This is a genomic window from Chryseobacterium culicis, assembly GCF_900108365.1.
Taxonomy (GTDB): Bacteria; Bacteroidota; Bacteroidia; order Flavobacteriales; family Weeksellaceae; genus Chryseobacterium; species Chryseobacterium culicis.
In genome coordinates, this window is the sequence record NZ_FNWQ01000001.1 from 1,211,101 (window position 1) to 1,268,771 (window position 57,671).

Annotated in this window: 49 protein-coding genes (2 of these 49 only partly in view); 32 read left to right on the forward strand and 17 right to left on the reverse strand. The window is 38.6% G+C overall.

Annotated elements, in window-relative coordinates; translation table 11 throughout:
• The 3 genes from BLW74_RS05340 to mnmE all read right to left on the reverse strand — a co-directional run.
• On the reverse strand, positions 1-381 hold the start of the coding sequence (locus BLW74_RS05340; RefSeq protein ID WP_139265702.1) for a hypothetical protein. Its footprint begins 384 nt before the window's first position; 381 of the gene's 765 nt are visible here — the first part of the coding sequence; its start codon is at positions 379-381; the stop codon falls past the left edge of the window.
• A 9-nt stretch (positions 382-390) separates the two neighbouring features.
• The gene (locus BLW74_RS05345) at positions 391-1,530 is read right to left on the reverse strand and encodes a site-specific integrase (RefSeq protein ID WP_089690386.1); all 1,140 of its coding nucleotides are present in this window, start codon (positions 1,528-1,530) and stop codon (positions 391-393) included.
• A 168-nt stretch (positions 1,531-1,698) separates the two neighbouring features.
• Positions 1,699-3,084 (reverse strand): tRNA uridine-5-carboxymethylaminomethyl(34) synthesis GTPase MnmE, encoded by a 1,386-nt coding sequence (gene mnmE / locus BLW74_RS05350; protein ID WP_089690387.1) that lies wholly within the window; start codon positions 3,082-3,084, stop codon positions 1,699-1,701.
• Between the two features lie 432 nt (positions 3,085-3,516).
• On the opposite strand from mnmE, the gene BLW74_RS05355 reads away from it, so the two are divergent.
• Together BLW74_RS05355 and BLW74_RS05360 are read left to right on the forward strand one after the other, a co-directional pair.
• Positions 3,517-4,569 carry a hypothetical protein gene (locus tag BLW74_RS05355; RefSeq protein ID WP_139265703.1) on the forward strand — a complete coding sequence of 351 codons (1,053 nt, stop codon included), beginning with the start codon at positions 3,517-3,519 and terminating at the stop codon, positions 4,567-4,569.
• A 21-nt stretch (positions 4,570-4,590) separates the two neighbouring features.
• Entirely contained in the window at positions 4,591-5,106 is a 516-nt protein-coding gene (locus BLW74_RS05360; RefSeq protein WP_089690389.1) for a hypothetical protein, read from the forward strand.
• A 74-nt stretch (positions 5,107-5,180) separates the two neighbouring features.
• Here the strand turns inward: BLW74_RS05360 and BLW74_RS05365 are convergent, their stop codons facing one another.
• Entirely contained in the window at positions 5,181-5,651 is a 471-nt protein-coding gene (locus BLW74_RS05365) for an Lrp/AsnC family transcriptional regulator (protein WP_089690390.1), read from the reverse strand.
• A gap of 143 nt (positions 5,652-5,794) precedes the next feature.
• On the opposite strand from BLW74_RS05365, the gene BLW74_RS05370 reads away from it, so the two are divergent.
• The 4 genes from BLW74_RS05370 (at position 5,795) to BLW74_RS05385 (ending at position 11,228) form a co-directional block, all read left to right on the forward strand.
• Positions 5,795-7,183, forward strand: a complete 1,389-nt coding sequence (locus BLW74_RS05370) for an MFS transporter (RefSeq protein WP_089690391.1) — start codon at positions 5,795-5,797, stop codon at positions 7,181-7,183.
• A 120-nt stretch (positions 7,184-7,303) separates the two neighbouring features.
• Positions 7,304-8,050, forward strand: a complete 747-nt coding sequence (locus tag BLW74_RS05375) for a metallophosphoesterase (protein WP_089690392.1) — start codon at positions 7,304-7,306, stop codon at positions 8,048-8,050.
• Between the two features lie 99 nt (positions 8,051-8,149).
• Entirely contained in the window at positions 8,150-8,716 is a 567-nt protein-coding gene (locus BLW74_RS05380; RefSeq protein WP_089690393.1) for a DUF2652 domain-containing protein, read from the forward strand.
• A gap of 325 nt (positions 8,717-9,041) precedes the next feature.
• Positions 9,042-11,228: an outer membrane beta-barrel protein gene (locus tag BLW74_RS05385; RefSeq protein WP_089690394.1), complete on the forward strand. Its 2,187-nt coding sequence runs from the start codon at positions 9,042-9,044 to the stop codon at positions 11,226-11,228.
• Between the two features lie 631 nt (positions 11,229-11,859).
• On the opposite strand, the gene BLW74_RS05390 is transcribed toward BLW74_RS05385, so the two are convergent.
• From BLW74_RS05390 to BLW74_RS05410, 5 genes are all read right to left on the reverse strand, one after another.
• A complete protein-coding gene (locus tag BLW74_RS05390; RefSeq protein WP_394331224.1) occupies positions 11,860-14,070 on the reverse strand; it encodes a glycoside hydrolase family 3 C-terminal domain-containing protein in 2,211 nt (736 codons plus the stop codon).
• Between the two features lie 289 nt (positions 14,071-14,359).
• Positions 14,360-15,169, reverse strand: coding sequence for a methionine ABC transporter substrate-binding lipoprotein MetQ (gene metQ, locus BLW74_RS05395; protein WP_089690396.1), 810 nt, complete (start codon positions 15,167-15,169; stop codon positions 14,360-14,362).
• 98 nt (positions 15,170-15,267) lie between these two features.
• The gene (metI, locus tag BLW74_RS05400) at positions 15,268-15,924 is read right to left on the reverse strand and encodes a methionine ABC transporter permease MetI (protein WP_089690397.1); all 657 of its coding nucleotides are present in this window, start codon (positions 15,922-15,924) and stop codon (positions 15,268-15,270) included.
• The gene (locus BLW74_RS05405; RefSeq protein WP_089690398.1) at positions 15,917-16,945 is read right to left on the reverse strand and encodes a methionine ABC transporter ATP-binding protein; all 1,029 of its coding nucleotides are present in this window, start codon (positions 16,943-16,945) and stop codon (positions 15,917-15,919) included. The genes metI and BLW74_RS05405 overlap by 8 nt, the downstream gene beginning before the upstream one ends.
• 21 nt (positions 16,946-16,966) lie before the next feature.
• A complete protein-coding gene (locus BLW74_RS05410) occupies positions 16,967-17,962 on the reverse strand; it encodes an EamA family transporter (RefSeq protein WP_089690399.1) in 996 nt (331 codons plus the stop codon).
• A gap of 570 nt (positions 17,963-18,532) precedes the next feature.
• Between BLW74_RS05410 and BLW74_RS05415 the strand changes: the two genes are divergently transcribed.
• The 14 genes from BLW74_RS05415 (at position 18,533) to BLW74_RS05480 (ending at position 33,828) form a co-directional block, all read left to right on the forward strand.
• Complete coding sequence (locus BLW74_RS05415; protein WP_089690703.1) at positions 18,533-19,465, forward strand: ring-cleaving dioxygenase; 933 nt, start codon at positions 18,533-18,535, stop codon at positions 19,463-19,465.
• A gap of 59 nt (positions 19,466-19,524) precedes the next feature.
• The gene (locus tag BLW74_RS05420; protein ID WP_089690400.1) at positions 19,525-19,821 is read left to right on the forward strand and encodes a GNAT family N-acetyltransferase; all 297 of its coding nucleotides are present in this window, start codon (positions 19,525-19,527) and stop codon (positions 19,819-19,821) included.
• A 278-nt stretch (positions 19,822-20,099) separates the two neighbouring features.
• Complete coding sequence (locus tag BLW74_RS05425) at positions 20,100-21,053, forward strand: ring-cleaving dioxygenase (RefSeq protein WP_089690401.1); 954 nt, start codon at positions 20,100-20,102, stop codon at positions 21,051-21,053.
• Positions 21,054-21,057: 4 nt separating this feature from the next.
• The gene (locus BLW74_RS05430; protein WP_089690705.1) at positions 21,058-21,678 is read left to right on the forward strand and encodes an alpha/beta hydrolase; all 621 of its coding nucleotides are present in this window, start codon (positions 21,058-21,060) and stop codon (positions 21,676-21,678) included.
• A gap of 261 nt (positions 21,679-21,939) precedes the next feature.
• A complete protein-coding gene (locus BLW74_RS05435; protein ID WP_089690402.1) occupies positions 21,940-23,550 on the forward strand; it encodes a Na+/H+ antiporter in 1,611 nt (536 codons plus the stop codon).
• A gap of 121 nt (positions 23,551-23,671) precedes the next feature.
• Positions 23,672-23,983: a hypothetical protein gene (locus BLW74_RS05440; protein WP_089690403.1), complete on the forward strand. Its 312-nt coding sequence runs from the start codon at positions 23,672-23,674 to the stop codon at positions 23,981-23,983.
• Positions 23,984-23,993: 10 nt separating this feature from the next.
• Positions 23,994-24,578: a Crp/Fnr family transcriptional regulator gene (locus BLW74_RS05445; protein ID WP_089690404.1), complete on the forward strand. Its 585-nt coding sequence runs from the start codon at positions 23,994-23,996 to the stop codon at positions 24,576-24,578.
• A gap of 235 nt (positions 24,579-24,813) precedes the next feature.
• Positions 24,814-25,689, forward strand: a complete 876-nt coding sequence (locus BLW74_RS05450) for a pirin family protein (RefSeq protein WP_089690405.1) — start codon at positions 24,814-24,816, stop codon at positions 25,687-25,689.
• A 57-nt stretch (positions 25,690-25,746) separates the two neighbouring features.
• Positions 25,747-26,436: a hydrolase gene (locus tag BLW74_RS05455; RefSeq protein WP_089690406.1), complete on the forward strand. Its 690-nt coding sequence runs from the start codon at positions 25,747-25,749 to the stop codon at positions 26,434-26,436.
• A 59-nt stretch (positions 26,437-26,495) separates the two neighbouring features.
• Positions 26,496-28,268, forward strand: coding sequence for an amidohydrolase (locus BLW74_RS05460; RefSeq protein ID WP_089690407.1), 1,773 nt, complete (start codon positions 26,496-26,498; stop codon positions 28,266-28,268).
• A gap of 227 nt (positions 28,269-28,495) precedes the next feature.
• Positions 28,496-28,927, forward strand: a complete 432-nt coding sequence (locus BLW74_RS05465) for a DoxX family protein (RefSeq protein ID WP_089690408.1) — start codon at positions 28,496-28,498, stop codon at positions 28,925-28,927.
• Positions 28,924-30,291, forward strand: a complete 1,368-nt coding sequence (locus BLW74_RS05470) for an alginate export family protein (RefSeq protein WP_089690409.1) — start codon at positions 28,924-28,926, stop codon at positions 30,289-30,291. Before BLW74_RS05465 ends, BLW74_RS05470 begins: the two co-directional genes overlap by 4 nt.
• Before the next feature lie 273 nt (positions 30,292-30,564).
• The gene (locus tag BLW74_RS05475) at positions 30,565-31,293 is read left to right on the forward strand and encodes a M17 family peptidase N-terminal domain-containing protein (protein WP_089690410.1); all 729 of its coding nucleotides are present in this window, start codon (positions 30,565-30,567) and stop codon (positions 31,291-31,293) included.
• Between the two features lie 408 nt (positions 31,294-31,701).
• Positions 31,702-33,828: a type IA DNA topoisomerase gene (locus BLW74_RS05480; RefSeq protein ID WP_089690411.1), complete on the forward strand. Its 2,127-nt coding sequence runs from the start codon at positions 31,702-31,704 to the stop codon at positions 33,826-33,828.
• A 293-nt stretch (positions 33,829-34,121) separates the two neighbouring features.
• Here the strand turns inward: BLW74_RS05480 and BLW74_RS05485 are convergent, their stop codons facing one another.
• From BLW74_RS05485 to BLW74_RS05495, 3 genes are all read right to left on the reverse strand, one after another.
• Positions 34,122-34,616, reverse strand: coding sequence for a hypothetical protein (locus tag BLW74_RS05485; protein WP_089690412.1), 495 nt, complete (start codon positions 34,614-34,616; stop codon positions 34,122-34,124).
• Between the two features lie 182 nt (positions 34,617-34,798).
• On the reverse strand, positions 34,799-35,653 hold the full coding sequence (locus BLW74_RS05490; protein WP_089690413.1) for a helix-turn-helix domain-containing protein: 855 nt from the start codon (positions 35,651-35,653) through the stop codon (positions 34,799-34,801).
• A 168-nt stretch (positions 35,654-35,821) separates the two neighbouring features.
• Positions 35,822-36,691 carry a helix-turn-helix domain-containing protein gene (locus BLW74_RS05495; RefSeq protein WP_089690414.1) on the reverse strand — a complete coding sequence of 290 codons (870 nt, stop codon included), beginning with the start codon at positions 36,689-36,691 and terminating at the stop codon, positions 35,822-35,824.
• Positions 36,692-36,793: 102 nt separating this feature from the next.
• Between BLW74_RS05495 and BLW74_RS05500 the strand changes: the two genes are divergently transcribed.
• The 6 genes from BLW74_RS05500 to BLW74_RS05525 all read left to right on the forward strand — a co-directional run bounded on the left by BLW74_RS05500 (position 36,794) and on the right by BLW74_RS05525 (position 43,726).
• A complete protein-coding gene (locus tag BLW74_RS05500) occupies positions 36,794-38,200 on the forward strand; it encodes an aldehyde dehydrogenase family protein (RefSeq protein WP_089690415.1) in 1,407 nt (468 codons plus the stop codon).
• Between the two features lie 17 nt (positions 38,201-38,217).
• Positions 38,218-39,771 (forward strand): GMC family oxidoreductase, encoded by a 1,554-nt coding sequence (locus BLW74_RS05505; protein ID WP_089690416.1) that lies wholly within the window; start codon positions 38,218-38,220, stop codon positions 39,769-39,771.
• A 122-nt stretch (positions 39,772-39,893) separates the two neighbouring features.
• The gene (locus tag BLW74_RS05510; protein ID WP_089690417.1) at positions 39,894-40,316 is read left to right on the forward strand and encodes a PaaI family thioesterase; all 423 of its coding nucleotides are present in this window, start codon (positions 39,894-39,896) and stop codon (positions 40,314-40,316) included.
• Positions 40,317-40,433: 117 nt separating this feature from the next.
• Positions 40,434-40,778 carry a phage holin family protein gene (locus BLW74_RS05515; protein WP_089690418.1) on the forward strand — a complete coding sequence of 115 codons (345 nt, stop codon included), beginning with the start codon at positions 40,434-40,436 and terminating at the stop codon, positions 40,776-40,778.
• 286 nt (positions 40,779-41,064) lie between these two features.
• Positions 41,065-43,059 (forward strand): S9 family peptidase, encoded by a 1,995-nt coding sequence (locus tag BLW74_RS05520; RefSeq protein ID WP_089690419.1) that lies wholly within the window; start codon positions 41,065-41,067, stop codon positions 43,057-43,059.
• Between the two features lie 172 nt (positions 43,060-43,231).
• Positions 43,232-43,726 carry a DNA-deoxyinosine glycosylase gene (locus tag BLW74_RS05525; RefSeq protein WP_394331223.1) on the forward strand — a complete coding sequence of 165 codons (495 nt, stop codon included), beginning with the start codon at positions 43,232-43,234 and terminating at the stop codon, positions 43,724-43,726.
• A 192-nt stretch (positions 43,727-43,918) separates the two neighbouring features.
• On the opposite strand, the gene BLW74_RS05530 is transcribed toward BLW74_RS05525, so the two are convergent.
• From BLW74_RS05530 to BLW74_RS05550, 5 genes are all read right to left on the reverse strand, one after another.
• Entirely contained in the window at positions 43,919-44,974 is a 1,056-nt protein-coding gene (locus BLW74_RS05530; RefSeq protein WP_089690421.1) for a phosphotransferase enzyme family protein, read from the reverse strand.
• On the reverse strand, positions 44,965-45,879 hold the full coding sequence (locus tag BLW74_RS05535; protein WP_089690422.1) for a nucleotidyltransferase family protein: 915 nt from the start codon (positions 45,877-45,879) through the stop codon (positions 44,965-44,967). Before BLW74_RS05535 ends, BLW74_RS05530 begins: the two co-directional genes overlap by 10 nt.
• A complete protein-coding gene (locus BLW74_RS05540; RefSeq protein ID WP_089690423.1) occupies positions 45,869-47,266 on the reverse strand; it encodes a Gfo/Idh/MocA family protein in 1,398 nt (465 codons plus the stop codon). The genes BLW74_RS05535 and BLW74_RS05540 overlap by 11 nt, the downstream gene beginning before the upstream one ends.
• 284 nt (positions 47,267-47,550) lie before the next feature.
• Positions 47,551-49,086, reverse strand: coding sequence for a M61 family metallopeptidase (locus BLW74_RS05545; RefSeq protein ID WP_089690424.1), 1,536 nt, complete (start codon positions 49,084-49,086; stop codon positions 47,551-47,553).
• A gap of 56 nt (positions 49,087-49,142) precedes the next feature.
• The gene (locus BLW74_RS05550) at positions 49,143-49,835 is read right to left on the reverse strand and encodes an AIM24 family protein (protein WP_089690707.1); all 693 of its coding nucleotides are present in this window, start codon (positions 49,833-49,835) and stop codon (positions 49,143-49,145) included.
• A 419-nt stretch (positions 49,836-50,254) separates the two neighbouring features.
• Between BLW74_RS05550 and queA the strand changes: the two genes are divergently transcribed.
• The 6 genes from queA to BLW74_RS05590 form a co-directional block, all read left to right on the forward strand.
• Positions 50,255-51,304, forward strand: coding sequence for a tRNA preQ1(34) S-adenosylmethionine ribosyltransferase-isomerase QueA (gene queA, locus BLW74_RS05555; RefSeq protein WP_089690425.1), 1,050 nt, complete (start codon positions 50,255-50,257; stop codon positions 51,302-51,304).
• 417 nt (positions 51,305-51,721) lie between these two features.
• Positions 51,722-52,756 (forward strand): dual-specificity RNA methyltransferase RlmN, encoded by a 1,035-nt coding sequence (gene rlmN, locus BLW74_RS05565; RefSeq protein WP_089690426.1) that lies wholly within the window; start codon positions 51,722-51,724, stop codon positions 52,754-52,756.
• A 74-nt stretch (positions 52,757-52,830) separates the two neighbouring features.
• Complete coding sequence (locus BLW74_RS05570; protein WP_089690427.1) at positions 52,831-53,781, forward strand: sterol desaturase family protein; 951 nt, start codon at positions 52,831-52,833, stop codon at positions 53,779-53,781.
• 173 nt (positions 53,782-53,954) lie between these two features.
• Positions 53,955-54,863, forward strand: coding sequence for a hypothetical protein (locus tag BLW74_RS05575; protein ID WP_089690428.1), 909 nt, complete (start codon positions 53,955-53,957; stop codon positions 54,861-54,863).
• Positions 54,864-54,936: 73 nt separating this feature from the next.
• The gene (locus tag BLW74_RS05580; protein WP_089690429.1) at positions 54,937-55,914 is read left to right on the forward strand and encodes a polyprenyl synthetase family protein; all 978 of its coding nucleotides are present in this window, start codon (positions 54,937-54,939) and stop codon (positions 55,912-55,914) included.
• A 433-nt stretch (positions 55,915-56,347) separates the two neighbouring features.
• Positions 56,348-57,671, forward strand: the 5' portion of a protein-coding gene (locus BLW74_RS05590; RefSeq protein WP_089690430.1) for an alpha-ketoacid dehydrogenase subunit alpha/beta. The gene runs 1,109 nt beyond the window's last position; only the first 1,324 of its 2,433 coding nucleotides appear in the window; its start codon is at positions 56,348-56,350; the stop codon falls past the right edge of the window.

A 57,671-nucleotide genomic window follows, 5' to 3' on the forward strand; every position in this document is an offset into this window, starting at 1 on the left:
TGTTCCCATGTCAGTATGCTGCCATATTTTAGCATCATTATCCTTTTTAATTAATGAAAATTTTTTATCTTTTTGGATAAATGTTAAATAAAAGATTGAGAAGAATGAAAATAAAGCGATCATCAATATATATAGGGCTGTCAAAAACCAAGAATTATCTGTTTCTCCACTCCAAATTAATCTGGTTAAGTATATTGAAAACAGACCAAAACATACACTAAATGCCAATGCACTTCTGTCATAGTTTGGATTCCAACTGCTTGGTGAATTGGATAGATACTCAACTGCAAACCTTTTAAAATAATTAAGTGAGATGAAAATCTGTAGTAATGATAAGCACAATGATAAAACCAAGATAAAGTAAATTAGAATTGTTTCCATTGTGTTATCTTAAAGGTTAATTTGTAATGTTGGTATCATTTCAGCTGCTTCTTTCATCTTCTTATCTACAATTTTAGCATAAATAGCTGTAGTTCTGATTTCACGATGGCCAAGTCTTTTAGATACGGTATATATATCTGCTCCATTTTCAAGTAATAATACAGCATTTGTATGTCTGGCACTGTGAAATGTAATGTGTTTAGGAACCCCGGCACGGTTACACCATCTAATAATTTCAGTATTATAAGTCATTCCGTATTTCAGCCCTCTGAAAACTCGATCCGTTTGATCTTGTCTCTCACCAAGTAATTCCCTCGCTTGAGCAGAAATATAGAGATATTCTACACCTTCAGTTTTTTCTTGACGATAGTTTATTTTCGAAATCTCGCCTTCATCCCTTACTTCATTCCAAACTAATGTATTAATATCTGACCATCGAAGACCAGATAAGCAAGAAAATAGAAATGCCCTTTTGAGAACGTCATATTTACACTCTGCTTTCGCTAAAGATTGTAACTCATCAAAAGTTAAATATTCTCTCTGACTTTCGGCTTGTTCGAAAGATTTTATTTTCGAAGAATAATTTATTGAGAGATATCCCTCATCAAATGCACTTCTTAAAGCTGCTTTAAATTTGTTGAAATAGGAATATTTAGAGTTTTGGGAAAGAGGCAGGTCACTTTTTGTTCTGGCCACATTATCGAAATAGTGACGAACTTTTTTTATGAAATCCTCATCCACTTCATCAAAAATGGTATTTTTAGGAATGATTTTTTTCAGATGTTGAAGTGTTGAAAACCAATTGCCATAATTATTCGAACTATCTTGTTCCTGTTTTTCCTTTGTCTTTTCAGCAAAATAATTCAGGAAAGTGCTTTTGGCTTTTGTTGTATTTTTTAAATCAAACTTTCCCTGAACATATTCTGCTTTTCTAATAGATAGTATATTTTCAGCAAACTCAAGACCTTCCTTGTTCTGCTTTTTCTCAGCGGGAGTTTTAGGATTACTAAATAAGTAGGTTTCTAGATTTTCGAAACTTTTGAGATGTCGTCGTTTACCTTCCTTGTTAATTTCTGAACCACGATAATATTCAATTGATAAACTAATTCGTCCATCTTTTAAAGTTCTTTTGCTAAGTGATATTTTCATAAAATGTGTTTTTTGTACTTCTTTGTACTACTTTGAATATTTAGCATAGAAAAGTAGTACAGAATTGGTAACAAAAGTACAAACAAACTCTTACATAAGAAAATAAAAATTACTTAAATTGTTGAAAACCAAATAAGAGAAAAAATAAGAAACCAAAAGAAAGCCTTTTTATTTCCCGATACAGAACTTAGAAAAAATATTCCCCAATACTTCATCATTGGTAACTTCACCGGAAATTTCTCCAAGGTGTTCAAGGGCATTTCTAAGCTCATAAGCCAATAGTTCTGTAGAAATCTGGAAAGAAATGGCTTCTTTTACTTTGTGAACGGCATCCAGGGATTTTCTTAACGCTTCAAAGTGACGCTGATTGGTGATTACAACGTTGTTTTCTTCAGATTTTAAATGTTCCACATAAGAGGAAAGCTCATTTTTCAGATCCTGAATGTTTTGATTTTCGAGTGCTGAGATCTTGATGAAGTCAAACTCATGAGAAATGGCGTTTCTGAATATGTTTTCTACATTCTCATATTGTGTTGGTATAACCTCATCTATTTTTGTAGCACAGATAATCAGTTTCAGATCTTCTCTCAAAAGTGACTGAATCATTTCTATATCCTCAGAAAAATCCTCAGTGGCAGCATCAGCCAGATAAACAAGAATATTGGCATTTTCTACCTTTTCTTTGGCTTTTTTTACTCCGATTGCTTCAATTTCATCCACCGTCTCACGAAGTCCGGCAGTATCAATCAGTCGGAAAGCATGACCTTTGATGTGAAGAACTTCCTCTATCGTATCTCTGGTTGTTCCTGCAATATTACTTACAATCGCTCTTTCTTCCTTCAGAAGGGAATTCAGAAGAGTAGATTTCCCTGCATTCGGTTTTCCGATAATGGCAACGGCGGTTCCGTTTTTAATGGCATTTCCGTACTGGAAACTTTCAATCAGTGAATTTAATTTTAACTCAATCTTATCTAGTAATCCGCTCAGTGCAGTTCGGTCTGCAAATTCTACATCTTCTTCAGCAAAATCCAGTTCCAGTTCAATCAAAGAAACGAAATTCAAAAGATCAGTTCTCAGTAGAGAAATTTCATTGGTAATTCCCCCTTTTAATTGGTTAATGGCTACCTTTCTTGAAGCTTCATTATCAGAAGCAATTACATCAGCAATCGCTTCCGCCTGAGAAAGATCAATTCTTCCATTGATAAAAGCACGAAGGGTAAATTCTCCCGCTTTAGCCATTCTTGCTCCATTTTTGATCAGGGTTTCAAGAATACGTTTTCCGATATGAGGAGAGCCGTGAAAAGCAATCTCCACAGAATTTTCAGTGGTGAAACTTTTCGGTGCAAGGAAAATTGAAAGCATTACTTCATCAATCGCTTCCTCATCATCCATAAAATAACCATAATGAATGGTGTGGGACTTCTGTTTTTCCAGGTTTTTTGCCGGGAAACTTTTCTGAACCACAGATAAAGCCTCATTTCCTGAAACCCGGATGATGCCTAAAGCACCTATTCCATTGGCAGTAGCCAACGCACAGATCGTATCGTTATTCATGCTGCAAATTTACGGTTTTTCATGCGAATTTTCTATGACGTCTGCTATTCAGATTATCTATTGTTTTATTCAGCAGAAAATAAAGAAAGGTTATTCAGATTATTCTGTACGGGAAATAGGCATGATCTGTAAATAAGGTAGTGTTTTTACTGTTAAACTATAACGTGAATTCACTCAAAAAAAGAATATTTATAAAAAAATATCTTTCCGGATCAGGACGGTTCTGAGTAAATCTAATGTTCTCTAATGTAATCTTTTATAGGGTTTAGTCATCGTTTTTCGAAATAGGTGTTCTTATGGTTGCTGATCTGGTGATGAAAAAATTAAACACGTGTTTGGTATGTTAATTGTTGAATAGTCGGTCGATGATGTTGAAAATTTAAAAAATTTTCATTTAACCGATGATAATTTATTAAAGTATTATAAATGCGTATGAATAAATTAATTTTTTTAAACATTAATGAAAAAATGATTTTCCTGTTGATGTTTCTTTTGGGTACTGTAGTTTATGCTCAGTGCATTCCTTATACCGGCCAGACGATGATGAGCGGAAATACCTATTGCCTTAACGGAAACCTTAGTGTAGGAACCAATATCAGCATTCCGAACGGTGCAGCACTTATTATTAAGTCCGGGCAGCTGCAGTCTAACAGTATTCAGGTGGATGGGATTTTGGAAATTGGTGACGGTGCCAGTGTGAAAGCGACAGGAACCGTTAAAGTAGGAACTTTCGGATCTCAGAAGAATTCAAAAATTACATTAGGAACCCAATCATTTTTGTCTCTTGTAGGATCTGTTATTCAGGAAGACCCCACTTTCGGTGGCTTTTATCCCGGAACAACATCTGTTATTGAATTGGGAACCAACAGTGTTGTAGAAATATGCGGAACCTTTACGCAGCAGTCTACCACTTATCCTTCAGTTGAATATGTAGGAATTCCTGCCGGAAAAGCATACTGTATTGCAAAAGCAGACGTAAGTGGAGGTGGGGGTGCTTCTATCATCAGTGATGACAGCCAGGTGATTGCTATTGCCATGGGATCTGTTACCGGTTTAGGAATTGGAAATTCAAGTTTCTGCGGGCCCAATGCAACCAAAGCGATGTGTCCAACCTTATGGCCTGACGGATTATCTGAAGATAAAACAAGCTGTGGAAACGCTCCCGTAATCATAGATGATATAGACGGAGTCTGTACAAAACCAGGACTTTCCGGAACACCAGCTGGGTTTACCCGATTTGGAATTACCGTTCAGCAGAAAAATGATTCCTGGCCGGGAAATATACCTAACGGATTCTTAGCTATGGAATCAAAAAGCAAAGGTTTTGTTATTACCAGAGTTCAGCATGTAAGCCAGACACCACAGTCCGGAGACGCTATCGCAGAGCCGAAAGAAGGAATGCTTCTCTACGATATCCAGGATAAGTGTGTAAAGCTTTATAACGGAACAGAATGGAAATGTATACAAAGAAGCTGTAATGATTGATTAACCCAAAAGTTGAATAGTATGAAAAATATAAGAAATATAAGTATAACAGTGGCTTTGGTTGTTTTTAACTCATCTTTTGCTCAGATAGCCATTGGCAAACAGGTTATAGAGGGCAGAAGTACAGTATTGGATTTTGATAATGGATCAGGAAACACTAATGGCTTGATTCTACCTGCCATATCCGGATTTCCCACTGGTTCTTTGGTCAATGGAACATTCATCTTTGATGTTACGGATAATAAAGTAAAAGTCTACGAAAATGATCGCTGGAAGTCTTTATCCGATGCCGGAAACTCAAGTGCTGTTATTGCCAATAATTCTCCGGAAACAGGTAAAGGTGTCATTATGGGAGAATCAGCAAGTAATGCCGAGGGTGTACTGGTTCTGGAATCTCAAAATAAATCCATGATTCTTCCCAAAATAGCAACCCCGCATCTCAGTGTAAAAAATCCTTATCCGGGAATGATCTGTTACGATACAACCAGCAAAACACTGGCAGTATTTGACGGCTCAGTCTGGAATTACTGGAAATAAATAGATAGAATAAGTCAGAAAAACCTGGTTTACACCAAAAAAGCAGCAATACTTTATATAGCTGCTTTTTAATTTTAAACAATCTGGGCACTTTCCTTAATGCTGTTCATTACAAAAATACTTTTGGTCTGTCCGATGCCCTGGATTTCTGATAATTTATTCACAAAAAACTCATGAAACTCATCCATATTGGGAGCGAGGATCTTCAGCATAAAATCAAAATCTCCGCTGATGTTGTAAAATTCTACAACCTCCTTCAGTTTCCCGACTTCCTCAATGAATGTTCCTGCAGTTTTTTTATTGTGAACATTCAAAGCGATCATGCAGATGACCATCATTCCTTTATTAACCTTTTTTCGGTCTACGATAGCAGTATATTCTTTAATAATTCCCTGCTTCTCCATCCGTTTGATACGTTCGTGAGTGGGAGTGGGGCTCAGGTTGATTCTTGCCGAAATATCTCGGACACTCATTTTTGCATCTTTCTGCAGAAGGCGGAGAATAGATAAGTCCTTATCATCAGGGATGTAGTTTTCAGCTGCCATTTTGTTCTGTTTTTATAGAGTGTTGTTATATGGATCAGGTATTTTGTTCTTTTTATTAATTCTATTGTACAATATTGTTCCAAATTTAAGATTAAATTTTTATATACGTTCTGTTAATTTTAATTTTGCAGGAAATTTGAAATATGGATACAAGGAAGAATGTAATATTAATTTTAGCATCGGTAGGAACATTTGTGGAGGCTTTGGATATTGCCATTATTAATTTAACCATTCCTTCTATTCAGGAGCAGTTTCAGATCGGGGCAGAAACAGTTCAGTGGCTGCAGACATTATATGTCCTTTTCTTTGGTGGATTTCTGATCATTGGAGGAAAGCTCTCAGACCAGATGGGAAGAAAAAAGATGTTTCTGATCGGAGCACTTATTTTTATGCTTACTTCATTAGGAGCAGGATTATCCCAAAATTTTGAAGTACTGGCGATATTCCGTGCTTTGCAGGGATTGGGAGCGGCATTGGTAATGCCATCAGCTTTATCAATCGTGACCAATACCTTCAGAGGGGAGCAGGAAAGAAACCGTGCTATCGGAATTTTCAGCTCATTTGCGGCTATTGGTTCCGGAAGCGGTCTTTCAGTAGGAGGAATTATCAGTACTTATTTAAGCTGGCATTGGGTTTTCCTGATCAATGTTCCTATTCTTTTAATAACGCTTGTGCTGTCTTACTATTATCTGCCTGGAGATGAAAAAAACGAAACTGCGCAGAAAACAGATCTGGTTTCAGGAGTATTAATGGTGTTAGGATTACTAAGTTTAACTTACGGAACCCATGAACTGGTTCATATCAAAGACCAGCCTTTCTTGGTAATAGGTTCTCTGGTATTGGCTTTAGTACTACTTATTATGGTCTATTATCGTTTAAAATCTGTTGCAGAGCCTTTGGTGGATTTGAAACTTTTTAAACACAAATCATTAGTGGTTTCCAATGCTGTATTCTTCACTTTAGGAGCATTTTTTATCGGATTCTTATTTCTTATTTCGTTAATGCTTCAGAAAGATATGGGTTACAGTGCTGCTTCAGCCGGGTTAATGCTGGTTCCATTCAGTATCTTATCGGCTTTAACGGCTAAATTTATTCTGCCACAAGTTTCAAAACGATTGAGTTCGTCTCAAATGGGTGTTTTAGGATGGTCATTTATGCTGGCCGGAGGATTGTTACTGTTGATTTCCGTTTATACAGGACATCCGCTGACAATGGTTTTACTGGGAGCAGCGTGTATTTCCGGATTGGGAATGACGTTTTGCTTTACTGCACTTTCCGTAATGGGAATACAGGATGTTGAGCCTGCACATTACGGATTAGCATCAAGTCTGAGCTCTACAAGTTACTTTTTGGGAGCGGGAATCGGGCTTTCATTTATGACGTTAATGAGCCAGGTTTTTCCCTCGGAATTATCAGTGGGAAGCCTGAATCTGATTATTTTAACCGGTTACGCTCTGTTAGCAATTGGCCTGTTATTTTATTTTATATTGAAAAGCGTAAAAGTAAATGAGACAGAAGTTGCTGTTTCATAATTTAAGGACTTAAAATAGACAGACTATATGATAAAAGAACTGGTGCTTAGGGACCTGTTCTTTTTTTTGCTTTTTGCAATTCTATTTCCCCTTTACTACCTTTGCTTTTTATTATATATCATGAAAATACAGATCATCAGCGATCTTCACAGAGAATTTGGGAATACAGAACTATGTTTTGATCATTCGGATGTGGTGGTATTGGCTGGTGATGTCAATTTGGGAACCAGAGGAATTGAATGGATTAAAGAAGCAATCCCCAATAAACCTGTAATGTATGTTTTGGGGAATCATGAATATTATAAAGGTTCGTATCCGAAAACACTCCATAAGATTAAGGAAGCAGCGCTTAATTCTAATATCCACGTGCTGGAAAATTCATTTGTGGATATTGACGGTATTCGTTTTCATGGTGCTACTCTGTGGACGGATTTTTCCATCTTTGGAAATCCTGTTCAGTACGGAATGCTTTGCCAGCCGAAGATGAACGATTATAAAATGATCAGAAGAGATCCTTCCTATTCGAAAATGAGAACACTGGATACTTTTAAGATCCATCAGCTTTCAAAGCAATGGTTAAAAGAAAGCCTTGAAATTTCAAAAGGTCTCAAAAATGTAGTGGTTACCCATCATGCGCCCTCCATAGAATCTGTTCCGGAACAATATAAAGAAGATCCTTTAACAGCGGCTTACGCTTCTGATCTGGAAGATATAATTGCGGAATACCAGCCATTATATTGGATTCACGGACATATTCACACACCGTGCAGATATAAGATCGGAGAAACAGAAATTATTTGTAATCCTCATGGCTATATTGATGAAAAATATAATGGTTACGATAAGGAACTGATGATTGTTGTTTAGCTGAAAAGCAATTCCTGTAAATTATACCCGAAAATGATAAGGTAAAAATGATTCCGTTTCGTCTGTAATGTTGAAGCAGGTTTTTAATCCATTATCATTATGAAGACAACTATACAAGAGGGGATCATTCTAATTCCGGATTTCAGCGGATTTACCGAATTTGTGTTCAATACAAAATTGTATACAGGAGAATATATTGTAAGACAGTTATTGTCTACGCTTATAGATGAGAATAATCAGTACTTTGAAATTTCTGAGATTGAGGGAGATGCCATTCTGTTTTACCGTTATGATAAAAATCCTTCTTATCAGAGTATTTCGACAATGCTGTGGAAGATGAGAAGTGCCTTTAACAGGAAGATAGAGGAACTGAGCAAGAGCTTAAGCACAAAAATTGATCTGGCTCTTAAGTTTATTGTTCACTACGGATCTTTTTCACAGTACAGCATTGGAAACTTCAGGAAATTATATGGAAAAACCATTGTGGAAGCCCATCAGCTTTTGAAAAACGGAGTGGCAGAACAGCCTTCTTATGCTCTTTTCAGCAATTCTTTTCTGGAAAGCAGTAAAAACAAGGAGTCTGATTTTAATAAAGATCCGCTTCGTCTGCCGGAGGTGGGCGTCATCCATTATTTTGAAAATTTAAACCAGCCTATATTTGAATAGCGTTCCTTGTCAATTTGCTATTGCAGGCAGCCCGGTTGGAATCCGGATAGACATTTTTAAGCCGTCAGGTTGAGTAATTTTATTATAAATTTTAAAACTTTTTGCGCTGCTATGTTAATTACAGATAAAAAGTTGTTTTAAGAATAATTATTATGAATGTGATTTATATTGGATCTGTTTATTGAAAAATTGGCATTGTTTTTTGATTTATGTTTAAATAAGCGTTTGATATCTCCTTGTAAATTAGATGATTATTTTATTTTTTTTACGAGTGGATGTAACAAAGTTATGAGGATAGTGGTCTTATAGAAAAACTATAATTCACATGAAAGTAATTATATTTCCCATAGCGATATTAGCAGGCTCATTTGCAATGGCTCAGCAAGCTCCGGATGCGGCTGCACAAGATACGGTAAAAGGAAATGCAAAAGAAATAGAAGCGGTTACTCTGGTTGCCAGAAAACCGACCGTAGAATCTAAAATTGACCGAACAGTATTTAATGTAGCAAACAGTGCAATTCTGGCTGGAAATACAACATGGGACGTTCTTAGAATGACTCCTTTGGTAAGCATTGATAATAATGATGATGTAAAAGCCGAAGGCCAAATGGTTACCGTATACATCAACGACAGGAAATCTGTTTTTACAGGAAAAGAATTGAAGGAATATCTTAAAACAATTCCTGCTGATAACCTGATGAAAATTGAGGTGATTACCAGCCCTTCCTCGCGTTATGAAACTTCAGGGTCTGTCATCAATATTGTGCTCAAAAAAAGAGATGATGAAGGAATTAAAGGCAGCATCTCTCTCAACAACAGGCAAAGTACCAAAAACTCACAATACTCTAATTTTAATCTGAACTACCATAAGAAAAAGTTTACCCAGACTTTTATCGGAGGGTACAATAACGGAAATTATGTGCAGAAAACCCAAACCTGGGACAACCGCTATTCTACTAATAGGCTGACTCAGTTTAATCTGGAGAACGTAATGAGAAACGAAAGCCCGTCTATTTCCTCCACTTCAGAATTTGAATTGAATGATAAAAATAACATAGGATTTGTTGCGGAGTATTCACAGAGCAGAAATCTGTCTCTGGCAGAATCTAACGGAATGATCTTCGAGAATGGAAATCCGGGAGACTCTTTCCTTCAGACTCAGAATATATGGGGATTCAACCGTAACCTGGGGACTAATGCGTTCTATAAATACTATGATAAAGAAAAGAACAGGATTTTAGATATTAACTTAGGAACCAACTACTCCAGCAATGACAATGATAATTTGATTGATAAGCAAATTAATAATATGTCGGGAAGCACAGTCCAGCAGCTTGGAGTGCTCAGTTCCAATCAGATGCGCAATTATTATCTGAAAGTAGATTACACTCAGCCTTTAGGAAAATCCGGCGGTACAATAGAAGTGGGCGGAAAAACAGAAATTAACAATCATATTATTCCTAACAGTCTTTACGGATTCAGTATGACGGATGCTAATTCCGAGTTTTATAACCTGGCAAGAAATGATACTTTTCATTACGAGGACAATTTAAGCTCTTTATATGCCAATTACAGTAAAACATTCTTTAAAAAATTAGAAACAAGAATCGGAGTTCGTTACGAATATATTGATTATAAAGTAAGACAGGATGTAGCAGGTACAGAGAGAAAAGATTCATACGGAACTTTTCTTCCTAATTTATTGCTGAAATACAGCTTCTCAGAGAAATTTGATCTGAGTCTTACCTATAACCGAAGCATCTGGAGACCCTGGTATTCTGAATTTAATCCATTCCTTGTGCCCGAAATTAACGGTACCTATTCAAGAGGAAACCTTTATCTGAATCCGAACCCGAATGACCGGCTGTACATGAAATTTGGAATCCTTAAGAAGTATTTTATTTCCGCAAGATATATGCATACCAATCAGGATTACTGGACTACCTATGTGACAGAAAACGGGAGAACCGTTTCTTTACCGGGGAATTTTGACGGAAAAGTTGAGAAATATTATCTTTTTGCCAACACCAATCAGAACTTTCTGAAAAATAAACTGAATGTAAATGCTGGATTCGGATGGTATTATATTAATAATAAGGATTTTAATGAGAAAAATAAGTTGGGAGGAAAAGATTATATTAGTTATTGGGGAGCTTCTGCCAACGTTTCTTACACGAATCTTTTCAATAAGAATATTAACTTAAGTGCTTGGGTAGAATTGGCCAATCAGAACAACGGAAACTCTTATGCGAATAATACTAACGTTTTCCATAATATCTCTGTAACTAAAATATTCCCGAAAACCCAGATGGAGCTGAGCATGCAGCTGATGAATATCTTTAAAAGACCTTATGGTGATAACACAACTTATAGCCCGGACGGCACCTTCAGAGAGTACTCAAAATGGGACTGGTACGGTGTTTCTCTTACTTTTGTAAAACGTTTCGGAAACCAGAAAGTAAAAGAAAATACAAAAACCGACGTAGAAAAAAACGGCGGCGGCGGAAAATAATCCAACATTTGCCAGGTAAAATGAAAGCAGGTTTCAATTTGGAATCTGCTTTTTATTTTTGGGTAGAAGCTAGAAGAGGGAAGTAATGAAGTAGATCCTTGATGCTTGTCTAAATATTCTTAAACCATTAAGAATGTATTACGCTGTTAAGAGTATTAAGGGAATTTCTAAAGACATTTTTTAGGTATGCTGCTTCATTCAAATTTATTTGAACCTTAATATTCCTTAAACCTTAAATCACCTTAATGGTTTAAAATAAATCTGTGAAATCATTTTAATCTGTAGAAAAGAAATAATTAGATTTTAACGCAAAGTTTTTATCTGAATTTCTTATTATTTTAAGGCAGCAAAGAACTTGAATCAATTACATTGATTTTTTCTAAGCTTTTCTAAGCGGACGCACAATCATAGTCCTTCTTAAGCAACAAAGTTGCTTTCTTAGCTCCCTTAAAAATGTTACTTTTTTATTAAAAACTTTGCGTTAAAAAATTCTGACAGATTTAGCCGCTCGCAAAAAATGGGAGAAATAAAAAAACAGACCCCAAATCCGGGATCTGTTTAATTCAACCAAATAAATTATTAAAATGTGAGAGATTGTTTTTGAGAGGATATCCTCAAATTAATTTCTCATTTATTTAAGAGTAAACTTTACTTTTGTTTTAATAGCATCGGAAGAATTTCCAATCAATGCTTCAAAATCTCCCGGCTCAGCTACCCAATCGTGTTTTCCGGCATCAAAATAACTTAAGGCCGTTTTATCAATGGTGAAAGTAACCTCTTTCTGTTCTCCCGGATTCAGATACACTTTTTCAAAACCTTTCAGTTCTTTTGCAGGACGCGGAACAGATGATTTCAAATCACTGATATAAAGCTGCGCCACCTCGGCACCTGCTTTTTTACCCGTATTTTTCACGGTTACGGTAAACGTAATCTTGCCATCCTGTGAAATTGTTGTCTGGTCTGCTTTTGCTTTTCCGAATTCAAATGTGGTATAGCTCAATCCATGTCCGAAACTGAACAGGGGCTTTATATTTTTGGTGTCGTGCCAGCGGTAACCTACAAAGAAGCTTTCGTTATAAGTAATATTGATCGGGTTTTTCTGGTCTTTACCTTTTCCTGCTGCCAGCTCATCTTTCTGTCCGGGATATTCTCCAAGCTGGTGTGCTGCATTGTCTTCAAGCCTTACAGGAAATGTAAACGGAAGCTTTCCTGATGGATTGGCATCTCCAGCTAAAATGGCAGCAATAGAATTTCCTGCTTCAGAACCTAAATACCAGGCTTGTACAACAGTGGGAACTTCTTTGATCCATGGCATTGCCACAGCATTCCCGGAAACTAAAACTACTGCAAGATTTTTATTGGCTTTTGCAAGTGCGGTAATCACTTTATCCTGACTGTAAGGTAATCCGTAGCTCTTTCTGTCGTTTCCTTCGCTGTCCTGGAAGTCTGCTTTATTCAGCCCGCCTACGAAAATGACATAATCTGATTTTTTGGCTAATTCCACAGCTTCATTCAGCAATTCAGCTTCCGAGCGGGTGTCTTTTAAATCCTGTCCGGATTTTACCCCGTTATATTCTCCTCCGATATCGCCTACATAACCTCTTGCATATTGTACATCTGCCTGTTTTCCAAATCTGGATTTGATTCCGTCTAAAGGAAGTGTTTCATATTTTGCTTTTAATGATGAAGAACCTCCGCCAACAGTCATTATTTTAATAGCATTTTCTCCGATAACGGCTATTTTTTTCGCCTTATTAATATCAATAGGAAGAACATTTCCCTGATTTTTTAATAGAACAATTCCTTCTTCTCCAATTTCTCTGGCTATCGCTTTATGCTCTTCAGAAGCAATATTTCCGAAAGGCTTGTTACGGTTCATCGTAGTTTTATAAGCAAGACGAAGTAATCTTGTTACCTTGTCATCAAGTTCTTTTGTTCCTACTTTCCCTGCTTTAATAAGATCAAGGTAAGGCTTTGCCAGATAATAATTGTCATAGGCATTCTTAGTTCCTGCGGAAAGTCCGTTGGTCCATGATCCGAATTCGAGGTCAAGACCATTGTGGATAGCCTGTTCTGTATTGTTTACAGCACCCCAGTCAGATACTACCACGCCTTTATAGTTCCATTCTTTCTTTAAAATATCATTCAAAAGATATTGATTCTGGCTGGCATACTGGCCTTTGTACATATCATACGCTCCCATAATCGTCCATGAATCTCCCTCTGTAACCGCTGCTTTGAAAGGGGGGAGGTAAATTTCATATAGAGCTCTGTCATCTACATTCACATTACTCGTATGACGGAACATTTCCTGATTGTTTAAGGCATAATGTTTTACAGAAGTTGCTACGCCATTAGACTGCACCCCTTTGATATAAGGAACTACCATTTTTGAGGTCAGATAAGGATCTTCACCCATGTATTCAAAATTCCTTCCGTTGAGTGGAGTTCTGTAAATATTTACTCCCGGTCCGAGAAGAATATCTTTTTTTCTGTAACGAGCTTCTTCTCCTAAAGCTTTACCATAGTTCCATGACATTTTTTTGTTCCATGTTGCGGATAAAGCAGTCAGGGCAGGGTAGGCGATAATGGAGTCATTGGTCCATCCGGCCTGATCCCATTCGTCCCACATTACTTCAGGGCGAACTCCGTGCGGACCGTCTGTTGTCCAGAATTCAGGAATACCTAATCTTGGAACACCCGGCGAACTGAATTTCGACTGCGCGTGAAGCATTGCTACTTTTTCTTCCAGCGTCATTCTTGACAATGCATCCTGAATACGCTGTTCTACAGGTTTGGATTCATCTAAATAAACGGGTATGGTAGTATTGGTCTGAGCCATATAAGAAGCAGAAATAAAGGTGAGTAAACTTATAATGACGGTTTTCTTTAACATATGCCTTTCTATTTGATTAAAAGCAAAAGTAAAGAAAATTTCTTTATTATCTCAAATTGAGAAAATAAAATTTTAACGAATAAAAAACTGCCTGTGGATTTACAGACAGCTTTACTATTAAATATTTTACTTGTAATGGAGGAAAAAGTAAAGATAAGTTAGCAAGTGAAAAGCGAAAACCCCAATCCGGAAACTCAAATTCTCTCACTCTAAAAATTCTCAACCCTCCAACTCATCAGTCCCATCCCTTCACAGCGCCTCCTTTGAAAATCTCTTTGGCTTTCTTTTCTACTTCAGGAGATTCATATGCCTTTACAAAGTTTTTTACTTTCTGGCTGTTTTTATTATCCTGTCTGGCAACCACTACGTTCACATACGGTGAGTCTTTATCTTCTACAAGAACACCCTGCTTTTCCTGGTCCAAACCTGCCTGAGCGGCAAAATTATTGTTGATAATCCCTACCACAACATCTCTGTCATCCAAAACCCTTGGGATCTGAGCGCCTTCAATTTCCATGATTTTCAGCTGTTTCGGGTTCTCTGTAATATCGGTTACTTTAGGGAGAAGCCCCACGCCGTCTTTCAATTTCAGAAGGCCGCTTTTTTGCAGAAGAAGTAAAGAACGACCTCCGTTGGTCGGGTCATTGGGAATCACAATCGTATTGCCTTCCTTCAATTCACTGATATTTTTAATCTTTTTTGAATAAGCTACAATGGGATAAACAAATGTATTTCCCACAGGCACAAGATTATAGCCCCTCTGTTTGGACTGCTCTGTTAAATAAGGAATATGCTGAAAGGCATTGGCATCAATATCTCCGTTAGTCAGTGCTTCATTGGGAACTACATAATCGTTGAAAGGGATCAGTTCCACTTCCAGATTGTACCTTTCCTTAGCTACTTTTTTAGCTACTTCAGCAATTTCCTGCTCCGGACCATACGTAATTCCTACACGGATAAAGTTCGGGTCATCTTTTCTTCCCGAACAGGCACTGAACAATAATATTCCCGCAGCCAATAAACCAAAAATCTTTATTTTTTTCATTCTATTTTTTATTTTAAATGATAGTGAGGTAAAAAATGAACGGCGAGTGAACTCTAACCTGCTCAAACTCTCCAACTCATTTTCTCTCCAACTCAAAACTACCTGTGATCAAATCTTTTGGACAGTCTGTCCCCCATAAACTGAATGATGAAAACCAAAAGAACAAGTAAAATTAAAACTGTATTCATAATGACAATATCATACCCGATATATCCGTATTGGTAACCTACCTGTCCTAATCCTCCGGCTCCTACAGCACCACCCATTGCAGAGTACCCTACCAGAGTAATTAAAGTAATGGTGGCATTGTTGATTAATGAAGGCAGTGCTTCAGGCAGTAACACCTTTCTGATGATCTGTAAGGGAGAAGCTCCCAGCGCTCTTGCCGTTTCTATAAGACCGTGAGGAACTTCAATAAGGCTGTTTTCCACAAGTCTTGCAATAAAAGGTGCGGCTCCTACACTTAGAGGAACCAAAGCTGCATTTACCCCAATAGAAGTTCCAGCTAAAACTCTTGTGAAAGGAATCATCCATACAATCAGAATAATAAAAGGAATTGCTCGGAAAATATTCACCAAAACAGAAAGCCCTCTATGATAGAAAGCATTTTCCAACAGCTGGCCTTTTCTGGTTAGAAAAAGCATAATCCCAACAGGAAGTCCCAATACAAATCCAAAAAATCCGGATAAAAATGTCATGTAAACCGTTTCCCAGGTTCCTTTTGCCAAAAGGGCAATTACCGTATCACTAAGCATATCCTTTTACTGTATTTTGAATTTTATTTTGATTGAAATAAGAGATCACCTGTTGGTTTTCCTCCACTTCCCCGTGAAGCTGCAGCAGAATTTTACCGAAATTGGAGTTTCCAAAATACTCTACATCTGCCTTTAACAATTTATAAGGAATTTTGTATTGGCTGTACAGTGCAGAAAGAATTTGTTCAACACTGATGTTTTCGCTAAGTTCTATTTCAACAAGAGGAAACAAACCATGTTTGGGTTCTTTCTGAAGTCTGCTGATGAGTTCCTGTGGCAGGGTCATGATATCTGAATTGATGAACTGGCGGATGATCGGGTTCTCTTTGTCCGAAATAATCTCGCTTAAAGTTCCTTTTGTTACTAATTTTCCTTTGTCGATCACAGCTACATGATTGCAGACTGCTTTAATGACTTCCATTTCGTGGGTAATGAGAAGGATGGTAATTCCCAGTCTCTGATTGATATCTCTTAAAAGCTGCAGAATAGACTGTGTAGTGGCCGGATCCAGTGCACTGGTTGCTTCGTCACAAAGCAGCAGGTGAGGATCATTGGCCAGAGCTCTTGCAATAGCAACTCTTTGTTTCTGTCCTCCTGAAAGGCTTTTAGGATAATCATTAGCCTTATCTTCAAGGCCTACGATCTTTAATAATTCGTTTACTTTTCTGTTGATTTCCTCTTTGCTGGTACCATCCAGCTCCAGAGGAAGGGCTACATTATCAAAAACAGTTCTTGAAGAAAGAAGATTGAAATGCTGGAAGATCATTCCTATCTTTTTACGCTCTTCAGCCAGTTGTTTGGAACTGAGTCTGGTGAAATCTTTGCCGTTAATGATAATCTGTCCCTCATCCGGTCTTTCCAAAAGATTTACTGTACGGATCAGGGTACTTTTTCCTGCCCCGGAAAATCCTATAATTCCTACGATATCTCCTTTATCTATGGTGAGACTCACCTTATCCAGCGCCTTAAAGGACTGCTTTTTTTGGTGAAATGTTTTTGAAATGCTTTTGATTTCTATCATTCTGTTTCTATACTATTTACATTAAATAGGCTGATATCCTCTGCCTGTTCTGTTTAAAAATCTCTTAACTCTTCTGATTTTAACCTTTGACCGTTTTGAAAGTCTGAAATACTTGGTGACATTTGTTAGAAGTACTCCCAGCAATATGATGAATAAACCATACAGCTGACCTCCATTGATGCTTTGGTTGGCAACAATCCAGCCTGCAATCACCGTTACAATAGGGTTGATGTAGGTATGGGTGCTTACCAGAGCAGCGGGTTTTACGGACAGAAGCCAAATGTACGACAAATAAGCGATTATAGATCCAAAGAAGATCAAAAATAGAACTCCAAACCACGCTGATAATGGAACAGCAGCCACTGAAAAATCTGTCCATTCTTTTCTGAAGAAAGCAATGATAAAAGAGGCTGATCCCGCTACTATAAGCTGTTGGGCAATATTCATGAACGTAGATTGAGAAGCGGGGTTTTTCTTGGAATATAAAGAACCCAATACCCAGGCAATGGAGCTTAATCCCAAAACGATAAACGCCGTAATACGTAAATTGCCATCAGTAACTGCATGTGCATTAGAATTTACACTGCCTTTTAAAAACAGAACCAAGCCTGCAAAACCTATTACCAATCCTAGCGGAATAAATTTATCCGAAAAATAATATTTCCAGTTCTTTTTGTCGATAGCAATGAACCAGAACGGGCCGGTAGCAATAGAAATAGCAGCCTCAGAAGCCGTCACATATTGTTCTCCCCAGGCTACAAGCCCGGTTCCTCCGGTAAGAATAAGAATACCGGTTATTGCATTTTTCTTCCAGTTGATCATAGAATTTGCTCTTTCTCCTTTAGACAGAAGATACCCGATCATCAGTATTCCGGCAACCAGAAACCTTAACCCCGAAAGAATAAATGGCGGAAAACCTTTTAAGCCAAATGAAATAGCTAAAAACGTAATTCCCCATATCACATAGATGTTTGTAAACGCCAATGGAATTAACCATTTGTTTTTAGAATTGCTCATTTTTATATTTTAATGTTGTTGTGTTCAATAAAAAAAGCTCTACCACGTGGTAAAGCCTTTGAAATATGTCTAAATAAAAGTAAGGTCAACCACAGTATTCTTGATGCACAGGCATACAGATATCCTTCATCATGTTTTTGATGGTATGTTTCTTCATTGAATTATTTTTTAATTCTGCCTTCATTTTGCTCGTTTTCCTGAATACGTTTGCAAATATATAATATAATTTTATTTAGTCCACTAAAAAAGTAGACTTTTTGAATATTAAATTATTGTTAATGATTTAATGTGTTTAAAATCAACTTTTTATATGTATTGCTTTTTTATTAGTTTAACATGCTTTGCTGAATTTTTATATTTTTTATTCAAAATAATGCTCCCGGTTTAGTTATGGTTAACGTTGTGAAAAACATAATATAAATTGAAAATTTTGAGAATTTTATAAAGTAAATCTTGTTGCTTATAGGAAGGTTATACTCAAAAGTCTTCGTAAATGGAGTTTTATATTTATTAAACTAGTTAAATGCACAGGATTTTCGGTCGCCGTAATTTAGCATCAAAATGAAAGACATGGACAATAGAATATTAGGTCTGCATCATATTACTGCTATTGCAGACAATGCCAAAAGAAATTTAGATTTTTATACCAAAGTTTTAGGAGTAAGGCTGGTAAAGAAAACCGTAAATTTTGATGATCCGGGAACGTATCATTTCTACTTTGGAAATGAAAACGGAACTCCGGGAACCATTCTTACGTTCTTTCCTTGGGAAGGAATAGGAAAAGGAACTAATGGAAGCGGAATGGCAACTCACATTGGGTATTCTGTACCCAAAGGAAGCCTTGAGTTCTGGAAAAGCCATTTACAAAGCCTTAATGTAACTATAGAAGAAGGTGAGATATTTGGAGAGAAGATGATTTCTTTTAAAGATCCGGATGGCCTTCAATTACAGTTGATAGAACCTTCCACTCAAGACAACAGAAAAGTATGGACAACCGATGACATCAAGGAGGAAAATGCATTAAGAGGCTTTCATAATGTTACTTTAACCCTAAAAAAAGCAGATCCCACCCTCAAAGTTCTGACCGATATTTTAGGATATGATTTGCAGAAACAGGAAGGAGAAAGATACAGATTGGCAACTGACGCCATTGATACTGCTAACCTTGTTGACATTATTGAAAATGATACAGTTCCGGCAGGAAGAAATGCTGCAGGAACCAATCACCACATAGCATTCAGAGTGAAAGATGACAATGTTTTGATGGAATATCGTGAGAAAGCATTATCTGCAGGACTAAGCATTACTCCTAAAATCAACAGAGATTATTTCTACTCCCTGTATTTCCGTGAGCCGGGTGGTGTTTTGTTTGAAATAGCGACAGATAATCCTGGATTCACTGTGGATGAACCTTTGAATGCATTGGGAACCAGCCTGAAACTTCCTGTTCAATACGAAGGAATACGTGAGAAAATAGAAGGGGTATTGCCGAACTTATCATAGATCATCGGTCATAATTTATAAAGATGTTAATTTTGAATTAAGAATTAAAAACAAGAAAAATGGAAAGAACAGAAGTAGTTTTAGAAGGAAGAAAAGGGGAAATTCAGCTTTTCTCAGACGATCATAAAGCAGGAAAAATGGACATTTCGGTGCTTGGACAAAAACTTACGGTTTACCACACAGAAGTAAATCCGGAATATGAAGGTAAAGGTTTTGCTAAGATATTATTGGATAGGCTGGTGTCTTATACAAGAGAAAATGATTTAAAAATTCTCCCGTTATGCCCATACGTTCACGTTCAGTTTAAACGTCATCCGGAAGAATATAAAGACGTATGGCTGAAGGAAGAGCTGTAATGAGTTTGAGAGTGACAGCGTATCAGAGTAAAAAGGAGTTTAGAGTCCTGCAAAGTGACACATATTACGCTTTATTTATCCGTCCACTTTGTCATTCCGTAGGAATCTAAATAGTCTATTTAAGCTTTGTAAAAGAACTTTGATATTTTTGGGATTCGGGATTCGGAATTCAAGTTGATAAGTTCGAAACGCTCAAACCCTCTTACTCTCAGACTCTCAAACTCGACTTTCAAAATCCCGCATCCTATCATAATAACCAATTAACAATTATCAACACAATGAAACTTATTACAGGATTGCATCACGTTACGGCAATTACCGGCAATGCACAGGAAAATATAGACTTTTACACCGGGTTTCTGGGCCTTCGGTTAGTCAAAAAAACAGTCAATTTTGATTACTCAGATGTTTACCACTTTTATTTCGGTGACGAATATGGTACACCCGGAACCATTATGACGACTTTTCCTTATGGTAAAGACCTGATCAATGGCAGACATGGCAAAGGAATGCTCAATACCACTGCTTTTTCAGTTTCTTTAGATGCCCTGGATTATTGGATGAATCGTCTGGAACAGTTCAATATTCCTTTTAAACAGCCACAGCAAAGGCTTTCTGATGAGGTTTTTATTTATCTTGAAGATTTTGACGGATTGGGACTGGAATTGGTTTTTAATGATAAAGACGAAAGAAAAGGATATTACAATGGCTATATTCCTGAAGAGTATGCCATTAAAGGAATCCATCACGTAGAAATCTGGCAGAATGATTATGAAAGAACGGCAGCACTTCTGACCACTCAGATGGATCATAAAGTCATCAGTGAAAGTCCGGACAGGCTGAGATTGGGAACAGAGAATATGCCTGGGAAATATGTAGATCTGCTTTCTATCCCTAATGCTTTGAAAGGATTAGCCGGAAGAGGAACCGTTCATCATGTAGCGTTTGCTACCCCGGATGCGGAATCCCAGCTCGAAATGGTCAAGAGATTAAATGCATACGGACTGGAACATACCGAAGTGAAAGACAGAAAATATTTTACTTCCGTATACTTTAAAGAACCGGGAGGCGTTTTGTTTGAAATTGCCACTTCCGGTCCCGGATTCGATGTAGATGAAGAAGCAGCGTTTTTAGGCGAAAATCTGATGCTGCCATTACAGTTTGAAAAAAGAAGAGAGCGGTTGAATGAAGTTCTTCCCAACATCAAGTATCCAACAGAAAAATTCAGATAAAATAATGAGTCATATTGTAAATATAAAAACAGCAGGAATGCCGCTGAATCAGGCAGAGAAAGCTTTGATCATGATTCACGGGCGGGGAGGAAGCGCTCAGGATGTTTTAAGTTTATCCCAGCATCTGAAGGTAAAAGACTATGCGCTGTTAGCTCCACAGGCTTTGAATCATACCTGGTATCCCTATTCATTTATAGCTCCGGTAGAACAGAACGAGCCGTGGCTGTCATCAGCCCTTGAAATGGTTGAAGAAACAGTAAAGGCAGCTGGCAATGCCGGTATTACACCTGAAAATATATACTTTTTCGGATTTTCACAGGGAGCCTGTCTTACCTTGGAGTTTTTAGCCCGCAATGCGCGGAAATTCGGTGGTGCGGCAGCTATTATTGGCGGTGTGATTGGAGATAAGATCAATCGTGAAAATTATAAAGGCGACTTTGCCGGAACACCCATTTTCCTGGGAACCAGCAACCCGGATTTTCATGTTCCTGTAGAAAGAGTGTATGCTACAGCCAATATTTTAAGAGAAATGAATGCGGAGGTAACAGAGAAAGTATATGCCAATTTCGGACATGCCATTAATGAGGAAGAAATTGAAATAGCTAATTCCGTGATATTTAAATAAGTATTTTAACTTTGAATGTAGTTATAATTTTAATGATCTCTAGGGGGTTAAATGAAGTGGAGATTTCTACGGAACGACAAAAGTATACGCATAATTATCTGTACCTATTGTCACTCCGTAGATGTCTCAATAAATAAATCAATATTCAATAGCGGTGGGCTTTAGCCCGCCAAATAAAAAAACAAAAAATCACTGGCTTTAGCCCAAACCTGAATAATCCGAACTTGAAAACTAACCTCTAATTGCTAACTTCTAAAAAACATGCACGAACAACTCCTTTTAATCCTTGGGCTTTTATTACTCGTTATGATGCTGGTTATGCTGGCACAGCGGATTAAAATTGCCTATCCTATCTTTCTGGTTCTTGCCGGATTGGGGATTAGCCTTATTCCCGGAGTTCCTGTTTTAAAGCTGGATCCTGATATTATATTTCTGATTTTTTTACCCCCTCTTTTATACGAAGCAGCTTGGTATACTTCATGGAATGATTTCTGGAAATGGAAACGTCCCATCAGCCTGCTGGCTTTCGGGCTTGTTTTTCTTACTTCTCTGGTCGTGGCATATACTTCGCAAATGCTGATTCCGGGATTTACGCTCGCATTGGGATTTTTATTGGGAGGAATTGTTTCACCACCGGATGCGGTGGCGGCCACTACAGTCTTAAAAGGATTAAAAGTACCGAAACGTACCCTTGCCATTCTGGAAGGAGAAAGTTTGATTAATGATGCCTCTTCACTTATTGTTTTCAGGTTTGCTCTCGCAGCAGTGATGACGGGCGCATTCTCCATACACGAAGCTACAGGACAGTTTTTTCTCGTTGCAGGAATGGGAGTTGTGGTCGGAATTGCAGGAGCCCATATTTTTTATGCCATTCATCGTTTTTTACCTACAACACCGGCTATTGATGCGGCACTGACGGTAATGACACCGTACATCCTGTTTCTTTCTGCAGAGCATTTTCATTTTTCGGGAGTGATGGCGGTTGTGAGCGGAGGATTATTTATGTCTTTCCGCGCCCATGAAATTTTTAGAACGGGAACCACAAGAATCAATATGACAGGAGTCTGGAATACCCTCATTTTTGTGATGAACGCTTTGGTCTTTGTATTAATAGGCCTTGAACTTCCTGATATCATCAATGGATTAGGCACTATTTCGGTAATGGAAGGTATCAAATATGGCTTAATTATAAGCTTAATCGTTATCGTTGTACGTCTTCTATGGATTTATCCGGTGGCCCACCTTCCAAGATGGCTGAGTGAAAAAGCCCGCCGTGATCCAAGTCCGGGATGGAAAAATCCCTTAATTATAGGCTGGGCAGGCATGAGGGGAGTCGTTTCTCTGGCAACAGCCTTATCTATTCCGGTCATGATGAATTCACAGGCTGAATTTCCGATGAGAAACCTGATCATTTTTATCACCTTTGTGGTCATCTTTGTAACCTTGGTTTTTCAGGGGCTTACCTTGCCTTTAATCATTAAATTAACTAAAATAAAAGAGATTGACCCTATTCTTCCTTCTCATGAGCAGCAGGCAGGAATACAAATGAGGCTGGATAAGCTTGCCGTTCATCAGCTGGATAAAAAATACAGCGAAGCGGTGAATAATAATGGCCTGCTGGAAAATCTTAAGAAGGCGCTGCAAAGTGATATCAAACTTCACCAGAATCATTTAAGCTCTATTGAAATGTGCACCAACAGACAAAATGATATGGAAGAATATCATAAGGTAATGCTGGATATATTTGCTTTACAGAGAAAAGAACTGTTTACAATGAAACGGGAAAAGCTATTCAGCGATGACGAGATCCGGAAGGCAGAATCACAGCTGGATCTGAATGAGCTGAAAATTACGGGGAATAAGCATTTGTAGGAGGAATTCGGAATGAGGGTCTCGGTTTTGAAAGGATAATTTCGTAGGTCTTGTACCGATTATTCACATCATAAAAATAGTAAACGCTCAACCTTCAATTTTAAACTTTAAACATCAAAACATGAAAACATTACACTTCTTAGTCATTGGAAAGAACCAGGAAATTCTGGATACTTTAAAAAGAATCATAGAAAATAATGAGGGCTGGACGGCAGAAATACAGAGTGATGAAAATTTCTGCTATCAATACATACAAGACAATCCGGTGGATATCGTACTGTTAAGCTCAGGTCTTGACGACCATTTTGAGCAAGCGATCAAAGAATTTTGCAATGGATTAGATAAGGAGGTTAAAGTGATTGACCATTACGGAGGAGGAAGTGGGCTTTTAAAGAATGAAGTTTACAGTCTTTTTCCTAATTTGCAGGGATAAACGTTACATTATGTTCGAAAATATCCTCAAAAATATCACAAGATTTATCTCCATTACTCCTGAAGAAGAAAAAACTTTTACAGATCTGCTTGCGTGCCAGTCGTTTCCTAAAAAAACGGTGCTGCTCAGAGAAGGTGAAATCTGTCAGTTTGAAGGGTATATTCACAAAGGATGTGTGAGAATGTACTGTCTGGACGATAATGGCTCCGAAGTAACGCTGCTGTTTGCTATTGAAGACTGGTGGATCAGTGATATTGCTTCATTTCAGGAACAGAAACCCTCTAAAGTGTATATCGAAACCCTGGAAGATTCAGAAATTTATATGCTGAATCCTTCAACGAAAGAAAAATTATTGCAGGAGATTCCTAAATTTGAAAGAGTTTTCAGAATGCTTGTTCAGAGGAATCTGGCAACACTGCAGAGCCGGCTTGTCAATACCATTTCCAAAACTGCATCAGACCGGTACCTTGAATTCATCAAAGTATATCCATCCATCCCACAAAGGGTAGCGCAGTATTATATTGCTTCTTACCTGGGAGTCTCGAAAGAATTTGTAAGCACCATCAGAAAGCGCCTTGCTTCAAAAGAAAAATAACCTTTGCTGAATTGGGGAATCCATTTTCCAGTCTGTAATAATAACCATTTTAGCATACATATTGCGCCTTTGCATTTTTCGGAAAATAACAAACCAATAGAGTCATACTGCCGGATACTTTTTGTATCCGGTATTTTTTTTTGCTTTAAAGTCATTTATTAAACTAGTTAAATGTGCAGGGTTCCCGGTCTCTCTAAATTTGTCCTATCAAACAAGAACAAATAACAACTGAGATATGGACCGAAAAGATTTTTTAAAGAAAGGACTATTGGGAACAGGAATGTTTGTAGCATCAGCTTCTCTGGCAAGCGCTATGAAAAATGACATTGATGAGATCGAGCCATTAGAACCGATCGGATACAATCATCTACCCAATACAGAATCAAAAATAAAAGAAAACTCCGTCATCCACAGAGCAGACTCAAGAGGAAAAGCAGATCACGGATGGCTGTTGAGCCAGCACACCTTCAGCTTTGCCAATTATTACAATCCTGAAAGAATGCACTTCGGAGTATTGAGAGTCCTGAATGATGATAAGGTGGAAGCCGGAAGAGGTTTCGGAACACATCCCCACGACAACATGGAAATCATCAGCATTCCTTTGGAAGGGGATCTTGAGCACAAAGACAGCATGGGAAACACCGCAGTGATCAGAAGCGGAGATATTCAGGTAATGAGTGCAGGAACCGGAATCATGCACAGTGAATTCAATAAAAACAGCGATAAACTTGTAAAATTCCTTCAGATCTGGATCTATCCGAAAAAAAGAAATGTGACCCCACGATATGACCAGATTACTTTAGACAAAACAAAAAGCCATAACCAGTTTCAGCAGATTCTTTCTCCCAATGCGGATGATGAAGGTGTATGGATTCATCAGGATGCATGGTTTCACCTGGGAACTTTTGATCAGAATAAAGAATCCCGCTACCACATCAGAAAGAAAGGAAATGGACTGTATGTTTTTATGCTCAAAGGCTCTGCACAAATAGGTGAAGAGACCCTGGGAGAACGTGACGGATTCGGGATCTGGGATATTCAGGAAGTCAATATCAAAGCCCTTCAAGAAGGTACAGAAATTCTCCTGATGGAAGTACCTATGACAATGTAATATAAAACTTAACAGAAAACAGAAAACAGAAAAATAACAACCCTTACATTTTAAATTATGAAAAAATTAATCTTATCATTGGCCGCTGGTTTAGTATCCTTCACAGCATCAGCACAAAATCCCGGAAAATCATTGTTAAATCCTTCCAATCATGCTGTAGTGCTTATAGATCATGAAGGTCAGATGGCTTTTGCAACCAAAAGCATCAGCATGGAAGAGTTAAGAAATAATGTGGCACTTGTAGCAGGAGGATCAAAAATATTTAATGTTCCCACAGTAGTTACTACCGTAGCAGAAAAATCATTCAGCGGACCGGTTTTTCCTGAAATTTCAGAAGTATATCCTGAAGCAGCAAGCGGATATATAGACAGAACCACCATGAATACCTGGGAGGACGTTAATGCTCATAAAGCCATTACCGGAAAAAATAAAAAGAAACTGGTTTTTGCCGGACTATGGACCAGTGTATGTATCGTAGGGCCTGTATTATCCGCTATTGATGAAGGATATGATGTATACGTGGTAACAGATGCTTCAGGTGATGTTTCCAAAGAAGCCCATGAACAGGCCGTGACCCGTATGGTGCAGGCAGGTGCGCATCCTATAACCTCTGTACAGTATGTATTGGAGCTTCAGAGAGACTGGGCAAGAAAAGAAACCTATAAACCGGTAAATGATCTGATGAAAAAACATGGTGGTGCTTACGGTATTGGAATTCAGTACGCTCAGGAAATGTTAAAACATTAATACGATCTGTTTCGGCAGGCTGAAAGCCTGCCGAAATCTTCAACCTAAATATTAATATAATGAAACTACTGAATATACTTACACTTTCCACATTTTTAGCTGCAGGAGCGATGCATGCCCAAAAAGCTGATATGATCATCACAAATGGGAAAGTGACCACCATGGATGATAAAAATCCGGAAGTACAGGCTGTTGCGGTAAAAGACCATAAAATTCTGCAGGTGGGAACCAATGCCCAGATTTTAAAATTAAAAGGCGGAAATACCAAAGTGATTGATGCCAAAGGGAACAGAGTAATTCCCGGATTGTTTGACAGCCATTTGCATGTAATCCGCGGAGGTAGATTTTACAATACGGAGCTTCGCTGGGATGGTGTGAAATCTTTGAAAAGAGCGCTTGAAATGTTAAAGGAACAGGCTCAGAGAACTCCTGAAGGACAATGGGTAAGAGTCATCGGAGGCTGGAATGAATATCAGTTTGAAGAAAAACGTCTTCCTACACTGGCTGAAATTAATGAAGCCACAGGAAATGTGCCCACTTTCATCATGTACCTCTACGGAAAAGCCTGGTTAAACAAGGCAGGATTAAAAGAACTGAATATCAATGGTGATACCCCTAATCCTTCACAGGGGCTGATTGAAAAGGGCAATAACGGAGATCCTACAGGATTACTGGTGGCAGAACCTAATGCATTTATCCTTTATTCAACATTGGCAAAACTGCCGGAGCTGAAAGAAGAAGAAAAAGTAAATTCTACCCTTCAGTATATGACCGAGCTGAACAGATTAGGTGTAACTGCAGTAATGGATGCAGGCGGAGGTTTTCAGAATTTCCCGGATGACTACGGAACAACCGATAAGCTTAATAAAGAAGGAAAAATTACCGTTCGTTTACCCTACTATTTATTCGCACAGAAAAAAGGTTCTGAGCTTGCAGATTATACCAAATGGATTGGTATGGTAGAGATTGATGATCATGGGCACAACGGGTTCAACGAAATCGACTATCATGTCAACGGAGGAGGAGAAAACCTGGTCTCAGACGGAGCCGATTTTGAAAACTTCCTTTTCCCAAGACCGGAACTTCCCGCTACCATGGAGAAAAATATGAAAGAAGTAGTAAGCCTTCTGGTGAAAAATAAATGGCCGTTCAGAATTCATGCAACCTATAATGAAAGCATCACCAGATTTTTAAATGTTATTGAAGACGTTAACAAAGAAACTCCCCTGAATGGATTAGTCTGGTTTATTGATCACGCTGAAACGGTTACCGAAGACAATATGAAAAGAATAAAAGCATTGGGTGGAGGAATTGCAGTACAGCACAGAATGGCCTATCAGGGAGAAAGCTTTATTCACAGATATGGTAAGAAGCCGGCTTTGGCATCTCCTCCCGTAAAAAAGATGCTGGAAATGGGAATCCCTGTAGGACTGGGAACAGATGGAACCAGAGTGGCAAGCTATAATCCGTGGGTGGCTTTGTATTGGATCACTACAGGAAAAACAATAGGAGGAACTCAGGTGATGGGGAAAGAAAATACGCTGGACAGAAAAACAGCTTTATCACTTTCTACTTACGGAGGATACGAACTCATCAAAGACTACCAGAAAGGAAAAATTCAAAAAGGATACTTTGCAGATCTTACCATTTTGGATAAAGATTTCTTTACAGTAAGTGATGAAGAAATAAAAACCATTACGTCAAAGCTAACCATTGTAGACGGAAAAGTAGTGTACGGAGACGAAACCTACAAAACAGCAGCTCCGGCGCCGCTTCCAGTCATTCCGGACTGGTCACCGGTAAAATATTACGGTGGCTATCAGATAAAATAATTTTTTAAATCACAAAGGCTTCTAATCAATTAATTACCAACCAATATTCCAACTGAAGGGGTGAAAATTCCCCTCTTCTGGAGGGGTGGCGAAAATTCAAAGAATTTTAGACGGGGTGGTCCTATACACAAAGAATTACCACTATAAAATAGCCCCAATCATCCGTGTCAATCCGTGTAATCTGCGGTTAAAAAACAAAAAATCAACCTTAAAACGTCATTCCAATCATGAAAAAGTTAATCAGTATCATTACCAATACCAATCCGGGAAGAAAATTAACCGATGCTGCACTTTTAGTATTCAGAATCTTACTTTCGATAGAATTGATCGTAGTACACGGACTTAAAAAAATAGGAGTAGGTGTTTCAGAAGCAGAGCAGGTTCCGAACCCGCTTCACCTTCCCGAAGCATTCAACAGTCTTTTTGCAGATGCTGCCAACCTGGTATTTCCGGTGCTTGTGATCTTTGGTTTTTTCACTAGAATTGCTGTACTGCCTATTTTGGCAGTAACGCTTACAGGATATTTTATTCTTCACTGGAATGATGCATTATTGATAAAAGATACTCCTTTTATGTACAGTTTATGTTATCTGTTTTTACTGTTTATGGGAGCTGGAAGATATTCGGTGGATCATTATTTAACAAAGAAAACATCATGAAAAAACTGATCGCCATTGTACTGTTGCTGCAGATTTTCATTCCCTTTCAGCTTTCTGCTCAGTTTAAGCTGATGAGGTTTGATGAAGATTATGCTTCGTATAAAGATTCAGCGGAAACTTTTTACAACTCCATCAAATACATACCCATTGCAGAAAAAAACAACAACTATCTGTCATTGGGAGGAGAAGCAAGAGTGGAATTTGTAGATTTTAATAACGAAGACTGGGGAAGACTGGGAATTGGAAGCAATCCTTTTCTGATTCAAAGATACAGTGTACATGCAGATCTGCATCTGGGCTCAAGGGTAAGAATATTCGGACAGGTGAGAAGCGCATGGGAAAATGGAAGAAAGAACGGACCACGCCCTATTGACGAAGACCATTTGAATATCCAGAATCTCTTCATTGATGTTGATATTTTGAAAAATGATAAAGAAAAGCTGACCATGCGTGCCGGAAGACAGGAGCTGGATTATGGCAGCGGAAGACTGATCTCGGTAAGAGAAGGTCCGAACTTAAGACTGTATTTTGACGGATTGAAGTTCATGTACAGAAGAGGGAATTTCAGATCTGATGCCTTTATGATGGCCGCCAGTGAAATCAATCCGGGAGCATTCGATAACAAGTCTTCAAAATCAATCAACCTCTGGGGAAGTTACAACACATGGATTATTCCCAGAAGCGGAAACCTGGAACTCTATTATTTAGGCATTCACAGAAAAGACGTCCGTTTTGAAGATGGGCTTTCCGATGAGAACAGACATACTTTTGGCGGAAGATTCTGGAAATATGGAGGAGGTTTTATTTACAATTTTGAAGCAGCCTATCAGTTCGGAAACTTTAATAGAGGAAATATCAGCGCGTGGACGGCTTCTGCAGACATCGGATATATGTTTGAAAATATCAAAGGAAAACCGACCATCAACCTTAGAAACGACTATATCTCAGGGGACAGCAATAAAGGAGACGGAACATTGGGAACGTTTAATCCGCTCTATCCCAAAGGAGGTTATTTCGGATTTAACCCCCAGATCGGTCCGGTGAATCTGATTGATATTCACCCTTATGCAACCATTGATCTGGGAAAAAAAATAACAATGCAGGCAGACGTGGTTTTCAACTGGAGATATGCTGCACAGGACGGAATTTACAGACCCAGCGGAACGTTGAATTTACCATCTTCAAACTCAAAAAAGAAATACATCGGAACCGCATTTCTAGGAAGTTTCAATTATAAGATCAATCCATTTTTAACCTTTAATACCGGAATACAGTATTTCAATACCGGAGCCTTTATCAATGATGTCATCGAAAATCACAAAGACGGACTCTTCATCAATTCCAGACTCGTATTTAAATTTTAAACACACACACAGAGGGAATTTGAAAATTTGAAAATGAGATAATTTGAAAATAAACTGATCAATTATCCCACATCAATGTACCTTTCCATCACAGAAACTATCTTTGAAAAGAAATAAAAATAGCCAGAGCGAAGCGACTCGCGCCTTAACAACATAAACCTTAAAAAACTTAGCGCCCTGGCGTTATTCCAACAAATAAAAATTAAAACCCGCAACAAAAATAACCCGCAAATCGCACCCCGAACCCACAACAAACAACAAAAAATAAATCACATGAAAAATACACTAAAACACTTACTGGTAACTACAGCTTTAGCATTATCTACAGTTAATTTTGCACAAACTATAACCACAGCTCCTGCAAAAACCACAGCCATCGGAACTTCCAAAACCTGGGGAACCGTAGACGGAATCTCCATGGTAGGACTGGTACAGGGACCATCGTCTGCTGATGCACAGCTTCAGGTAGCCTGTGTCTTCGAATATACAGATAATGATATCCACAGCGCTCAGGCATTACCCGCCAAATTGAACGGACTGGTTCACCTGGATGAAGCTTTAAAAGGAGAACTGACGAACATCAGAAAAACAGGTCAGTTTTTAGGGCATTCTCTGGAAACTATTTTAATAACACCGCCTGCCGGATCCATGCCAGCAAAGAAACTATTATTGATCGGTTTAGGAGACCGCAATCAATTTACCCCGGATTTAATGATTTCTGTAGGAGAAGTTGCCGCCCGTGAAGCCATGAGGTTAGGTGTTACCAATTTTGCATTCGCCAGCGACCTGAAAGATGCCGGAATAGATTCACCCACCGCTTTGGTAGCCGGAAATGTAGTAAGAGGAATTGTACATGCCAACCGCGCTGAAAATTACCTGAAAGAGCACCATCTATCCACCACAAAAAAATTAGAAAAAGTATACCTTCTGGCTGGTCCTGCCTTCTTTGAAACCGCAGGCGGAGGAATTACCGATGCCATTTCAGAAGTAAAAAAGAAATAATGAACCAGTTTCATTACATTGTTGATTGAGCCTCCTTTTATAAGGGGGCTTTTTGTATAAAGATGATCACGATTATATACCTAGCAAGCTGTCTATTTAAACGCAAAGTTTATATCCCTTTTTAAAATTTTAAGGAAGCAAAGTTGGAATCAATTTCATTGATTCTTTCCAAGCTTGTGGATTAAGCTTCCGCTTCATCAGCGACCTTAGTCGTATTTCTTTGCTACCTTAAAAGTATGAAGCTTAAATAATAAAAACTTTGCGTTTAAATAAATTGTCTAATACCTTATATTTTTAGAATTCAACATGTAATTCCTTCTTTCTCAAGGCTAAGCCCTCAAGCCTCAATGAAATTTGATAAGTCAAAAAAATTCCCGATTTTTGCACTCCTTCAATAAAACCGAGTTCATGAAATTATGTATTGCCGAGAAACCCAGTGTTGCCAGAGATATCGCCAAAGTATTGGGCGCTACCACGCCTAAACAAGGCTATATGGAAGGGAACGGCTATTGCGTAACATGGACGTTCGGGCATCTTTGTACCCTGAAAGAACCTCATGATTACGGTCCGCAGTTCAAATCCTGGAATCTTTTTTCACTGCCGATTATTCCTAACAGTTTTGGAATCAAGCTGATCCCGAATAAAGGGGTGGAAAATCAATTCAAAGTCATTGAAAAACTAGTCGAAGAATGTGATGAGGTCATTAACTGTGGGGATGCCGGGCAGGAGGGAGAACTCATCCAGCGCTGGGTATTGCAGAAAGCAAAATGCAACAAACCCATTCAGCGTTTATGGATTTCTTCATTGACGGAAGATGCTATTAAAGAAGGTTTTGCGAGCTTAAAACCTGCAGAAGATTACAAAAACCTGTATCTGGCAGGAAATGCAAGAGCCATAGGAGACTGGTTACTGGGAATCAATGCAACAAGACTCTTTACCAAGAAATTTGGAGGCAATAAAGCTGTTCTTTCCATTGGAAGGGTGCAGACCCCTACACTCGCCATGCTGGTACAGCGTCAGAAAGAAATTGATGCCTTTACTACAGAAGAGTATTGGGAACTGAAAACCAAATACCGTGACGTGATTTTCAATGCAGCCATTGACCGCTTAAAAACGTTGGAACGTGCAGAAAAAGGACTGGAATATCTTAAAGTAAATCCTTTTGAGATCGTTTCTTTCGAAATTAAAGAAGGAAGAGAAAAAAATCCACGGCTTTTCGATTTGACCGGACTTCAGGTAGAAGCCAATAAAAAATACGGGTATTCAGCAGAAAATACCTTGAACTATGTGCAAAGTCTTTACGAAAAGAAGCACGTAACCTATCCTCGTGTGGATACGACCTATCTATCAGACAGTTTATATCCGAAAATTGCAGGAATTCTTCAGAAAATGTATCCTTATCAGGATCTGATTGCTCCACTACTGGAAGCTCCGATTCCAAAATCAAAAGCGGTTTTTGATGATACCAAGGTAACTGATCACCATGCCATCATTCCTACAGAAATTCCACCTTCTCAGAATCTGAGCAGGGAAGAAAAACTGATTTATGATCTGATTGCAAAACGTTTCATTGCGGTATTCTATCCGGAATGTAAAATTTCCAATACTTTGGTAGAAGGAAAAGTAGGAACCATTCCTTTCAAAACCAGCGGAAGACAGGTTCTTGAAGCAGGATGGAGAGCTGTGTATGCCAAAGAGCCTAAAGAAGAAACTTCCGATAAGGAAAAAGAAAAAGAGGAAGAACAGACCATTCCTGAATTTATTGTAGGAGAAACCGGACCTCATGATCCCATGATCCATCAGGGAAAAACAACTCCTCCGAAACCCTACACCGAAGCAACTCTGCTGAGAGCCATGGAAACTGCCGGAAAACAGGTAGAAGATGAAGAGCTGCGTGAAATGCTGAAAAATAACGGGATCGGAAGACCTTCTACCCGCGCCAATATCATCGAAACCCTTTTCAAAAGAAAATACATTGAGAAGAAAAGAAAAAACCTGATTGCTACCCAAACCGGAATCCAGCTGATTGATACCATTGAAGATGAGCTGCTAAAAAGCCCGGAACTGACCGGAGAATGGGAATCCAAACTTCGTAAGATTGAAAAAGGTGAGTATGAAGCCAATCTTTTCAAAGAAGAACTGATCCAAATGGTGACAGAACTCACTGAAAAAGTGGTGTACGGAAAAGGAAAAGTGATCACCCTTCAGGAAGAACAAAAAGAAGAAGTAAAAGAGAAGAAAAAAAGAGAACCTGCACAGAAAAAAGAACTGCAGTCCTGGGAAGAAACAAAATGCCCGAAATGCAAAGAACACCATCTGATCAAAGGAAAAACGGCGGTAGGCTGCTCCGATTTCAAAAACTGCGGCTTTAAGATCACCTTTGAAATTTTGGGTAAAAAATTATCAGATAAACAGCTTTTAGACCTTGTTTTAAAAGGAAAAACTTCAAAATTAAAAGGCTTCACCACCCATCCGGAAGCCATCGCAGAAGGTGTTTTGACCTTGAGTGATGACTTTCAGGTACAACTAAGCTAATTGAGACATTACGCTATTTTATCGGAGAATCTTTGCGCCTTAAAAACAGTCGGGAAATAACTTGCGTCTTTGCATTTTCCAATAAAACCCATTTGGAGATTCCTGCGGAATGACAATCTGTGTGGATAAACCGAGCGTTGCATTGGTCAGTCCCCAGGAATCTACCCGTATTTCTGAACTTTAAAATCGTTCACCAATAACCAACTGAAGACGTAAAAATTCCCCTCCAGTGGAGGGGGCAAAATTCAAAGAATTTTTGACGGGGTGGTTGTACAGCTTTTCTGAATGTATTATCATGCTGAAATTCCCGCATTCACTCTTTTCTGCTTTATAAACTGAAAGATTGATCCGGCAATAAAAAGCAGAAAAATAACAAGAAGAGTCTGTCCTATAATCGGATCCTTAATATCTTTTGCCAAAGGATGCCCGATCGGAATCCGGGTAAATGTCTCATTAATGGTTGGAACAAGCGACAGAAAAAAACTGAAAGACAACAGGAAATTCTCGAAATACCTTGCTTTTCCAGCCTCTTTTTTATTGGCGAAAAGAAAATAAGCAACAGAGATCAGCACGATGATCAGTAAAGAAAATACATGTCCTGCATTGAACCCTCCATGTTTTGAGATACCTAATGCGGTAAGCGATGTAAGGGCAGTAGCATAAAAATATACTTTTCCGGACAGCTGATAAAGATTAATTTTACCATATCTGATAAAACCTGTAATAGCACCCACAAGCGCTGTGATGCCGATAATAGTATGAAAAATTCCTAAAATTGATAAATTCATAATGGTGACGATTTTAAATGAATACCCATTCAGTTCTTACGAAACTGATGGTACAAATTTGCGATAGAGTCAGAAAAATGATGGAGTGATTTAGTTCAATAATTTGAGATTTTGGTCCAGACAAAAACACCCCTTATTCGAAATAAGAAATGTACGTATCACTCTGTAAAAATATCTATCGGTTATTTTTCTTTCTGTTGCTGCCGGTAACTGGATGGAGTAATATGATATTTATCGCTGAAATTTTTAGTAAATGTAGCCAGATCGTTAAATCCGCATTCCCATGCAATATCAGTAACACGTTCATCAGATAGTAATAGCAGTTCGGCAGCTTTTTCCAGCTTTTTATTTCTTATATAATGAGCAGGTGTATCATTATAAAGTTTAGTAAATTCCCTTTTGAAGGATGATACACTTAAATTGCTCTGTTCTGCAAGCTGTTCAATGGTTACCTGTGAAAATAAATTCGCCTCAATAATCTGTCTGAAAGAATAGGCGGTGGGAGAGAAAAGCTGTGAAAGGATCATCTGAACGGCTGAAGCATTCTGTGACTGAGCCAGCAGCAGCATAATTTCCTTTAGCTTAAGAATTAATATATCTTCATTAACGAGAGATGGATTTTCGAAGTAAAAAAGCAATCCTTCAACATATTTTTGAATGAGAAAATTATTATTTATTTTCTCATTAGATAAGTTCGAAACAGTATTGGCAGGCTTTTGCAGCAGTAAAGGAAGCTCACGGTCGTAAATTTTTCTCAGAATATCCGGATAAAAAGTAACGATGACAATTTCACAATGATCCTCTGTTGCTGAATTTTGAATATGCTTTCCGGCGCTGATACAATTAAGAAGCAGCGAATAGTTAGAAGCAATATTCAACTCCAGTTCATCCGTTTTATAGTGAAACCCACCTCTGAGAACATACAGAAAGCAGGCCTGCTCCGCAACCGGAAAATCATATCTGAATGGTCCTTTCAGGTCAATTTTCTGGATCAGGGTTTTTCCAAACAATTCATGTTTTTGGTAATCATTCAGCATATTGGAGGAATTTAGTTTCTCAATTCAATAATAGGAAAAGTTAACTGAATTTTCATGGTAAATGCAAAGCAATAATCCATTTATGAAGATAAAACCCCATGTGCCTTAAAACAAAGAGCTTTGGAATCACTTACGTCCTTTTGTTTCCAATCCATCTTCCAGCCCTTATCAGTCGATTTTAAATTTCTTCGGAGATCTCCCGGTAATCTGGGTGAATTTTCTATAAAAATACTCAAGCGTATTAAAACCGGACTCAAAACATATATTTTTAATCCCCATTTCAGGATTACTGATCAGAAGCTGCTTGGCATGCTCTATCCGCAGCTGGATGATATATTCCACAGGAGTACAGTTGTACGAATGTTTAAACTTTTTAAACAGATTGGCTTCACTCATTCCTGCAGTCACCGCAAGCTTTTTGATGGTAATAGGCTCTCTGTAATTTTGTTTGATAAAATGAACCACTTCCTGCAGGCCATTCTGTGCGGCTCCCGCTTTATCAGAATACAAAAGAATATGTTTTGCATTGGTTTTCATCAGCTCATAAATAAGTTCCTTCAGACTTAAGCTTAAAAGAAAATCTGACGTACCGTGAAGATTTCCGTCAATTCTTCTGTTATAAAGGTTCGTAAGGCTTCTCCACAAAGATTCATCCGAGCTTACAAATTTTTTAACTGCATTTTCTTTCATCATAATCCCCGTGCTGTCCCAATCGGGATGCCAGCTTTCAATCACCTCAGAGAATACACTGTCGATATATTCCTGTTCTATATTCAGTACGAGGCATTTGGTGGGTTCTTTGAGAACCGGGTGAATATCTATACGCAATTCCTTGTTACAGGGCGGAATAAATACACTTCTTTCATTAAACTCAAAAGTGTCATCCTCGGTGCGGATGATCTTATTGCCACTCAGCATGAGCGTGATGACAGGCTTTTCGAAAAAGAAAGGAAAATCATGACAAACTACATTCGTTTCAAATACATTCATTTCACCAAAAGGAATGCTGAAAACAGTTCTTTCTTCGATCTTTTCCATGATAGATAGAGTTTAGGTTAAAAAAAATAGAGAATAGGTAAATGATTTAGATCATGTTATTGCCATTTTCGAACTATGAAAAATACAAAATAATTTAAAACAATGGAAAATATATCAGCAGCTCCAGAAACTCAAATTAAAGAGACCTCATTTTTATCTTTAAATCCATCTACTTTAGAGGTGATAGGTGAAGTGGCCAATACTTCGCGTGAGGAGATTGATGACAAAATTGAGAAAGCCCAAAAAGCCCAAAAACGATGGGCAGCAAGACCGGATGCGGAAAGAAAAGAGATTATATTAAAAGTAGCGGAAGCTTTACAGCAAAATTCAAAGCATCTCGCAGCATGGATTACCCGGGAACAGGGAAAACCGTTAAGCGGTCCCGGAGCCAATTTTGAAATGCAGGCCTGTGTAGGCTGGACTCAGGTTCCCGCCTCGCTGGATGTACCTGAAGAAATTGTTTTTGAAGACGAAACCAGGAAAGATATTTTATACAGAAACCCAATAGGAGTGGTGGCCGCCATTGCTCCATGGAACTGGCCTCTGATGATCGCCATCTGGCAGATTATTCCTTCACTCAGAATGGGAAATGCGGTGGTTATCAAACCTTCAGAGTATACAACTTTCTGCACGCAGGAGATGATCAAAGTAATTAACACGGTGCTTCCTGAGGATATTTTACAGGTAATTACCGGCAGAGGAGAAGTAGGAAGTTATCTTACCTCACACCCTGAAATTGGGAAGATTATGTTCACAGGATCCATTGCTACAGGAAAAAAAGTCATTGAAGCTTCTGTTAAAAATATGGCCCGTTTAACCCTTGAATGCGGAGGAAATGACGCAGGAATTATCTTACCGGGATTTGATGTCTCAAAGCATATTGATCAGCTGTTCTGGGCAGCTTTCCTGAATATGGGACAAACCTGCGCCTGTTTAAAAAGACTATACGTTCATGAAAATGATTACGAAAAAGTCGTTAAGGCCCTTACAGATTATTCCTCCCATATTCCGATGGGAGATGGAGCTGATGAAGCCAGTATATTAGGCCCTATTCAGAATAAAATGCAGTACGACAAAATTCTGGACCTGATTCTTGATTCAGAAAAAAACGGAGCAGACGTTTTATTTAGAGGACAAAAGCCAGATCTGGAAGGATATTTTATTCCGGTTACGCTGATAGGAAATGTAGATAACGGACACAGAATTGTTGATGAAGAACAGTTTGGTCCGGTGCTCCCGATCATTCAATACAAAACACTGGAAGAAGCAATCACCAAAGCCAACAACTCGGAAAACGGGCTCGGAGCTTCCGTTTGGAGCGATGATCTTAACGAAGCTCAGAAAGTAGCTGCCCAGCTGCAGGCGGGAACCGTATGGATTAATCAGCATGGAGCGATCCACCCGTTGGTACCGTTCGGAGGCGCAAAACAATCCGGCTATGGGGTGGAATTCGGAATTGAAGGATTAAAAGCAGTCAGCCTTCCTAAAGTAATCAGCATCAAAAAATAAAAATCAAATTAAAACTCATGAAATACGATTTTATCATTGTCGGATCCGGCTCGGCGGGAGCTGTGATAGCAAACAGATTAAGCGAAAATGAAAATATAAATGTGCTCCTTCTGGAGGCCGGCCCTGATGATCAGGTTGCTGAAGTGCAGCAACAGGCAGGGTGGCCCGCGATCTGGAATACAGAGAGAGACTGGGCATATCACACCGTTGCACAGGAACATGCGGGAGGAAACACCAGGTATTGGCCTCGGGGTAAGACATTGGGAGGCTCAAGTTCTATTAATGGAATGATTTACATCAGAGGACATCGGCAGGATTATGATCACTGGGCTTATAACGGATGTGTGGGATGGGACTGGGAAAGCGTTTTACCGTACTTTAAAAAATCAGAGACCCATGAAGAAGGCGAAGATGACATTCATGGAGGGGACGGACCACTTTTTGTAAGCCGCATCAAACGGCCAAATGCCATTTCAATAAGCGCGATAGAAGCCTGTAGGGAACTCGGATATCCTCTGACCGATGATTTTAACAAAGAAATCTGGGGGGCAGGTCTTAATCACCTCAGTGTCGGAAAAGATAATAAAAGATGTTCTACTGCAAAAGCGTTCCTGGATCCTGTGAAATCAAGGGCTAATCTGCATATTCATACCCATGCTTTGGCTCAGAAACTCATTTTTGAAGGAGATGAATGTATTGGAGTTCAGTATTTGAAAGACGGTGAATTAATAGAAGCAAAAGCAGAAAAAGAAGTCATTGTATCCTGTGGAACCATAGAATCTGCCAAACTTCTGATGCTTTCCGGAATTGGTGACAAACAGGAACTGGAATCAGTAGGCATTTCAGTGGTAAAAGACCTTAAAGGTGTTGGTAAAAACCTTCAGGACCATCTGTTGACGAGCGTTATTTTTAAAGCTAAAAAAGAAATTCCTGCTCCGGAAGCCAATTTGCTGGAAGCTCAGTTATTCTGGAAAAGCAAAGAAAAAATGGCGTTCCCGGATCTGCAGCCTTTATTCATGGGACTTCCTTATTACAGTCCGGGCTTCACAGGACCGGAAAATGCCTTTACATTCTGCGCAGGATTTATAAGACCCGCCAGTAAGGGATACATCAGACTGACTTCTTCCGACCCTTCTGTATCACCGGAAATTAATCCGATGTATCTTTCAGAAGAATCTGATCTTGAAGCATTGTATCAGTGCGTTGAAATATGCCGTAAAATGGGCAAAACTGAAGCCATGAAAGAATGGAATGACGGTGAAATCTATCCGGGAGAAGGAAAAACAAAAGAAGAAGTCATTGATTATATCAAAAAATCATGCTCCACCTACCATCATATGACCGGAACATGCAAAATGGGAATCGACAGCCTTTCTGTAGTGGATCCTAGGCTGAAAGTGTACGGAATAAAGGGATTAAGGGTAGCGGACGCCTCTGTTATGCCGGATGTAGTTTCAGGAAATACCAATGCACCTACCATCATGATTGGTGAAAAAGCAGCCGATATGATCAAAGAAGATCATCATCTGAAAGCTTCCGGTTCGTCGGAAAAGTTAACACGTGTTTTGTAAGCAGGCTTTAGAACCTGAATGAACCGTTTCATGAGGGATGAAACGGTTTTTTTATCAAAAATTTTAAGATTGTTGAGATCAGAAAAGGCCGTAGCACTTACCTTTGTTTAAAATAACATTTCATGACACCAGAAAAAAAGAAACTCATTACAGACAGCTTCGGACGTTCGGAAACCTTACAGTTTTATAAAGCAGAACTGCTGGAAGTGGAAACCGATTTTATATCCATGAAGATTCCTAAAATGGAAATGATGACCAGAAAAGCCGGAATGTTCAACGGCGCCATGATCGCCTCTCTGGTAGATGTTTCTTCAGGATATGCCGCAGTGAGCCACTATCCGGAAGACTGCTATGTAGTGACCGTTGAATTGAAAGTGAATTATCTTCGTCCTGCAATGGGCGATGCGCTCGTATCAAAATCTTATGTGATCAAGGGCGGAGGAAAAATTGTTGTAGTAAGAACAGAAATCTATGTTCAGACAGAAGGATCTGATTCTGAAAGCCATGTAGCCACTTCACTGGTAACCATGATGAAAATAAAGTAAGACAGAAACGGTAATAAAAAACAAATTATTCCTAAAATAAAGGATTTCAAAGGTTTTTTTCCCCAGAAATGGAATACCTTTTGCTCCTTATACAGCATAACATTAAAAAATAACTCAATGAACTTAATTATCCGATTATTTATTACGGCAATTGTTGCTTATCTTTTAACGAAAATCTTACCGGGAGTACACTTTGAAGGTTTTTCTTCAGCCATCATCTTTGCAATTGTGCTGGGTGTTCTTAACATATTTGTAAAGCCTATTCTGAGTCTGTTTGGTCTTCCTTTAACGATTCTTACTTTAGGATTCTTTGCACTGGTAATTAATGCTGCAATTATCCTGATTGCAGACTATTTTATAGACAGCATGGTTGTAGATGGTTTCTGGTGGGCATTTATCTTCAGTATATTATTATCAATCGTAACCTCCCTTGCGAACTCAATGTTCTCAGATGGAGAATAAAATATAAATAATACCCTCATCAATAGGCTGCCCAAACGGGCAGCCTATTCTTTTCCCGGGAAGGGGTGCGGCTCTGTAAAGTGAGAATACAGACAAACAGAAAATTCGCATATGTAAAAGTTCTGTGTTTTTTCCGAGAAAGCTTTTCCATCAAAAAAGAATTTTAATGTTAATTCTTTCGTCCGTTTTTATTTTAAATATTAACTTTGGCAATCTTTGAATGTAATAAAAGGATCTCTTGAAATGATGACCATTTCAAAGATCTGTTAAAAATGAATATCAACATATGAAACTTAAGTACAGTCTGCTGGCTTTGGCAGCTCCGCTTTTAATGAATGCACAACAAGTAATGACGCCTGAAATTCTTTGGACTTTGAAAAAAGTTGGAGTACAGGCAGTTTCACCAGATCAGGGTTCTCTTATCTACAAAGTAGGACAGGTAGATCTGAAAACAGAGAAAACAAAAAACGAGAACTACTTTCTGAATGTTCTTAATAATCAGTCTTCCAAAATTGATTTCGGTAAAAAAGCCCTTATTCAGTGGGATAAAAACGGAATCTATGCTCAGGAAGGAGATAAAATTTTTCTTTCCAAAGATGCCGGAAAAACCTGGTCAGAATTCTACACCATCGGTGACGCAGACAATATCGTAATTGCTCCGGATGGGAAGAAAATTGCCTTCAGCAAGCAGGTATTGGTTGAGAAAGTAATGGGGAAAGACAAATTCAGCGATACGCCTAAAACTACGGCTCAGGTTTATACAGACCTTAACCACAGACACTGGGACTATTTCAATGAAGGAAAATACAATCACGTATTTGTAGTGAACACTTCTGATAAAGCAGATGCGGCTAAAGATCTTCTGGAAGGGAAAACCTGGGATTCTCCTCAAAGGCCTTTCGGTGGAGCCGAAGACTTTATCTGGAGCCCGGATTCTGCACAGCTTTTGTATGTGACAAAACCTAAAAGCGGAAAAGAGTATGCTACAAGTACCAATACCGATATCTTTGCTTACGATCTGGCATCAGGAACAACTAAAAACCTTACAGAATCAAACAAAGGATATGATGTCAACCCAAAATTCAGCCCGGACGGAAAATCCCTGATCTGGCAGAGTATGGCCAGAGACGGATATGAAGCTGATAAAAATGATGTGAAAATCCTTGACTGGAAGTCCGGGAAAACCACAAATCTTACATCAGGCTGGGACGAAAGTGTTTCCGGCGATGTATTCTGGGGAGCAGATTCAAAGACAATTTACTTCACGGCAGCATTCAGAGGAACAAAACAGCTTTTCTCGCTGGATTCAAAATCCGCAAAAGTACAGCAGATCACCAAAGGAGATTTTGATGTAAATGAAATCTTCACAGACAATAAATCTTCTCTTTTGGTTGGAAGAACAGATGTAAACCATGCTACAGAGCTATTCTCCGTCAATGTTAAAAACGGAGAAATGAAGCAGGTGACTGAAGCAAACAAAGAAACATACGCCAAGTTAGCTCAAGGGAAATCTGAGCTTAAAATGGTGAAAACTTCAGACGGTAAAGAAATGGGGGTTTGGTTCCACTATCCGCCTAACTTTGACCCGAATAAAAAATATCCGACTTTGGTGTACTGCCAGGGTGGACCGCAGTCTGCGCTTACTCAGTTTTTCAGCGTAAGATGGAATTTTGCCCTAATGACGGCGAACGATTATATCGTAGTGGCTCCCAACAGAAGGGGTATGCCGGGCTGGGGAACAAAATGGAACGAAGAAATTTCAAGAGACTGGGGCGGACAGCCTATGAGAGATTATCTGGCAGCAACTGATTTTGCGAAAACTTTACCATACGTAGATGGTGAAAGGGTAGCAGCGGTAGGCGCCAGCTACGGAGGATACAGCGTATTTATGCTGGCGGGAATTCATGAAAACAGATTCAAAACATTCATCGCCCATGATGGATTATTTGATATGAAATCATGGTATCTGACGACAGAAGAGCTTTGGTTTGCCAACTGGGATCTTGGCTCGCCATGGGAAAAACCACTTCCTAAAGCTTATACAGAATTTAATCCAAGTAATTTTGTGGAAAAGTGGAATAAACCTATTATGATTGTTCAGGGGGGAATTGATTTCCGTGTTCCTTATGAGCAGGGGCAGGAAGCTTTCCAGGCTGCAAAACTAAGAGGATTGAAATCTAAGCTGGTGTATTTCCCGAACGAAAACCACTGGGTACTTCATCCGCAAAACGGACTGGTATGGCAGAGAGAATTCTTCGACTGGCTGAAGGAAACTTTATAAGGAAAAATATAAAAAATCAATAGAAACGGGCTATTATCCTGAGTGCAGACGAAGGAAGCCCGTTTTTTTATGCCCAAAAACCCTATTGCTTTAGCCCAACCTCAATAACTTCTTTCTTCAAACTCCCAGCTTCCAGCTTCCTCATCTGCAAGAAATAAAATCTTTATATTTGATGATGCAAAACCGTATTTCTTCATTTCCTCCCATTATTGATGCTCACTCTGAAATTTTAATTTTAGGATCAATTCCCGGAGTGAAATCACTGGAAAAACAGCAATATTATGCCCATCCGCAAAACAAATTCTGGAAAATCATTTTTGAACTGGTGAGCGAGCCGTTTACAGAGGATTACACCCAAAGAATTCAGACCATTAAGAAATATCATATCGCGCTATGGGATGTCATTGATTCCTGTGAGAGAAAAGGAAGCCTTGATTCTGAAATCAGAAATGAAGAAGCCAATCAGATTGCTGAGCTGCTCGAGCAACATCCAAATATCAAAGCCATTTTCTGCAACGGCGGGAAATCCTACAAAAACGTACAGAAACTGCTCGGGAAAGATTATAAACTGCCCATTTTTTTATTGCCTTCTACCAGTCCGCTTCATACCGTTTCTTTTGAGAAGAAGCTGGAAGACTGGAAGAGGATTTTGGAGTTTTTGGTTTGAGAAAGTTTGAGAGTAGTAGGTTTTTAGAGTTTTAGATTGGTTGCGAGATTTCGAGTTTAGAGTTTTCGGGATGCGAATTTTAGGCTGAAATTTTAGATTTTTTTATGAAAAGACAAACTAGGCACTTTATTTATCCGTACACCTTGTCATTCCGCATGAATCTATGCGCTTACAAGCCAAACCCTCTAACCCTCAAGCCCTCCGACTCTCAAACTCATTTGCTCCCAAGTATTCCGTCAACCCCTTTAACAGCTCCAGCTGGTTTTTTGTCCGGTCCAGATTATGTTCCGGGTATTTTGTAGAATAATAGGTGCTTCCGTTCAGATAATCTGTTAGAAAGCGGATTTCCTGAATATAAATAGCGACTTGCGCTGCATAATCAAGATTTTCAGATTCTTCCGGTGTCAGTTTTTCCTTTAAATAAAACAAAAACCCCTCTTTTACCACCTTATACATTTCGGGATTGAAATTGTTTACAGCTTTTCCGTCGTCTTCTTTCGTTGTATTGGTATAAGACTGGATCATTGTTCCAAAATCATATAAAACAGGAGCCATCATCATGGTATCCAGATCAATCACCGCCAGCGGTTTATGATTTTGATCGAAAAGAATATTGCTGATTTTTACATCCGCATGGATAATTCTCTTAGGAATCTGATTGTTCTTCTCCATGTGAATCCATTGGTCTGGCAATGACAGAAGCCGGTTGGTGATTTCGATTTCTGCTCTGGCATTTTCCTTTAAGTGAGGCGAAGCATTTTTTAATGAGTTTTTATATTCTGTGACCCTTTTTTCAAAATTGAGAAAATCAGGTAAGGAATCTTCAATGGCCGGAAGTTGTTCGGTATTCACAGTATTCAGAAAATAACTGAAAGTTTTAGCCGCTTCAAAAGCCGCCTCCAATGACGGAGCGGAAAGAAAAGTCATACTGTTCTCTACGAAGCTCAGCATACGCCAGGGCATGCCGTTTCCATCTTCTATCAAAAACGAATGGGTCAGAGACGGGATGGGCTCAATAATTTGAAAATGATAATCGTTGGTCCTGAGAATTTCATTGATCATCAGATGATTATTGACAATTACTTCGGGCTGCTTAAATACATGGCTGTTGATTTTCTGGAGGATAAATCTTTTATTGCGGTCTTTATCCTCCAGAAGATAAGTTGTATTAATTAAACCATCGGTAATGGGAGTAAGCTTATAATTATTTGTACCGATAAACGCATTCACAATCTCATTTAGCTCCATAAATCTTCAGGATATCTGTTGTTTTTTATCTCTGAACTCAGAAAATCTTTAATTTCCTTTTTGTCATCTGCATAGGTAACTCCCATCCATTGGGAAGGAGAGGCTTTTACCTGTACTTTTACTCTGTTTTCGTCTATCATTCTCTGTACTGCTGAAGGAATATAGAACTCCTGATTCGGAAGCGGATCAGATTCAATGAAATCATAAAAATAAGCTTCAAGGTAACAGAAAATATGAGGGTGGAAAATAAAAAAATTCATGGATACCAACGCTTCCGGATCCAGTTTTATATTCTCTCCGTTTTCAATATATACGATAGAATTGTTTATCCGCTGAATGGATGTCTGTTCCACTACTCTGATCAGATAATTTTCAGCATCCAGCGTACATATTCCTCTTGCTACGGCGCCATTTCCGCTCAATGTAGTCCCTACGGGATAAGCAATCATCCCCAATTGGGTATCAGAGATATGATGATGATTAATCTCATGGGCAGCAAGCTGATACGCTTCTTTTCCATAGAAATCATCCGCATTGATCATGACAAATGGTTCCTGTATTGAATATTTTGCACAAAGAACTGCATGGGCAGTGCCCCATGGCTTCTCACGGTCAGGATAATCAAAACCTTCCAGTGAAATAGGAATGCTGTCCATCTCCTGATACACCCAGTGCAGCTCAAAATTTTTAACTTTTGAGATGCTGTTGAGTCTCCCGATATAACTTTCAGGAATCAGCCTGTTGACAATAATAACCACTTTTTGAAAACCGGCTTCCAGTGCATCAAAGATAGAATATTCCAAGATAGGAGAGCCGTTATTGAGTATTCCGTCTATCTGCTTGAGTCCTTTGTACCGGGTGCCTAAGCCGCCTGCTAATATAAGTAAGGTTTTTTTAGAACTCATCAGTCATTCCAAATACAGGTTGACGGGTTTTCCATTTTCCATTGGTGAAATCAGGGATATCAACCACCTGACCTCCTTTGGCAATAGACTCTTCACTCAATGGCGTAATTGAATACCATAACGCAAGATCATACACATCCATCGGGAATTCTATATTCCGTTTAATACATTCTATAAAAGTATTCATCACAAAGAAATCCATTCCGCCGTGGCCGGCTCCTGCAGCGGTATTTTCAAATTTTTTCCACATTGGATGATCATATTCTTTCATCCATTTTTCTGTATTGTCCCAACGGTGGGTATGGTTCATTGTTTTTTCAAAATAAATATGCCCCTGGTTGAATTCTCCCCATCCGAAATCCTGCCACAATCCTTCGGTACCCTGAACTCTGAAGCCCAAGTCATAAGGACGCTGTAGACTCGTATCATGAGTAAGAAGGATGGTTTCTCCGTTAGCGCAGGCAATCTGCGTGGTTACGATGTCTCCCTGATTGAATTTCACTTTGGCACTTGGGTGGTTTTCTCCGCCCTTTGGATGTTCAACGATGTATTTATGAAGCCCTACAGACTTTGATGAAAATGAAGATAATCTGGTTAACCGGTTTCCTCGGTTGATATCCATCATCATCGCAACAGGACCTAATCCATGGGTAGGATACAGCTCTCCATTGCGTTTCACATAATGTTCCGTTCTCCATTTTGCCTCACTGAATCCCTTTTCTCCGAACTCAGCACCGGAATTGTAAGGAGTAACCCCGTCATTGAAAAGAACTCCTCTCAGATCATGCTGATAACCGCCTCTTCCGTGTACCAGTTCACCAAACATTCCTTTACGGACCATATTTAAAATGGCCATGATATCTCTTCGGTAGCATACGTTTTCCATCATAAAGATGGGAACTTTTGTTTCCTCATATACTTTTACAAATTCCCAGCAGTCCTGAAGTTTGATGGCTCCGGAAACCTCCATGCCTACAATTTTTTTAGCACGCATGGCTTCTACCCCCTGTGTAAGATGCCATTCCCATGGAGTAGCAATTACAACAGCGTCTATTGTTTTTAATTTCAAAAGATTTCTGTAGTCATATTCCCCGTTAGAAAACTCCTGAGCCGCCGGTTTATTATTGTCTTTTAAGATTTTTTGAGAAGCTGCAAGCATTCTTTTCTCAGGATCGGCAAAGGCCACAATTTCTACATCATTTCGTTTTGCCAGTAATTTTACATGTTCCTGGCCCCTTAGACCCACTCCGATAAAACCTACACGGACTTTTTTATCTGTTTTAAAATCATTGGAATAGGCAAATAATGAATTGGGTAAAACCAGTGCCCCAAAGCTCGCCAAAGCGGCCGTCTTAAGAAAGTTCCTGCGGGAATTACTATTGTCCATCTATTTTTTTCCTAAATATATTAAAACTTTTGTAAATCCCGGTGGCGTGAGAGATAGTAAGTTAGAGGGTGAAGAGTTTGAGAGTTTGAGAGTTTTGTGATGCGGGGTTTGGGGTTTCGGGGTGTTGAGTGGGAGAGCTTCAGAGTAGGAGGGTTTGGGGGTTCAGGGTTTGGGATGCGAGTTGGAAGATGAAAGCGCAGATTTTCTGTAGGAATCTGAACATTGCATATTGCCTCCGGAAGAGAATTCTGGATGCTCTGCAATTTCACCCTTTCGCCTAAAAACTACTGATTAATCCATGCTTTTCTTAAAGCCAGCTGTTTTGCGTCGGGATTGGGTAGAGACGTCACTTTTCCAGTAGTTTCATCATAATTGAAACCTGCCTTTTCTAAATATTCTTTTAGAGGAACGGGCTTGGTGCCTTCAATATAATCTCTGAAAAATGTACGGATTTCCGGAAAGGTTATTTTGGTAATTTCGTCAAAAAGCTCATCATCATTGAAATATTTACCTGCTCCATACTTTTTCATAAGCATTTGCATCAGATCCTGAGTTCCTATTTTTCCGTTAGAAAGTTCTCTTAATCTTATATCCAGGCACAGACCAAGCAATGCTCCTTTCATATAGAAATTCATATACTGATCCTGCCTTTCCATAGATTTTTTGCTCATTTCCGTAAAGGACAGCGTGTTGTCAAAACTTTTCATGCCTTTGATTTTTTCTTCCAGGCTTTTTTCAAAATCTTCCAGACTGATCATTTTTTGCTTAATGGGCATATGGATGGTGGCATACTCAGTCATTCCTTCGTACAGCCAAAGATGTTCAGACATAACGGGATTCAGGAAATCATAGTGCTGAATTTCTCCCGAATGAATATTGAGCGGTGTAACCACATGGAAAAACTCATGGGAAGCAACCCTGTTTAGAGCATGCGGAATAAATTTCATATCTCCGGAACGGTACAGGCACACTGTAGAGTGAGAGTGTTCCAGGCCGTCTCCCAGATATCCGTTCTCATGGGAAGATTCATAATAAATCAGAAAAGCATATTTGTTGACAGGTAAGGTTCCGCCAAGATAATCCTGCTGATTTTTCAGAATGTTTTCTATTTCGCGGGCAATGGTTTTAGAATAATTCCTTTCTTTTTTGTTATAAAATGATACCAGAACTTTGGTATGGCCTATTTTCAGCCAGGTAGTATCAGGAACAGCGTATAAGACGGGAGCGTCTACCAGTTCCCGGTAATCCTTTGCCCAAACCATATCCGTATTTTTATTTTTCTGTTTATAATCCAAAGCAGATGACGCATAGAAATCCTTGTTTTTCGTAATGGTAATCTGATAGGGGATGTCTTTCATTTCCTCAAAATATCCCACCAGAGAATTATAATTGATCACAAAAACGCTGTCTTTGATAAACATACTGCCGGCAGATCGGGCTTCATTAGATTCTTTTTCCAGAGAATCCCAGCCATCCGCTACCTGATAAGATATTTTCTTTACACGATTAAGATCGTGCACCATCCAGCTGTTTTTATCCAGACGTTCGGTTTTTACTTTTTTGCCGTTTTTATCGGTAGCTGTGAAATCAGAAACATATTGTCCGAAATTCATGGCCTGATAAAATCCGGGTACCAGTTTGGGAATAATAAATTTGCCCTGCTGTAGGTTATTCTTAGGAGGCGAAAAAGAGACCCGTACTTCATCATCAGACATGTGAAGAAGATTTATGGTGTATTCGTAATTTTTCTTATGAGTCTGGGCAATCATCAGACCAGGCAGTATAACGATCACAAAAAATAACTTGATAAGGCTGTTCATGGGCTGTAATTTTATGATTACGAATATTGTAAATCACTTCTTAAGGTGAGTCTGCTTTATTTTTCCGTGTAATACACCTCTTCATAAGGCTGAATCAGTACCCATCCATGTCCTGAAAACTTCATCTGAAATTCTTCACCGCTTCCTCTGCCGATAAGGCTCTTAAAAGAAACATTGGTTTTCAGCTCCGGGATTAAGTTTCCGGACCACGCAACGGTAGCGTTAGGATCTGTGAAAACAGGAGTTTCGGGCGTTACGACTAAAGTGAGAGGATCACCGTGGGTGGTAATGGCGATATGTCCTGTTCCTGAAAGTTTTACCTGGAAAAGACCTCCGGACATTATTCCTGCAATACTTTTCAGCATTGTAATATCGGTTTTTACACTTTGTTCATGGGCAAGAACATCATTTCCGTTCACACACACAGATTCATTATTCAGGTATAAAATACGGACTTTCTTACCGGAATCAGCTACATAGAGCTTTCCGGTGCCTTCTGCTTTCATCAGGCTGGCTCCTTCACCGCTGATTGCTTTCTTCAAAAGATTTCCAATTCCTCCGGAAAGCATTCCCTGTCTTTCAAAATTGATATTCCCCACATAGCTCACCATACTTCCTTTTTTGGTCCATACTGCCTGATGATTAAGGTTAATTTCAAGGAGATGTTTTGTTTCCAGTTCAAAATAATCTCTCTGCTGCGGATTTTCTTTGGTTTCGTTGATAAATGCTTCAATTGAATATTTACTCATGATTATCATTTTTTGATTTGTTGTTTTTGTTGTGTTGTTATTTCAGTTTGTCGAGTTTATATTCCCTTTTGTTACTTTCAGGATTTAATTTGGAATGCTGCGGGTTGTTTTTCATCTTCTTTCTCATTGTTTTCATGATCATGGGTGTCATATTTTAGTTTTTAAATAATTGGCGGAGGTTTCAAATTAGGGATGATTTAGAAGCCAGACTATCAGTTAAGTACATTTTACTTAAAGGTTCTATATTAAATTTAAATTTTGCTAAAATTACTCTTTTTAAGCTTCGGAAATCCCCGTAAAATCACGGTTTTATATTTGATTGTAAATAATACTTGACAAAGGGGTGTTCAATGTCGTATATTTGCACTCCGAAAATTACACCTTGTAATTTCAGTAATTTTTAAACCGTAATTTAAAAAATGAAAACATCAGATTTTAATTTTGATCTTCCTGCGGAATTATTAGCAGAACACCCATCTGAACACAGAGACGAAGCGAGACTAATGGTACTTGATAGAAAAACACAGACTATCGAGCACAAATTATTCAAGGATGTAGTGGATTATTTTGATGAAAATGATTTGTTCATCTTCAATAATACTAAAGTTTTCCCTGCACGTCTTTACGGAAATAAAGAAAAAACAGGGGCTAAAATTGAGGTTTTCTTATTAAGAGAACTTGATAAAGAGACCAGAGTTTGGGACGTTTTGGTAGATCCTGCAAGAAAAATCAGAATTGGTAACAAATTATTCTTCACAGAAGATGAGTCTTTGGTAGCTGAGGTTATTGATAACACTACTTCAAGAGGAAGAACTTTAAGATTCTTATTCGACGGTTCTTACGACGAATTCAGAACGAAACTAAAAGAATTGGGAGAAACTCCGCTTCCAAAATATATCAAAAGAGCAGTAGAGCCGGAAGATGCTGAAAGATATCAGACGATTTATGCCAAAGTGGAAGGAGCAGTAGCTGCCCCTACGGCAGGTCTTCACTTCTCTAAGCATTTGATGAAGAGATTGGAGATCAAAGGGATCAATTTTGCGGAAGTAACTCTTCACGTAGGATTAGGAACATTCAACCCAATTGAGGTAGAAGATCTTTCTAAGCACAAAATGGAGTCTGAAGAGATTATCATTGATGAGAAAAATGCTGAGCTTATCAACAGAGCAGTAGAAGCTCACAAAAGAGTTTGCGCGGTAGGAACTACTACAATGAGAGCATTGGAAACTTCTGTTTCTTCCAACAAAAAGATTTCCGCTTTCAACGGATGGACAAACAAGTTTATTTATCCTCCGCACGATTTCGGAGTGGCTACTTCAATGATTACGAACTTCCACACCCCGAAGTCTACATTATTGATGATGATTGCTGCATTTGCTGGAAGAGATTTCGTAATGCATGCTTATGAAGAAGCCGTAAAAGAAAAGTATAAATTCTATTCTTACGGTGACGCAATGTTAATTCTATAAAAAAGTAAAAAGAGCCAAGTTAAAAGTAATACCAGTAGAAAAGAGACAAAATGATTTACTTATAAGAACTTTTACATTTGGGGTTAATTGTCTTAAGTTTTTAAGAACACTTCGAATGATTCTGAAAGTAAACTCATAAGATTTCAACTTGGAAAATCAGCTGCTTCAATAGGTGCTAATTATGAAGAATCCTAAGCCGGATCTTCTAAAGCTGATTTTGAAAATAAAGTGAAAATTGCTTTAAGAAAAGCAAGAGAAAGTCATTGGCTTCGGATTTTAGGAGGATTAGATGGTTATGATTCTGAAGATTTAAAACTTTATTGAATGAAAGTAACGAGTTGAAAAACATTTTGGCTGGAATAGTTAACAATACTAAACTTTAAAAACTTTTTACTTTTAACTTGGCTCTTTAATATTATGAAAGATATCCGCATATTATCATTAGACCAGCTGAAAGACTACTTTGTATCTTTAGGAGAAAAACCGTTTCGCGCGAAACAGGTCTATGACTGGTTATGGAGCAAAAACCTCCATTCGATTGACGAAATGACGAATCTTTCCAAATCACTTCGTGAGAAAATTTCGGAAGAATATACCATTAATCCTGTTTCCGTAGACCTTCTTCAAAAAAGCGCTGACGGAACCATCAAGAACGGAGTAAAACTGCATGACGGACTGATGGTGGAATCTGTTCTTATTCCTACAGAAACAAGAACCACAGCCTGTGTATCTTCGCAGGTAGGATGCTCGTTAAACTGCGAATTCTGCGCCACAGCCAAACTGAAAAGGATGAGAAACCTTGAGGTAGCGGAAATTGTAGATCAGGTAGCCCTGATTGACAGCCAGAGTAAAATGTATTTCGACAGACCGCTTTCCAATATCGTATTTATGGGTATGGGAGAACCGATGATGAATTACAAAAACGTAGTGGAAGCCATCAAAAAAATTACCCAGCCGGAAGGTTTGGGAATGTCGCCCAGAAGAATTACCGTTTCTACATCCGGTATTCCTAAAATGATCAAAATGCTTGCAGATGATGAACTGCGCGTGAAGCTGGCTTTGTCCCTTCACTCTGCCATCGAATCCAAGCGTAACGAAATCATGCCATTCTCTGATAAATTCCCGTTGACGGATATTATGGAGTCCCTTCAGTACTGGTATCAAAAGACAGGATCTGTCATTACTTTTGAGTACTGTGTATGGAAAGGAATCAATGACGGAGATGAAGATATTAAAGCTTTAATCAAATATTGCAGACAGGTTCCTTCAAAAGTAAACCTTATCCAGTATAACCCAATCGGGGATGGAAAGTATGACCAGTGCAATAAACAGGCAGAAGAAAACTATATCAGACAGCTTGAAAATGCAGGAATAACAGTAATGGTCAGAAGAAGCCGCGGAGGTGATATTGATGCCGCTTGTGGGCAGCTGGCCAACAAAACGACAGATTAAAATTTCCTTAAAAAAAACCTAAGACTTTCTTAATACATAGCTTAAAACCCTACCTTTGCACAAATTATTTTGTGATGATGGATTTTCTTATGAGCGAGGACGGGCTGGAAAATGTGTATGCGTGGGCTATTCCGTTGCATGCCACTGTTATTTTAGCTGAAATGATTTACAGCCACGTTTCAGAAGCTAAGTTATATAGCGGAAAAGATCTTGCCACCAATGTTTATCTGGCACTGATGAACTTCGGCCTTGACCTTATCATGAAGGCATTTGCCATGGGAGTCATGTTTTTCTTTTATAATCACAGACTTTTTTCATGGGATCTGAGTGTATGGTATCTTCTGGCTTGTTTTATCATTACAGATTTTGCCTATTATGTGCTGCATTATGTAGACCATCGCTCCAGAGCATTCTGGGCCGTTCATATTACACACCACAGTTCAGAATATTTTAACCTTACCACAGGGTTCAGAAGTCCTGTACTACAGCCGCTTTACCGGTATCTGTATTTTTCACCGCTTGCATTTTTAGGATTCAATCCATGGCATATTATGGTGGCATACGCTATAGGACAGGTATATGGAACATGGGTGCACACCCAGACTGTTAAAAGTATGGGCATTTTGGAACATATTCTGGTAACACCTTCTCATCACCGCGTACATCATGCATGCAATGTTAAATATCTGGATAAAAACATGGGAATGTGCCTTATTATCTGGGATAAGATATTCGGAACATTTCAGAAAGAAGATCCCAATATTCCTGTAAAATATGGAATTTATCCTAAAATGCCGGATAACAGGCCAGACACCGTGCTCTTTTATGAATGGAGGAAAATATGGAAAGATCTTAAACAGCCGGGATTAAAATTCACAGATAGAATCAACTATATTTTCAATTCCCCGGGATGGAGACATGACGGAACCGGAAAAACGGTAAGGCAGTACCAGAAAGAGTATTTTGCAAAACAGGCGAAAAAGAAAGAACAACAGCAAAATCAGGAACAGCAGAAATCTGCTTAACTTTCCTGATTTAAAATCAATAGAAATCTAAGGGAGAACGGGCTTTTTGGCTCGTTTTTCTGTTTTAGGCAGATGTCCACAACCGGATCTCAAAAATCTTACATCCATCATTTTCAAATACTCCAACTCAGAAACTCTGATAACAGCTCAGAATAAAATTCTATTTTTGTCTTATGAAAAAAATCCTTCTGATTGTTATTCTTTTCGCCGGTCAATCTGCATTTGCCCAGCAGACTGATTTCCTGAAAATAAAAAAATACAGGGTAGGTTATCTTGAGGATACTATTCAAGAGACTTCCGGACTTAATATTTTAAACGGAAAGCTATACACATTCAATGATAGCGGAAACCCTGCCGAGCTTTTTGAAATAGATAAAAAAAATGGAAAAATTATCAGAAAACTGAAAACCAATCTGATCAATACAGATTGGGAAGCTTTAGCCAGTGATGGTGAAAATTTTTATATCGGAGATTTTGGAAATAACGAGGGAACAAGAAAGGATCTGATGATCTACAAAGTTCCGTATCAACGTCTCGATGAGTCTACTACCATTAAAATTCCCGGTTCAGAAAGGTCATTTGACGGAACAAAAATTTTGTTTTATTATCCCGAGCAGACAGAGTTTACTTCCAAAAACATAAAGAACGACTTCGATGCGGAAGCCATGATCTATCTGAATGGAAAGCTCCACATCTTTACTAAAGAATGGGCCTCAAAATCAACCTCTCACTATATTGTAGATCCTGAAATTTCAGAACTGCAAAAAGCAGAAAAAACAGAAACCTATAAAACAGGCTTTGTAGTTACGGATGCATCATATTTTGACAAAAAGCTTTATTTGGTGGGCTATACCAAGAAAACTGAAGTCTTTTTAGATGTTTTTACAGAAACAGAACCAGGAATATTTTTTAAAGAAAAACCTAAGCATTATTACCTCGGAAGCGCGCTTTCATTATCGCAGATTGAAGGAATAAGTGTAGATGAATCCGGAATTTATATCTCTGGTGAAAAGTTCAGGTCTCCGTTGGGAACTACAAAACCTTCATTTTATTTTATTCCCAAAGATCAACTCAGGGATTAATTTTATCTTAATATTGAGCGAAAAAAATTATCTTTGTGAGAATTAATAATTATTCACCCAGCATTCGCAGATTGTGGCAAACATTGTAGAAGAGATTAAACGACCGATCAATGATGAAATGAAGCTTTTTGAACAGAAGTTTTATGAATCAATGCAGAGTAAAGTAGCTTTATTGGATAAGGTAACCCGTTTTATTGTTACCACCAAAGGAAAGCAAATGCGTCCTATGTTCGTGTTTCTTTGCGCCAAACTGGTAGGGGAAGTAACGGAAAAAACATACCGTGGTGCTTCTATGATCGAGCTCATTCACACAGCAACTTTAGTACATGATGATGTGGTAGATGAAAGCTTTAAGCGACGTAATTTCTTTTCAATCAATGCTTTATGGAAGAATAAAATTGCGGTTTTGGTAGGCGATTACCTTTTGTCAAAATCCGTTTTACTATCTACAGACCATAAAGATTATGACCTTTTGGGAGTAATTTCCAGAACTATCCGCGAAATGTCTGAAGGTGAGCTTCTTCAGTTGGAAAAAGCCAGAAAACTGGATATCACAGAGGATGTTTATTATGAAATTATCCGTCAGAAGACCGCTACGCTGATTGCTGCCTGCTGTGAAATAGGAGTTCTTTCCAACAACGCAGATGAAGCTCTTGCCAAGAAGATGATGGATTTCGGAACCTTTACAGGAATGGCATTCCAGATTAAAGATGATCTTTTCGATTATCTGAGTTCAAACGTGATAGGTAAACCTGTAGGGATTGATATTAAAGAACAGAAAATGACCCTGCCTTTAATTCATACCCTAAAAGCAGCCAACGAAAAAGATAGAAAATATTACTTCGATACTATAAAACGTTACAATAACAATCCAAAACGTGTGAAAGAGCTTATCGAATTTGTTAAAAGCTCCGGGGGACTGGAATATGCCATTACAGTTATGAAAGACTTCCAGCAGAAAGCGAAAGATATTCTGAATGAATTTCCGGATTCTGAAGCAAGAAAATCGCTACATATTATGCTGGATTACGTAATTGAGCGAAAATTTTAAATTAAATAATTTTTAGGGTTACAATAATAACAGCTAGAACTATACAAAATAAAGCGATTAAAAATAAATAATCCGCAATGTTCTCAAACGTGTGTTCGCGCTTTATATTTCTTGTTCTGATCGCCAGAAAAGAAAAGAAACAGCTGCAGGCAAAAAGAATACAGGCAAACCCGGCAAATTCGTCCAAATAGGTATTCTGACTGATCTTAGAGATTTTCAAAGAGGTAATAATAATCAACGAAAACCCTAAAAGATTGCTCGAAGCGTTCAAAATGTGAGGTGACTTTTTTTCCATCATTTACAATTTTAATCAAAATAAAGCACAATTTTTTTTATTATCAAATTTTTAAAAAAGATTATTAAAAATTAAAATTAATTTAAAAAGTGTATATTAGCAAAATACTTGAAGATTAAAAAACTTTTTTACTTAGCTATGCAAACAACCTATATTGAAACACAGCAGATATCCTTTCAAGATTTTAAAAATCAAATACTTGAAGACTACAGGTTAGGAAGGATCTCTCGTGAAATGTCTTATCTCGGAAGGAGAGAAGTACTCACTGGAAAAGCTAAATTCGGAATTTTTGGGGATGGAAAAGAACTTCCTCAGCTTGCAATGGCGAAAGTTTTCAGAAATGGGGACTTCCGTTCAGGATACTACAGGGATCAGACTTTTGCATTAGCAATAGAGGCCTTAACAGTAGAAAGTTTCTTTGCACAGATGTATGCGGATACCAGCGTGGAGAGAGAGCCTGCTTCAGCGGGAAGACAGATGAACGGGCATTTCGCAACAAGAAGTTTAAATGAAGACGGAAGCTGGAAAGATTTGACAGCTCAGAAAAATATTTCTTCCGATATTTCTCCTACAGCCGGGCAGATGCCAAGATTATTGGGACTGGCTCAGGCTTCAGCAATCTATAAAAGTGTACAATTTGAAGGGTCCGAAAAATTCTCAAAAAATGGGAACGAAATTGCTTTCGGAACCATTGGGGATGCCTCTACTGCAGAAGGACACTTCTGGGAGACTCTGAATGCAGCATGTGCGCTTCAGGTTCCTATGATTGTTTCAATCTGGGATGACGGATACGGAATTTCAGTTCCTACAAAGAACCAGAGAGCAAAAGCTGACATCAGCGAAATGCTGAGCGGTTTCCAGAGAAAAGAAGGAGAAAATCAGGGATGTGAGATTATCCAGGTAAAAGCCTGGGATTATCCGGCATTATTGGATGCATACGCTAAAGCAGAACATTTTGCAAGAACAGAAAGCGTGCCGGTAGTAGTGCATGTGATTGACGTTACCCAGCCTCAGGGGCACTCTACATCCGGATCTCACGAAAGATATAAAAACGAAGAACGTCTGGCCTGGGAAGCCGAGTATGACGGACTTGCAAAATTCAAAGAGTGGATTCTGAATTATTCTATCGAAATTGAAGGAAAAGAAGAAGTAATTGCCACTGCAGAAGAGCTGGAAGCAATAGATGATGAGGCTAAGAAGATTGCAAAAGCAGGGCAGAAAACTGCTTGGGAAAACTATCAGAAATCAATTTCAGAACTTATTCAGTCTATTCTGCCTTTGGTGGAAAATCTTAAAGGTCAGAATGCTGAAGTAGAGACCTATATTGCGAACTTCAGCAAACTTGTGTCAAAAGCAAAGAAGGATATCTTCCATTTGGTAAGAAAAACTTTACTGGCTACAAGGGGCACAAACTCGGCAGAAAGAACTGAGCTGATGCAGAAATACAATGAAGTGGCTGCAG

Excerpts from the sequence above, each read along its gene's own strand:
- BLW74_RS05360 (WP_089690389.1), top strand. The coding sequence starts at position 4,591 with ATGAAAAATATAAGAAATATAAGTATAACAGTGGCTTTGGTTGTTTTT.
- BLW74_RS05460 (WP_089690407.1), top strand. The coding sequence starts at position 26,496 with ATGAAACTACTGAATATACTTACACTTTCCACATTTTTAGCTGCAGGA.
- BLW74_RS05475 (WP_089690410.1), top strand. The coding sequence starts at position 30,565 with ATGAAAAATACACTAAAACACTTACTGGTAACTACAGCTTTAGCATTA.
- BLW74_RS05380 (WP_089690393.1), top strand. The coding sequence starts at position 8,150 with ATGAAGACAACTATACAAGAGGGGATCATTCTAATTCCGGATTTCAGC.
- BLW74_RS05385 (WP_089690394.1), top strand. The coding sequence starts at position 9,042 with ATGAAAGTAATTATATTTCCCATAGCGATATTAGCAGGCTCATTTGCA.
- BLW74_RS05515 (WP_089690418.1), top strand. The coding sequence starts at position 40,434 with ATGAACTTAATTATCCGATTATTTATTACGGCAATTGTTGCTTATCTT.
- BLW74_RS05430 (WP_089690705.1), top strand. The coding sequence starts at position 21,058 with ATGAGTCATATTGTAAATATAAAAACAGCAGGAATGCCGCTGAATCAG.
- queA (WP_089690425.1), top strand. The coding sequence starts at position 50,255 with ATGAAAACATCAGATTTTAATTTTGATCTTCCTGCGGAATTATTAGCA.
- BLW74_RS05390 (WP_394331224.1), bottom strand. The coding sequence starts at position 14,070 with ATGGCTCAGACCAATACTACCATACCCGTTTATTTAGATGAATCCAAA.
- BLW74_RS05445 (WP_089690404.1), top strand. The coding sequence starts at position 23,994 with ATGTTCGAAAATATCCTCAAAAATATCACAAGATTTATCTCCATTACT.
- BLW74_RS05570 (WP_089690427.1), top strand. The coding sequence starts at position 52,831 with ATGATGGATTTTCTTATGAGCGAGGACGGGCTGGAAAATGTGTATGCG.
- BLW74_RS05520 (WP_089690419.1), top strand. The coding sequence starts at position 41,065 with ATGAAACTTAAGTACAGTCTGCTGGCTTTGGCAGCTCCGCTTTTAATG.
- BLW74_RS05365 (WP_089690390.1), bottom strand. The coding sequence starts at position 5,651 with ATGGCAGCTGAAAACTACATCCCTGATGATAAGGACTTATCTATTCTC.
- BLW74_RS05540 (WP_089690423.1), bottom strand. The coding sequence starts at position 47,266 with ATGGACAATAGTAATTCCCGCAGGAACTTTCTTAAGACGGCCGCTTTG.
- rlmN (WP_089690426.1), top strand. The coding sequence starts at position 51,722 with ATGAAAGATATCCGCATATTATCATTAGACCAGCTGAAAGACTACTTT.
- BLW74_RS05505 (WP_089690416.1), top strand. The coding sequence starts at position 38,218 with ATGAAATACGATTTTATCATTGTCGGATCCGGCTCGGCGGGAGCTGTG.
- BLW74_RS05535 (WP_089690422.1), bottom strand. The coding sequence starts at position 45,879 with ATGAGTTCTAAAAAAACCTTACTTATATTAGCAGGCGGCTTAGGCACC.
- BLW74_RS05550 (WP_089690707.1), bottom strand. The coding sequence starts at position 49,835 with ATGAGTAAATATTCAATTGAAGCATTTATCAACGAAACCAAAGAAAAT.
- BLW74_RS05485 (WP_089690412.1), bottom strand. The coding sequence starts at position 34,616 with ATGAATTTATCAATTTTAGGAATTTTTCATACTATTATCGGCATCACA.
- BLW74_RS05470 (WP_089690409.1), top strand. The coding sequence starts at position 28,924 with ATGAAAAAACTGATCGCCATTGTACTGTTGCTGCAGATTTTCATTCCC.
- BLW74_RS05480 (WP_089690411.1), top strand. The coding sequence starts at position 31,702 with ATGAAATTATGTATTGCCGAGAAACCCAGTGTTGCCAGAGATATCGCC.
- BLW74_RS05500 (WP_089690415.1), top strand. The coding sequence starts at position 36,794 with ATGGAAAATATATCAGCAGCTCCAGAAACTCAAATTAAAGAGACCTCA.
- BLW74_RS05525 (WP_394331223.1), top strand. The coding sequence starts at position 43,232 with ATGATGCAAAACCGTATTTCTTCATTTCCTCCCATTATTGATGCTCAC.
- BLW74_RS05405 (WP_089690398.1), bottom strand. The coding sequence starts at position 16,945 with ATGATAGAAATCAAAAGCATTTCAAAAACATTTCACCAAAAAAAGCAG.
- BLW74_RS05345 (WP_089690386.1), bottom strand. The coding sequence starts at position 1,530 with ATGAAAATATCACTTAGCAAAAGAACTTTAAAAGATGGACGAATTAGT.
- BLW74_RS05465 (WP_089690408.1), top strand. The coding sequence starts at position 28,496 with ATGAAAAAGTTAATCAGTATCATTACCAATACCAATCCGGGAAGAAAA.
- BLW74_RS05355 (WP_139265703.1), top strand. The coding sequence starts at position 3,517 with ATGAATAAATTAATTTTTTTAAACATTAATGAAAAAATGATTTTCCTG.
- BLW74_RS05425 (WP_089690401.1), top strand. The coding sequence starts at position 20,100 with ATGAAACTTATTACAGGATTGCATCACGTTACGGCAATTACCGGCAAT.
- BLW74_RS05450 (WP_089690405.1), top strand. The coding sequence starts at position 24,814 with ATGGACCGAAAAGATTTTTTAAAGAAAGGACTATTGGGAACAGGAATG.
- BLW74_RS05440 (WP_089690403.1), top strand. The coding sequence starts at position 23,672 with ATGAAAACATTACACTTCTTAGTCATTGGAAAGAACCAGGAAATTCTG.
- metI (WP_089690397.1), bottom strand. The coding sequence starts at position 15,924 with ATGCTTAGTGATACGGTAATTGCCCTTTTGGCAAAAGGAACCTGGGAA.
- BLW74_RS05545 (WP_089690424.1), bottom strand. The coding sequence starts at position 49,086 with ATGAACAGCCTTATCAAGTTATTTTTTGTGATCGTTATACTGCCTGGT.
- BLW74_RS05370 (WP_089690391.1), top strand. The coding sequence starts at position 5,795 with ATGGATACAAGGAAGAATGTAATATTAATTTTAGCATCGGTAGGAACA.
- BLW74_RS05410 (WP_089690399.1), bottom strand. The coding sequence starts at position 17,962 with ATGAGCAATTCTAAAAACAAATGGTTAATTCCATTGGCGTTTACAAAC.
- BLW74_RS05420 (WP_089690400.1), top strand. The coding sequence starts at position 19,525 with ATGGAAAGAACAGAAGTAGTTTTAGAAGGAAGAAAAGGGGAAATTCAG.
- BLW74_RS05495 (WP_089690414.1), bottom strand. The coding sequence starts at position 36,691 with ATGGAAAAGATCGAAGAAAGAACTGTTTTCAGCATTCCTTTTGGTGAA.
- BLW74_RS05375 (WP_089690392.1), top strand. The coding sequence starts at position 7,304 with ATGAAAATACAGATCATCAGCGATCTTCACAGAGAATTTGGGAATACA.
- mnmE (WP_089690387.1), bottom strand. The coding sequence starts at position 3,084 with ATGAATAACGATACGATCTGTGCGTTGGCTACTGCCAATGGAATAGGT.
- BLW74_RS05435 (WP_089690402.1), top strand. The coding sequence starts at position 21,940 with ATGCACGAACAACTCCTTTTAATCCTTGGGCTTTTATTACTCGTTATG.
- BLW74_RS05490 (WP_089690413.1), bottom strand. The coding sequence starts at position 35,653 with ATGCTGAATGATTACCAAAAACATGAATTGTTTGGAAAAACCCTGATC.
- BLW74_RS05510 (WP_089690417.1), top strand. The coding sequence starts at position 39,894 with ATGACACCAGAAAAAAAGAAACTCATTACAGACAGCTTCGGACGTTCG.
- metQ (WP_089690396.1), bottom strand. The coding sequence starts at position 15,169 with ATGAAAAAAATAAAGATTTTTGGTTTATTGGCTGCGGGAATATTATTG.
- BLW74_RS05415 (WP_089690703.1), top strand. The coding sequence starts at position 18,533 with ATGGACAATAGAATATTAGGTCTGCATCATATTACTGCTATTGCAGAC.
- BLW74_RS05530 (WP_089690421.1), bottom strand. The coding sequence starts at position 44,974 with ATGGAGCTAAATGAGATTGTGAATGCGTTTATCGGTACAAATAATTAT.
- BLW74_RS05455 (WP_089690406.1), top strand. The coding sequence starts at position 25,747 with ATGAAAAAATTAATCTTATCATTGGCCGCTGGTTTAGTATCCTTCACA.
- BLW74_RS05575 (WP_089690428.1), top strand. The coding sequence starts at position 53,955 with ATGAAAAAAATCCTTCTGATTGTTATTCTTTTCGCCGGTCAATCTGCA.